Consider the following 42,471-nt stretch of genomic DNA (forward strand, 5'->3'; position numbering starts at 1 on the left):
GTGCTGGTCAACTCGCCGCAGGTCGCCACCTACGATCTGCAGCCGGAGATGAGCGCCGCCGAACTGACCGACAAGCTGCTGAGCGCCATCCGCAGCGGCAAATACGACGCCATCATCTGCAACTACCCGAACGGCGACATGGTGGGGCATACCGGCGTGTATGACGCGGCGGTCAAAGCGGTGGAAACGCTGGACGCCTGCATCGCTCAGGTGGTTGACGCGGTGCGCGACGTCGACGGTCAGCTGCTGATCACCGCCGATCACGGCAACGCCGAGCAGATGCGCGATCCGGCCACCGGCCAGGCGCACACCGCCCACACCAGCCTGCCGGTGCCGCTGATTTACGTCGGCAAACCGGCGCGCGCGGTCGAAGGCGGCAAGCTTTCGGACATCGCGCCAACCCTGTTAACGCTGATGGGAATGGAAATCCCGCAAGAGATGACTGGTAAGCCGCTGTTCATCGTGGAATAATCCTTCTCCATGAGGGAGAAGGCGTTTTTTGCACTATCAAGGGTAACCCGAAGCGCAAACGCAGGCAGCCGGCCGCTGCCTGAACGCACCGCGCCAAGGACGTTCACCGCCATGTGCGCCAGCGTATTTTGCGCTGGCGTCTTGCTGTTGCCGCTCGCCGGCCAGGCGGCGGAAGACAATAAATCCCAGTTGAAAGACATCCAGCAGAGCATTGCCGAGAAAGAAAAAGCGGTGAAGCAGCAGCAGCAACAACGCAGCTCGCTGCAGGATCAGCTGCGTCAACAGGAAAAAACCATCGCCCAAGCCAGCCGCCAGTTGCGCGACACCCAGGGCACGCTCACCCAGTTGGGCAAGGACATTTCCGGCCTGAACGCCTCGATAGCCAAACTGCAAAAGCAGCAATCGACCCAGCAAAACCTCCTCGCCAAACAGCTCGACGCCGCCTTCCGGCAAGGGCAGCACAGCGCCGTGCAGCTGATCCTCAGCGGTGAAGAAAGCCAGCGCAGCGAACGTATTCTGGCCTATTTCGGCTATCTGAATGAAGCGCGCCAGAAAACCATCGAAGAGTTGAAACAGACCCGCGCCGAGCTGGCGAAGCAAAAAACCACGCTGGTGGCTAAACAGGGCCAGCAAAAATCCTTACTGAGCGAACAACAGACACAGCAGCAGAAGCTGGAGCAGGCGCGCGGCGCCCGCAAGAAAACGCTGACCGCGCTGGAAGCTTCGCTGGAAAAAGACCAACAACGCCTGGTGGAACTGCGCCAAAACGAAGCCCGCATGCGCGACAAGATCGCTCGGGCGGAGCGCGAAGCCCGTGCGCGCGCCGAACGCGAAGCGCGTGAAGCGGCCAAAGTGCGCGAACAGGTGCGCATCAAGGAACAGCAGGCGAAGAAAACCGGCACCACCTACAAACCTAGCGAAGCCGATCGCTCGCTGATGGCGCGAACCGGCGGCCTCGGCCGTCCGGCCGGCCAGCTGATGTGGCCGGTGCGCGGCCGCACGCTGCACGGCTTTGGCGAACAGCAGCAGGGCGAGCTACGCTGGAAAGGCATGGTGATCGAAGCCCGCGAAGGCAGCGAAGTGAAAGCCGTCGCCGATGGCCGCGTGCTGCTGGCCGACTGGCTGCAAGGCTATGGCCTGATGGTGGTGGTCGAACACGGTAAAGGCGACATGAGCGTGTACGGCTACAACCAAAGCGCGTTGGTCAACGTCGGGGCGCAGGTGCGCGCCGGCCAACCGATCGCGCTGGTCGGCACCAGCGGCGGCCAGGGAACGCCGTCGCTCTATTTCGAAATCCGTCGTCAGGGACAGGCGGTTAACCCACTGCCGTGGTTGGGAAGATAGATTTGCGTTATGTCAAAACCCGTACAGCTTTGTTAATCGGCTGTCTGCTGCAGGTTTACGCTGCGCAGGCAGGAAAACTCTCCATCGTCATCGATGACGTGGGCTACCGCCCTCACGAAGAAAATGCGGTGCTGCAAATGCCGACGGCGATCTCGGTCGCAGTCTTGCCCAACGCGCCGCATGCCCGCCTGATGGCCACCCGCGCCCACAGCCAGGGCCGCGAAGTCTTGATCCACATGCCGATGGCGCCGCTCAGCAAGCAGCCGCTGGAGCGCGATACCCTGCAGCCTGCCATGAGCAGCGACGAGATCCAGCGCATCATCCGCAACGCAGTGAACAACGTGCCCTACGCGGTCGGCATGAACAACCACATGGGCAGCGCCATGACCTCCAGCCTGCCGGGCATGCAGAAAGTGATGCAGGCGCTCGAAAGCTACCGCCTGTACTTCCTCGACAGCATGACCATCGGCAGCAGCCAGGCGACCCGCGCCGCGGCCGGCACCGGCGTGAAGGTGATCAAACGCAGGGTGTTCCTCGACGATACCGCGAACGAAGCCGACATCCGCCGCCAGTTCAACCGCGCGGTCGAATTGGCGCGGCGCAACGGATCCGCCATCGCCATCGGCCACCCGCGCCCGGCGACGGTGAAGGTGCTGCAGCAGATGCTGCCGTCGCTGCCCGCCGATATCGTGCTGGTCAAACCGAGCGCGCTGCTGAACGAACCGCAGGGCAACGGCGGTGGCAGCTACGTCCCGCCGCCGGTCAAACCGCAAAAACCGCAGCCGAAGAATCCGTTCAGCGGCGGCATCAAGCAGTGCAAGGTCAAACCGCCGAAGGAAAAAACCAACGCCGGCACCGCGCTGGGCGTTATCGCCGACGGCATTGCCACCTCGCCGCCGGTGAACTTCATCAAGCGTCATTGGCAACACTGGACGCAAGCCAAACCGCAAGCATAAAAAAGGGCCGGAATTCCGGCCCTTTTCACATTTGCCGAGATTAATCCCAGCTCAGCACCACTTTGCCCGACTTGCCGGAGCGCATGGCGTCGAAGCCCTGCTGGAACTCGTCGATCGAGAAACGGTGGGTGATGATCGGGGTCAAATCCAGACCGGACTGGATCAGCGCCGCCATCTTGTACCAGGTTTCGAACATTTCACGGCCGTAAATCCCTTTGATAAACAGCCCCTTGAAGATGACCTGATTCCAGTCGATCGACATATCCGAAGGCGGAATGCCCAGCATGGCGATACGCCCGCCGTGGTTCATCGCATTAAGCAGCGTGCGGAACGCCGGCGGCGCGCCGGACATTTCCAAACCGACGTCGAACCCTTCGGTCATGCCCAGTTCGGCCATCACGTCGCTGAGGTTTTCCTTGCTGACGTTCACCGCACGGGTCACACCCATCTTGCGCGCCAGTTCCAGGCGGTATTCGTTAACATCGGTGATCACCACATGGCGAGCGCCGACGTGTTTGCACACCGCCGCCGCCATGATGCCGATCGGGCCGGCGCCGGACACCAGCACGTCTTCCCCGACCAGATCGAACGACAGTGCGGTGTGCACCGCGTTACCGAACGGATCGAAGATCGAAGCCAGCTCGTCGGAGATGTTATCCGGGATCTTGAAGGCGTTGAACGCCGGGATCACCAGGTATTCCGCGAAGCTGCCCGGACGGTTCACGCCCACGCCGACGGTGTTGCGGCACAGGTGCGTGCGGCCGCCGCGGCAGTTGCGGCAGTGCCCGCAGGTGATGTGGCCTTCGCCGGACACGCGATCGCCGATGCTGAAGCCTTTGACTTCCTGACCGATCGCCACCACTTCGCCCACATATTCATGGCCGACCACCATCGGAACCGGAATGGTTTTTTGCGACCACTCGTCCCAGTTGTAGATATGCACATCGGTGCCGCAGATCGCGGTTTTGCGGATTTTGATCATGATGTCGTTGTGGCCCAGCTCCGGCTGAGGCACGTCGGTCATCCAAATCCCTTCTTCCGCTTTCAGTTTTGACAGTGCTTTCATGGTTTTACCTTATGCAATAACGCCAAGATCCTTACCGATACGTGTAAACGCCGCCACTGCGCGTTCGATTTGCTCCGGGGTGTGGTCGGCGGACATCTGGGTACGGATGCGCGCCTGGCCTTTCGGCACCACCGGATAGAAGAAACCGGTCACATAGATGCCTTCCTTGAGCAACGCATTGGCGAATTCCTGCGCCAGCTTCGCCTCACCCAGCATCACCGGGATGATGGCGTGATCGGCGCCGGCCAACGTGAAGCCGGCGGCGGTCATTTTTTCGCGGAACAGACGCGCGTTGGCCCACAGGCGATCGCGCAGGGCATCGCCCTCTTCCAGCAGTTCCAGCACTTTGATCGACGCGGCGACGATCGCCGGCGCCAGCGAGTTGGAGAACAGGTACGGGCGCGAACGCTGGCGCAGCCACTCCACCACTTCTTTCTTGGCGGCGGTGTAGCCGCCGGACGCGCCGCCCAGCGCTTTGCCTAACGTACCGGTGATGATATCGACGCGGCCCATCACTTCGCAGTATTCATGGGTGCCGCGCCCGTTGGCGCCGACAAAGCCCACCGCGTGAGAGTCATCCACCATCACCAGCGCCTGGTATTCGTCCGCCAGATCGCAAACCCCTTTCAGGTTGGCGATCACGCCGTCCATCGAGAAGACGCCGTCGGTGGCGATCAGGATGTGACGCGCGCCGTCGGCTTTGGCCTGCTTCAGCTGCGCGGCCAGCTCGGTCATGTCGTTATTGGCATAGCGATAGCGCTTGGCCTTGCACAGGCGCACGCCGTCGATGATCGACGCGTGGTTCAGCGCATCGGAGATAATGGCGTCTTCCGGGCCGAGCAGGGTTTCGAACAGCCCGCCGTTGGCGTCGAAGCAAGAGGAGTACAGGATCGCGTCTTCCATGCCTAAAAAGGCCGCCAGTTTCTGTTCCAGCTGCTTGTGGCTGTCCTGGGTGCCGCAGATGAAGCGCACCGACGCCATGCCGAAACCGTGGCTGTCCATGCCAGACTTGGCGGCGGCGATCAGCGCCGGGTGGTTGGCCAGGCCCAGGTAGTTATTGGCGCAGAAGTTGATCACATGGCTGCCGTCGGCGACGGCGATATCCGCCTGTTGCGCGGAGGTGATGATGCGTTCTTCCTTGAACAGCCCTTCACTGCGCGTGGCGGCAAGCTGTTGTTCCAACTGCTGATAAAAAGACGCTGACATTCGGTTATCTCCAGGATTGGGCTATTTGCGGCATATTTTACTGATTTGTAACCAAACTGACGAGAATGCGCGGGAGAGAATATTAAAATTGCAGCAGATATCACGGCAAACGGCGGACTTCAATGGCAATGCGGGATATTCGGAGCCCTTCCGCTGTTTGCCGCGGCATGAAATGCTATTATAACCGCCATTGAGCGTGGGGCATTGTGCCCCGCCAGGCAGCTTAGCAGGGGTAACCCAATGATTATCGTCACAGGCGGCGCCGGCATGATCGGCAGCAACATCATTAAGGCACTGAACGACAAGGGATATCGCGATATCCTGGTGGTGGATAACCTGAAAGACGGCACCAAGTTCGTCAACCTGGTCGATCTGGACATCGCCGACTATATCGATAAAGAAGACTTTATCGCCAGCATCGTGGCCGGCGACGATCTGGGCGATATCGAAGCGGTGTTCCACGAAGGCGCCTGCTCCGCGACCACCGAGTGGGACGGCAAGTACATGATGGACAATAACTATCAGTACTCCAAAGACCTGCTGCATTACTGCCTGGATCGCGAAATCCCGTTCTTGTATGCCTCCTCCGCCGCCACTTACGGCGGCCGCGAAGAGTTCATCGAAGAGCGTGAGTATGAAGCGCCGCTCAACGTGTACGGCTACTCCAAATTCCTGTTCGATCAGTACGTGCGCGAGATCCTGCCGGAAGCGGACTCGCAGATCTGCGGCTTCCGCTACTTCAACGTTTATGGCCCGCGCGAAGGCCACAAAGGCAGCATGGCCAGCGTCGCCTTCCACCTGAATACCCAGATCAACCGCGGCGAAAACCCGAAACTGTTCGCCGGCAGCGAAAACTTCAAGCGTGACTTCATCTACGTCGGCGACGTGGCGGCGGTTAACCTGTGGTTCTGGGAAACCGGCAAATCCGGCATCTTCAACTGCGGCACCGGCCGAGCGGAAACCTTCCAGGCGGTAGCCGACGCGGTGGTGGACTTCCACCAGAAAGGCGCTGTGGAATACATCGAGTTCCCGGAGAAGCTGAAAGGCCGCTATCAGGCGTACACCCAGGCCGATCTGACCAAGCTGCGCGCCGCCGGCTACGACGCACCGTTCAAAACGGTCGCCGAAGGCGTGAAAGAGTACATGGCCTGGTTGAACCGCACCGCATAAGCTGAAGGAATTAACGCTGGGTATGAAAATACTGGTTATCGGCCCTTCTTGGGTTGGCGACATGATGATGTCGCAAAGTCTCTATCGCACCCTGAAGGCCGAATACCCGTCGGCGGAGATCGATGTGATGGCACCGGCCTGGTGCCGCCCGTTGCTGGCGCGCATGCCGGAAGTCAATCAGGCGCTGGCGATGCCGCTGGGCCACGGCGCGCTGGGGCTCGGCGAGCGCCGCCGCCTGGGGCGCGCTCTGCGCGCCAACCGTTACGATCGCGCTTACGTTCTGCCCAACTCGTTCAAATCCGCGCTGGTGCCCTTCTTCGCCGATATCCCGCAGCGCACCGGTTGGCGGGGCGAAATGCGTTACGGCCTGCTGAACGATGTCCGCGTGCTCGACAAGGCCGCCTTCCCGCTGATGGTGCAACGCTATGTGGCGCTGGCCTATGACAAAGGGCGCATTCAGCGCGCCGACGATCTGCCGCAGCCGCTGCTGTGGCCGCGGCTGCAGGTGAGCGACGAAGAGATCGCCGACACCACCGCGGCCTTCAACCTGACCGACAGCCGCCCGATCGTCGGCTTCTGCCCGGGCGCAGAATTCGGTCCCGCCAAGCGCTGGCCGCACTATCACTACGCGGCGCTGGCACAACGGCTGATCGAGAGCGGCTATCAAATCGCGCTGTTCGGTTCGGCGAAAGACCATGAGGCCGGCGAACAGATCCGCGCCGCGCTGCAGGAAGATGCCCGCGATTTCTGCCTTAACCTGGCCGGAAAAACCCAGCTGGAGCAAGCAGTTATCCTGATCGCAGCCTGCCGGGCGGTGGTCAGCAACGACTCCGGTTTAATGCACGTTGCCGCAGCGTTGAACAAACCGCTGATAGCCTTGTACGGCCCAAGCAGCCCCGACTTCACGCCGCCGCTTTCCGACAAGGCGCGGGTGATTCGCTTGATCAGCGGCTACCACAAGGTGCGTAAGGGCGATGCCGAGCAGGGATACCACCAAAGTTTGATCGATATTCAGCCGCAGCAAGTGTTGGACGCGCTGACGCCGTTACTTGTCGCCAGCGAGGAATAATCATGCAGGTGTTAATTGTAAAAACCTCCTCGATGGGGGACGTGCTGCATACACTGCCCGCCCTGACCGACGCGCTGCAGGCCATTCCCGATATCCGCTTCGACTGGGTGGTGGAAGAAGGCTTCAGCCAAATCCCCACCTGGCACCCGGCGGTAGATCGCGTGATCCCGGTGGCCATTCGCCGCTGGCGAAAAAATTGGTTCGGCAACGACACTCGGCAACAGCGCTGCGACTTCAAACGCGCGCTGCAAGAACGCCGTTACGACGTGGTGATCGACGCGCAGGGCCTGATCAAAAGCGCCGCGCTAATCACGCGCATCGCCAAAGGCAACAAACATGGCCCGGACTGCAAGAGCGCGCGCGAACCGTTCGCCAGCTGGTTCTACAATGTGCGCCATGAGATAGACAAGCAGCAGCACGCGGTGGAGCGCACGCGCGAACTGTTCGCCAAAAGCCTTGGCTACGACAAGCCAGGCAGCTACGGCGATTACGCCATCGCCGCACGCTTTCTCAGCCGCCCGCCGGCCGATGCCGGGCAGTATTTGGTGTTTTTGCACGCGACAACCCGTGACGATAAGCATTGGCCGGAGCAAAACTGGCGTGAGCTGATCTCACTGACGGCGGACAGCGGGCTGAAGATCAAACTGCCGTGGGGAGCAGAGCATGAACATCAGCGCGCGCTGCGCTTGGCGGAAGGTTTTTCACATGTCGAAGTGCTGCCGAAGCTCAGCCTGCAGCAGGTGGCCGAGGTGCTGGCCGGCGCCAGGGGCGTGGTCTCGGTCGACACCGGGCTCAGCCATTTGACCGCTGCGCTCGACAAACCGAACATCACGCTGTTCGGGCCGACCGATCCCGGTCTGATCGGCGGCTACGGGCAAAATCAATACGCCTGTCGGCCAGAGCAGAGCAACAGCATGGCAGACATTTCCGCTCAGAAGGTGATGACGCTGATTCACGACAGGGTGCCGGTATAATGGGAACATTCTTCAAGCAAATATATCGTTATACGCATGCGCGCCCTTATAGGCATAACGAAAACCTCTGGCCTTACGTCAAGATAAAACGTGCCGCCAGCGGAGAGATCGTCGAGTTGAATTACCGTCGGCAGCGCGTGCCGCTCGTGCAATTGGCCGATCTGAAAGCACGTTTCTCTGGCGATATATTGCTGACTGCCACCGGCCCCTCGGTGAAGAATCTCCACCTGGAAAAATTCCCGGCCATGCCTGCCATGGGCGTTAACGGCGCCTATTATCTGCATGATCAGGTAGATTTTAGATTCTATGTCATTGTTGATATGGGTTTTATCGATAAAAAGGCGGAAATAATCGGCGATATCATCACCGACTCTCGCCTGACGCTTTTCACGACGGTGCACGGCGTGGCTAAAATCATCGACAGATTCAGCCTGGAGAAAGTGAAGTGCCGTTTGGCAGTGATTGAAGATGCCGCCTTTAAAATCTACCAAGCCAGAATAGTCAACAAAGAACTGTGGGCGGCCTATCACGATAACAATAACGTCACGTTTGCCGCCGACAGACAGGATATCGCTTTTAGCCACGACATTCGCCACGGCGTCTTCGATGCTGGCACTGTCGCCTACTGGGCGCTGCAAATTCTAACGTTCTTGGGTTTCGAACAGGTGTATATCATTGGGTTGGATATGAACAACTTTCACCAACCCCGTTTTTATGAAGCAGCGGAAAATAAGCTGCCAACCGAGTTGGAGGACAAGATCACCAGTCTGATCATGCCGTCGCTGAGCCATGCCAGCAAAATGATGAAAGCCAAGAACATCATGGTAAAGAACCTTTCTGTCGCCAGCGCAGTCAGCAATGACATTTTCGACAAGATCAATCCCGATGAAATTTTCAAATAACGCTTTTCAGCCACGGCAACTTTATGTCGTGTTCCTGTTTCTGTTTTCTTTTTTCAGCGCTATTTTTTGTGGCTATACAAAAGTGAATAATCTGTTTCACCTTGCCGCAATTTTTTTCACGATCGCGCTGTATCGCAATGCAGATCTTCGGCTAACCTTTTCGCTGAATCATGAAGTCCGCCGCGGGCTGGGTCTGATTGCAGCGATGTTATGCTACTTCGCTTTCAGCAATCTTTGGTCTAACGATCCGGCTAATATCGAATCAACCCTGACGCACAGCGTTTACCTGCTGCTTTATCTGTCCATGCTGATCAGCGTGCTTAACGGCGCAAAACGCGATTTGCTGTTTACCGTCATCACGCTGGGGCTCACTCTCCTGTGCCTGTATTCGCTCGTTTTTGATCACCAAGAAATTCTAGTCAGCCGGCAGGTCTCGAAAAGCAATCCGGGTCCCGGAAACGTCATTGATTTAGCGGGAATGGCAGGGATCGGCATCTTCCTCAGCCTGATCGTATTTCGCGAGAAGCGGCGCCTGGTTATTCTGGCCGTCATACCCATTCTGCTCGGCACCATGCTGCTGACCCAAAGTCGCGGACCGATGATTTCCCTGCTTATTGCCTTGCTGGTCACGCAATCCTATAGGCACTTAAAACTGAAGCACGCCGCTTATTTTCTCATCGCGCTGGTCGCGGTTAGTGCAGTTATTTTATCTTCAGAAATAGGGCAATTGCTGCTGACCCGTTTCGAAGAAATGTATACCCAAAGCTCCCTTCGCCTGAGCATCTGGCACCATATTTTCGAGCTGGTCGGCCAAAGTCCTTACTTTGGTTATGGATTCAACTATGAGCTGTCTTTCACCAATTATTCCGGTGAGTATATACGCACCACCCACAGTCTCTATTGGGGCGCGTTACTGAAAGGCGGTATCGTGGGTCTGGCACTGTTCATGGCGGTATTGAGCTATAGCGGCTTGCTGGCCCTGCGGCGCCTGCGCGACGGCATGCGTCTGGAAGCCGCGCTGTTTATCTTTATTCTGCTGTTTTACACATCGCAGGGGATGTTCGTGGTAGGTAATCCGTCTGAATCCTGGTACTTATTCTGGTTCCCGTTGGCGGTGATCATGACGACCAGAGTGAAAGCCAATGCCGGTTAACTGCCCGGGGCGGTTCTATAGGCCGCCCCGGATTTTCAGCAATCTTATGCGGCACCGAGACTCAACATGACCTTCTCCATTACCTTCTGACTGGTGATAATGCTTAAAGGTTGCCGGCGCTGTATATCGCTCAGTTGCTGCGTCTCCGTCGGTACGTGCATGACCTGATGCAGCTCAGGGTTCTGATAAGGACCCGTTTGTTTCGGATCGGCGGTCACGAACAGGCTGACAGTTTTGGTTTTCAGCGCAATGGCCAAATGCAATGGCCCTGTATCACCGGTAACCAGCACATCCATATTGTCTATCACCCCCAACAATTGCGGCAACGTCGTTTTGCCAATATAACTGGCCACCCGACTCTGTTCTTCCGCCGTTAAACCCGCCATAAATTCACGCTCTATCACTTGCTCTTTTGGTGCACCGATCAAGGTAATTTGATACTCCGTCGAATGCGCCAGCAACATTTTCGCCAGGCCGATAAAGTGGCTAACCGGCCAACAACGCAAGGGCTCAGAAGCCCCCATTTGAAAACCAATCACCACCTTGCCCAATGGTTTCGGCTGTTGAGGAAAATCCACCGGAATAAACATTTCCCGATTCTGCGCATCGCATCCCAATTGGCTAACCAGATCCAGCTTGCGTTGAATCAGGTGGCCTCGATCGCGAATGCTGATGCCGGTCAACCACTGCTCCATACCGCTCAAATCGTTTTTATAGACATCTTTAAATAAGTACTCGCAGCCGGAACAGATCGCCGTGATAACATCATAGGGCGCTTTCGAATGCAGTATCACCGCCAACTGCGGGCGATTCTTTTTCAATCGACGGATGACACCGAGCATATCCTTGGCTTTGTGATCCCAATAAATGACGTCGGAAAAATAGCTGCTGGTTCCGACTAAACCGCCATTCTTGTAGCTGGATACCAACGTGAGTTTAGCGCGGGGATAACGTTCACGGATCGCACGGATCGCCGGGGTATTGAACATCAAATCGCCCAACGCGGTTGTCGAAAAAATAGCAATGCGCTCAAAATCGCGATTTTTATCAAACGAGCGCTTATCTTTGTAGTTACCGCCAAACTTCGTATAAAACCGGAGACAAGCGTTAGCCAGCTTGACTTTCCATTGTTTCGACATATTGGTTTAATTCGCTTTAAGTTGATAATACTCGGCCAGCGTCATGCCCACCGTGCGCTGCTGCAGCCAGTCAAACAGCTGCTCCAGATCGCGGTACAGCCCTTCGATATCCTGCTCGGTTTTGAACGTCGGGCTGCCGCCCGGCATAAATTCGGAGGAGTGCAGCATGAATTCAACGTAGTCATGCCCCTGCGCCAGCGATGCCTCAGCCACGCTTATCATCTTGGCCACATTGCCGCCACTCGGCCGCAGCCAGTTGACGGACGGCGAACGCCGCTTGCCGCGCAGCCGGTCATAGCCCTGCTTGAAGGCATTCATCAGCGCCGAATGCTTGTACTGGATGCTCATCGGCACTTCCAGCAGCGACGAAGCGCCCGGTTTGGCGATGTTCTGCGGATCGATGAAATAGGCCTGCGACGGGAACCGGCTGTAATCTGTGCCGCCGTCGCCCTGCGGATTGCCCGGCGAAAACTGCCAGTTGACCCGCGGCGTCACCGAACAGTCCACCTGATAGCCGTATTCCAGCAGCAGCGAGGCATAATATTCGTTGAACGCCCAACGGCCGGCGCGATGACTGAGCATTTTGGTCTGGAAGGCGTCTTCCAGCAGCTTGGTCATGTGATCGACCTTGGCGCGGATCTGATCGGCGGGATACTCGATCAAATAAGGCTTGTGGCGCCAGTCGTCGTCGGTGAGCGGCGCTAGCGGCGGGCTGTTCCAGGCATGCAGGTGCATGCCCACTTCACCCGTGCCACGAGCGATCACGTCGCGCGCGAACTCGACATAAGCCGGGTCCACCGCCATTTCATAGTTGGTGAGATAAACCGGTTTGAAGGCGTATTTTTCGCACAATGCCTGAAAGCGCGGCAAGAAACGCGTGTTTTCGGTCGCGATGCGATCGTGGTTTTGCCACAGATTATCGCCTTCGGTATCAATGGTGATGAGAAACGCCGGTTTAGTCATGAATATCGAGCCTGATATCAACAGAATGCACTATGTTACGCAGGCCGTTTCGCCAGGGCAAACGACTTTGCTGCCTGGTTTGGACAACGTTGAAGCGCATTCGTCCCCGGCTCGGCGATTTTTTTACGACCAGGCAAGAAAACCTTGCAACAGTAGCCACATGCGATCGTGTCATTTAGAATCAAAGATTGGTTTCCCAGAAAGCGACCCATGATGAACGACGCGCCAGCCCCAACTTCCGCCCCATCCGTACAGCGTATTTTGATCATAAAACTGCGCCATCACGGCGATATGCTGCTGGTCACGCCGGTCATCAGCAGCCTGCGGCAAAACTACCCGCAGGCGCAGATCGATGTGCTGCTGTATCAGGAAACGCAGGAGATGCTGGCCAGTAATCCGGAACTGTCGACGCTGTTCGCCATCGACCGTCAATGGAAAAAACAGGGCGCCCGCGCGCATCTGGGGCACGAACTGGCGCTGCTGCGTCGCCTGAAGGCGCAACGCTACGATCTGGTGGTCAACCTGGCCGATCAGTGGCGCAGCGCCATCCTCACGCGCCTGACCGGTGCGCGTATCCGTCTGGGCTTCGATTTCCCCAAACGCCGCGGCTTCCTGTGGCGCCATTGCCATACGCAGCTGGTGCCGGTCGACAATCACGCCCACCTGCATACCGTCGAACAGAATCTTTCGCTGCTTGCGCCGCTGAACCTGCCCGCGCTCAATGAACATGTGACCATGAGTTACGATCCGCAGGATTGGCAGGCTTGTGAGCAACGGTTGCAGAAACAGGGCGTCGCCGGCGGTTATATTGTGGTGCAGCCCACCTCGCGCTGGTTCTTCAAATGCTGGAGCGAAGAGAAAATGGCCGCCACCCTCACCGCCTTGCAGGCCGACGGCCACCAGTTGGTGATCACCTCCGGCCCCGACGCCAGAGAACAAGCCATGGTCGAGCGCATTTTGGCACTCTGCCCGCCACAGGGTGTGATCTCGTTGGCCGGCCAGCTGACGCTGCGCCAACTGGCCGCCCTGATTGACCACGCCAAACTGTTTATCGGCGTGGATTCAGTGCCTATGCACATGGCCGCCGCGCTGCAAACGCCGTGCGTGGCGCTGTTCGGCCCTTCCAAGCTGACTTTCTGGCGGCCGTGGCAAGCTACCGGCGCCGTGATCTGGGCCGGCGACTTCGGCGAACTGCCCGATCCGGACGCCATCGATACCGGCACCGACGAACGGTATCTCGACCTTATTCCTACAGACGCGGTGATTGCAGCCGCGCGGAGCACGCTGGCATGAAAGCATTTCGTTTGGCGATCGTTCGCCAAAAATACCGCCCGGACGGCGGAGCCGAACGTTTCGTTTCCCGCGCCCTGGAAGCGCTGGAGCAACAGGATCTCGATCTGAACGTCATCACTCGCGAATGGCAGGGTGACGCCAATCCCAACTGGCATATCCACCTGTGCAATCCATTAAAGCTCGGCCGCATCAGCCGCGAACGGGGCTTCGCCGTGGCGGCCAGAGCGCTGTGGCAGAAAGAGCGCTTCGATCTGGTGCAAAGCCACGAGCGCATTCCCGGCTGCGACATCTATCGCGCCGGCGACGGCGTACACCGCCGCTGGCTGCTGCAACGCGCGCGGCTGCTGCCGGAATGGCGCCGCAAGTGGCTGTTCTCCAATCGCTATCACCGCTATGTGATGTGCGCCGAACGCGCCATGTACGCCGCGCCCGAGCTGAAAGCCGTCATCTGCAACGCCGAGATGATCAAGCAGGAAATCATCGCCGACTTTGGCGTGCCCGCCGACAAGATCACGGTGATCTATAACGCCATCGACAATCAAAAATTCCCGCCCGCCGACGAGGCCCAGCGTCAACGTCTGCGCGAGCAATATCAGATCCCGCAACAGGCGCACTGCCTGATCTTCGTCGGCTCCGGCTTTGAGCGCAAAGGGCTGGCCGCCGCCATCCGCGCCGTGGCGGCGACCGACAGCCACCTCCTGGTGGTCGGTAAAGACAAAGCCGAAAAACGCTATCGGGCGCTGGCGCAGTCGCTGGGCTGCGGCGATCGCATTCACTTTATGGGCGTGCAGAAGCAGACCCTGCCGTTCTATCAGGCCGCGGACGCGCTGCTGCTGCCGACGCTGTACGATCCATTCCCGAATGTGATTCTGGAAGCCATGTCATGCGGCCTGCCGGTTATCACCAGCACCACCTGCGGCGGCGCCGAGTTTATCACCCCAGGCCAGAACGGCTTCGTGACCGACGCGCTCGATGTACCGGCCATCACGGAGGCTATTCGGGCACTGCCGCGCCAGGCGCTGGGCTCATCCATGGGCGAAGCGGCGAGATTGCGCATTATGACGGCTACGCCGGCGCATCTGTCCGAACAGCTCATTTCCCTCTATAACCGGTTACTGGATTAGCTATGCGTATTCTGATGATCATCGATGGTCTGCCGGGCGGCGGCGCGGAAAAAGTGGTGCTGACCCTGTGTCAGGGCATGCAGCAACAGGGGCATGACGTCAGTCTGATCTCGCTGCGCGACGTCTGCAATTACCCTATCCCGTCAGGCATTGATTATCAGGTGGTAGCCGATCGCAGCCGTGCCCCCTGGCGCAAGCTGACCGAGCTGCCGCGCCGCGCCGCCGCGCTGGATCGCGCGATAGCCGAACACGAGCGCCAACGCGGCGCGTTCGATCTGGTGTTCTCCAACCTGCATAAAACCGATCGCATCGTCAGCCGCAGCAAGCGGCTGGCTTCGGACCGTCTGTGGTTCTGCATTCACGGCATTCTCTCCACCTCCTACCTCGGCCACCGCAAGGGTCTGGATCGCTGGCTGAAGCAACGCAAAATCGCCAACGTTTACCAGGGGAGAAATATCGTCGCCGTTTCACAGGCGGTCGGCGACGATCTGCAGCGGAACTTGCCGATCCGCCCGCGCCGCCTGGCGGTCATCAACAATCCGTTTGACCTCGACGCCATCCGGCAACAGGCGGCGGCGCCTTGCGAACTGGCCGGCCAGGACTATCTGGTGCACGTCGGCCGCTTTCACGCCACCAAGCGGCATGACCGCCTGCTGAAAGCCTATGCGCTCTCCGGCATTCAGGCGCCGCTGGCCTTGATCGGCACCGGGGATGACGCCCGCGTCGCCGAGGTCAAGCGTCTGGCGGCAGACTTGGGCATCGCAGAGCGCGTGCTGTTCCTCGGTTTCCAGACCAATCCCTATCCGTTTATCCGCCATGCCTCGCTGTTGGTGCTCAGTTCCGATAGCGAAGGGTTTGGCAATGTGCTGGTAGAATCGCTGTTGTGCGACACGCCGGTGGTCAGCACCCGCTGTCCGGGCGGCCCTGCGGAAATTCTGGAAAAAGCCGGCATGGCTAACGCGTTGGCGGAATTAAACGAAGCGTCGCTGGCAGAAAAAATGGCGGAAATTTACGCCAACCCGCCACAGATAAATCAACAGCAATTGCTGAGCTACGGGCTTGAGCCTATTTGCCATCAATATATTGAGCTGAAAGAAAAATAATAAAAAAATAAATAAGGCAGGGGATGCCTGCCTTATTTTCTTCGTTAGTTGAGCGCCTGCATTTTCTGCCAAACCTCATCGACAGAAACATCTTCACAGTGCCCCGACTCGCTCTGCAAAATATGATGACGGCCGGTCCATGGATGCCAGGACGTTTTATCGGTATCGCCAAAGAACACCACCATGTCCTTATTCAACGCAGCGGCAAGATGCATCTGCCCACCGTCGCTGCACAGCACCCGGTCGCATAAATCAAACCCGCCCAACAGCTCGCGCACCGACGCCGTCGGATAAAGCGCGACGCGTTCGTTTTGGCACAGCGCCAGCAGCTGTTCGGCGCGCTGCTGATCGCCGACGTCGTCCGGCGCCAGCGTGCCCTGCGGCGACCAAAAGATCAGCACGCCGGTGTGGGGATCGGCGGTCAGACGGTTGATGATTTCGGCATAGCGTTCAACCGGCCAGCGTCTTTTCGGGCTGCGGCTGCTGATATGCACGGCGCATACCCGTTCGACCGACGGCAGACGTTCCTGCAGCCGCTGCGCCGCCAATTGCCGCTCTTCAGGCGTCAGGAATACCCGCACCGGCGGGATCGGAATGGATTGATCGGTGATCGCCGATAAATAGCTGTAGGTGTGTTCGACCTGATGGAGGCCGCGGAAATCGTCCTTGCGGAACGGGCGATGAATATCTTTCGTGCCCAGATCGGCGCCGATGATATGGGTGGCGCCGGCCATTTTCGCTAAACGCAGGCTGTATTTGCATGGCACCGGGTTGGCCAGAATAACCGCATCGAACTTTATTTTGCGCAGCTTCAGGAAGATCATCAGACGTTCGAAATAAACGCCCAACGTCGTTTCATTTTTCGCCTTGTGCTTGGCCTTTTTATAGACAAAGACTTTCTCGAGATGAGGGTTGTTTTTAACAACGTCCTGGCTGACTTTATTGATCAGCAGATAAACTTTTGCGTCTGGATAGGCAATTTTCACCCCTTCAATCAGAGGCGTGGTGCAAACAAGATCGCCGATGTTGTCGCGGCGAATAATTAAAATATTCTTCATTCCGAGCCTATCGGCGAAATCGCTCGCCGGTTGTCTGAAACTGACACCCAAGGTTACCAAATTAGCGCCTTTCCCTTCCAGTTATGGTACTATTCCGAATAACCCATATAAATGAAATTGATAGAATGTTGCTGCGTTTATATCAGGTACTACTCTACCTCATCCAACCCCTGATCTGGCTCCGCTTACTGCTGCGCAGCCGCAAAGCTCCAGCCTACCGTAAACGCTGGGCGGAACGCTATGGCTTCTGCGCCGGGAAAGTCGTGCCGGGCGGCATCATGCTGCATTCCGTCTCCGTCGGCGAAACGCTGGCGGCCATCCCGCTGGTGCGGGCGCTGCGCCATCGTTACCCCGCTTTGCCGATAACTGTGACCACAATGACCCCTACAGGTTCAGAACGCGTCCAGTCCGCTTTCGGCAAAGACGTGCATCATGTCTATCTGCCCTACGATCTGCCCGGTTCCATGAACCGCTTCCTCGACCAGGTGAATCCCAAGCTGGTGATCATCATGGAAACCGAGCTGTGGCCTAACCTGATCAACGCGCTGCATCAGCGGCAAATCCCCCTGGTGATCGCCAATGCGCGCCTGTCGGCCCGCTCCGCCGCCGGCTATAAGAAAATTGGCGGATTCATGCGCGATATGCTGCGCCGCATTACGCTGATCGCCGCACAGAACCAGGAAGACGGCGATCGGTTTATCGAACTGGGCCTGAAACGCTCGCAGCTGGCCGTAACCGGCAGCCTGAAATTCGATATCTCCGTCACCCCGGAACTGGCCGCCCGCGCCGTTACGCTGCGCCGCCAATGGGCGCCGCGCCGCCCGGTGTGGATCGCCACCAGCACCCATGACGGTGAAGAAACCATCCTGCTGGAAGCGCACCGCAAGCTGCTGGAAAAACACCCCGACCTGCTGCTGATCCTGGTGCCGCGTCACCCGGAACGCTTCCCGACCGCCAAGGAGCTGGTGCAGAAAGCCGGCTTCAGCTACACCCTGCGCAGCAGCGGCGAAATCCCGTCTGGCAGCACCCAAGTGGTGATCGGCGATACCATGGGCGAACTGATGCTGCTGTACGGCATCGCCGATCTGGCCTTTGTCGGCGGCAGCCTGGTGGAACGCGGCGGGCACAACCCGCTGGAAGCCGCCGCGCACGCCATCCCGGTGCTGATGGGTCCGCATACCTTCAACTTTAAAGACATCTGCGCCAAGCTCTCGCAGGCCGAAGGCCTGATCACCGTGGCCGACGTGGATTCGCTGGTGAAGGAAGTGGAAACCCTGTTGACTGACGAAGATTACCGTCGCTACTACGGCCGCCATGCGGTGGAAGTGCTGTATCAGAATCAGGGAGCGTTGCAGCGCCTGCTGCAGCTGCTTGAACCGCATCTGCCGCCCCGGAGCCACTGAATGAGCAGCCGCAAAAGCCTGTCGGTGGTGATGATCGCCAAAAACGAAGCCGGGCTGTTACCGGACTGTCTGCGCTCGGTCGAGTGGGCCGATGAAATCATCGTGCTGGACTCCGGCAGCGAGGACGACAGCGTCGCCGTCGCCGAAAGCCTGGGCGCCAAAGTCTTCACGCACACCGACTGGCAAGGATTCGGCAAGCAGCGCCAGCTGGCGCAAAGCTACGCCAGCCATGACTACGTTTTGATGATCGACGCCGACGAACGCGTCACGCCCGAACTGCGGCAATCCATCGAACGGGTGTTGAACGCGCCGGACGACGGCGCCGTCTACAGCTGTGCGCGGCGCAACCTGTTCCTTGGCCGCTTCATGCGCCACAGCGGCTGGTATCCCGACCGCGTCAACCGCCTGTACGCCAACCCACGCTATCGCTATAACGACGATCTGGTGCACGAGTCGCTGAACATCGGCGACGCCAAAGTCATCCCCCTCAGCGGCGATATGCTGCACCTGACCTGCCGCGACTTCTTCGCCTTCCAGCGCAAACAGCTGCGCTATGCCGAAGAGTGGGCCACACAGCGTCATCGAGCCGGCAAGCGTTGCGGCTATCTGTCTATCCTGACCCACACGCTCGGCGCCTTCGTCAAAACCTGGCTGCTGCGCGCCGGCTTCCTGGATGGCAAACAGGGGTTGCTGTTGGCGGTGGTCAACGCGCAATATACCTTCAATAAATATGCCGCATTATGGGCATTGGGCCGCAACTACTCAGAGAAGTGAATCATGACCAGCAAAGCCATCTATCCCGGGACGTTCGATCCCATGACCAACGGCCACCTGGATTTAGTGACGCGCGCGTCGCTGATGTTCGATCACGTGATTCTGGCCATCGCCGCCAGCCCAAGCAAAAAGCCGCTGTTTAGCCTGGATGAGCGCGTGGCGTTGGCGACGCAGGTCACCTCGCATCTGGACAATGTGGAAATACTGGGCTTCAGCGAGCTGATGGCGCACTTTGCCGCACACCAGAATGCCAACATCCTGGTGCGCGGCCTGCGTGCGGTGTCTGACTTTGAATACGAACTGCAGTTGGCGAACATGAACCGCCATTTGATGCCGACGCTGGAAAGCGTGTTCCTGATGCCTTCCGAAGAGTGGTCGTTCATCTCCTCCTCACTGGTGAAGGAGGTCGCGCGTCACGGCGGCGATATTGCGCCTTTCCTGCCTGATGTGGTGACGCAAGCGCTGATGGCGAAGCTCGCCGCCGAGTGATGCTCAGCGCTGGCAGCGCCGGCAAAAGAAGGTGCTGCGCTGCCCGTGCTTGGCGGATTCGATCGGCGTGCCGCACGCGCGGCAAGGTTCTCCCGCCCGCCCGTAAACCTGCAACTCCTGCGCGAAATACCCCGGTTTGCCGTCCGACTGCAAAAAGTCGCGCAATGTCGTGCCACCCTGCTCGATAGAGCGCTGCAACACCGCCTTGATGGTCTTCGCCAGCAGTTCCGCTTCGGCTTTGCTCAACGAGCCCGCCGGACGATCGGGCAGGATCCCGGCGCTGAACAGCGATTCGCTGGCGTAAATGTTACCGACGCCGACCACCAGCTTGTTATCCATCAGCCACGGTTTGATCAGCGTGCGCTTATTGCGTGATTTTTCATACAGGTAGTCGCCGTTGAACGCTTCGCTCAGCGGTTCCGGCCCCAGATGCGCCAACACGCTGCTGGTCGCCAGGTCTTCGCACCACAGCCAGGCGCCGAAACGGCGCGGATCGGTATAGCGCAGGATCATGCCGTTGCTGATCACCAGATCGACGTGGTCGTGTTTGCCGGCCTCGTCTTCGTTTTCCTCGCGCAGCATGCGCAGGCTGCCCGACATGCCCAGGTGCACGATAATCCAACCGTTCTCCAGCTCGATCAGCAGGTATTTGGCCCGGCGCTGCACGCTGAGCACCGGCCGATCGCTCAGCGTCAGGATCTGTTCGGAAACCGGCCAGCGCAGGCGCGCGTTGCGCACCACCGCATACTGAATGCTGTGGCCGACAAGATAAGGCTCTATACCGCGTCTGCTCGTCTCAACTTCCGGTAATTCAGGCATCTGGCTTCCCCTCCGACGTTTTCTACCCTTTATAAAACAAAAAACCCGGCCAAGGCCGGGTTTTTCATTAATCCACTAAAATTATTTAATTTTAGCTTCTTTGTATACTACGTGCTGACGGACAACTGGATCGAATTTCTTCAGTTCCAATTTTTCCGGCTTAGTACGCTTGTTCTTCGTGGTGGTATAGAAGTGACCAGTACCAGCAGAAGAAACCAGCTTGATCTTCTCGCGAACACCTTTAGCCATGATTCAGTTCCTTAATACTTCTCACCACGGGCACGCAGATCGGCCAGAACCGTCTCAATACCCTTCTTATCGATAACACGCATACCTTTAGCAGATACACGCAGAGTTACAAAGCGCTTCTCAGCCTCAACCCAAAAACGGTGTGAGTGCAGGTTAGGCAGAAAACGGCGTTTGGTCGCGTTCATTGCGTGGGAACGGTTGTTACCGCTCACCGGGCGCTTGCCAGTAACTTGGCAGACTCGGGACATGTCTATTCTCCAAAAATCAAATCAGCTCGAGCTTCGTATAGGGTATGGCCGCCTCGTCAGGCTTTTAGAGCCCATCTCAGCAAACTTCATACTGAGGAGACTCTCGTCATCAGGTAGAAACCACACATCAGGTCAGAAACCTGCTGAGATAGGCTCTTGCGCCAAACCCAAGATTCTCAAAGGTGGCGTAGTATACGCTCTGAAGCGTAAGTGCTCAAGTCCCGAACAGCTAAAGATCCCACAAGGATCGCGAAAAAATCGCTTAAAGCCATCCGCGCTCGGCAAAAGAGACGCATTCACCCCGACCGATCACCAAATGATCAAGCACTCGGATCTCCAATAACTGACAGGCTTTCACCACCTGTTCCGTTATTAAACGGTCGGCATGACTGGGTTCAGCCTTACCCGAAGGGTGATTATGCGCGAGAATCAGCGCGGCGGCATTAGCCTTCAACGCTTCACGCACAATTTCTCTCGGGTAGACGACGACGCTGCTGATGGTACCAGCAAACATCTCCTGATGGCGAATAACCCGGTGCTGATTGTCTAAAAACAATACCAAAAAGACCTCTCGCTCGCGATGCGCCAGCAGGCTTTGCAGATAATGCTGGGTGACGCGCGGATTGAGCATGGCGTTTTCCTGCGACAAATGGCTGGAAAAGAAGCGCAGCGCCAGCTCGGCAATCGCCTGCAGCTGCGTATAGCTGGCGTCGCCCAGGCCTTTTTGACTGCAAAACGCCTGATGATCGGCCGACATCAGGTGGTAAAGCGAGCCGAACCGGCGCAGCAGCTGCTCCGCCAGCTGCATCACGTGCACGCCGGGCAACCCGGTGCGCAAGAAAATGGCCAACAGCTCCGCGTCGGACAGCGCCGCGGCCCCCTGCATCAACAGCTTTTCACGCGGCGCCAGCGCGCCCGGCCAGCACGCCACAGTCGGGTTGCTCATCGTGTTCCTCCCTGAAAGGGCTACAGCATGCCACGCGCCCCCGGCGCGTTCGACAGGTGTTTGATAACATTGCGAAGTGTTTCGCAAAGCACAATGTAACGCCCTGCAGCCATTGCGGAATCACTCACCTGAACGGCGGATATGCTAAAATGGCGCATCTTTCGGCTTTCAATCGGACAATGATGATGACGGGACTTTCCGGCAAACATATTGTGCTTGGCATCAGCGGCGGCATCGCCGCCTACAAATGCCCAGAGCTGGTGCGCCGCCTGCGCGACAGGGGCGCAGAAGTGCGCGTGGTGATGACCCACGCCGCCAAGGCGTTCATTACGCCGCTGACGCTGCAGGCCGTTTCCGGCCACCCGGTGTCCGACGATCTGTTGGATCCCGCCGCCGAGGCCGCCATGGGCCACATCGAACTCGGCAAATGGGCGGATCTGGTGATTCTGGCGCCGGCGACCGCCGATCTGCTGGCGCGCGTCGCCGCCGGCATGGCCAACGATCTGCTGACCACCGTCTGCCTGGCGACCGACGCCCCCATCGCCGCCGCCCCCGCCATGAACCAGCAGATGTATCGCGCCGCCGCCACGCAGGCCAACCTGCAAACGCTGCAGGCGCGCGGCATGCTGCTCTGGGGGCCGGACAGCGGCAGCCAGGCCTGCGGCGACGTCGGCCCGGGCCGCATGCTGGATCCGCTGGACATCGTCGAGCTGGCGAACGGTCATTTCTCCGCCCCGCAGGATCTGCAACATTTGCAGGTTATGATCACCGCCGGCCCAACGCGCGAAGCGCTGGATCCGGTGCGTTTCATCAGCAATCACAGCTCCGGCAAAATGGGTTTCGCCATCGCCCGCGCCGCCGCCGCCCGCGGCGCGCAGGTGACGCTGATCGCCGGGCCGGTGAGCCTGCCGACGCCGCCATCGGTCACCCGAGTGGACGTCACCAGCGCGCTGGAGATGGAACAGGCGGTGCAACAGCGCGCCGCGCAGCAGCAGATTTTCATCTCCTGCGCCGCCGTGGCCGACTACCGCCCCGAGCAGATCGCCGATGAAAAAATAAAAAAACAGGGTGATGAAATCGTCCTCAAGATGGTAAAAAACCCCGATATCGTCGCCGGCGTGGCGGCGATGACCAAAAATCGACCGTTTGTCGTGGGGTTTGCCGCCGAAACCCAGAATGTGGAAGAATACGCGCGGCAAAAACTGGCGCGTAAGAAGCTGGATTTGATTTGCGCTAACGATGTTTCGCTTGCAGAGCACGGGTTCAACAGCGACACCAATGCCCTGCACCTTTTTTGGCAGGATGGAGAAAAGCGCCTGGCGCTGAGCGACAAGGCACTCCTTGGCCAACGTTTAATAGACGAGATAGTCAGCCGTTATGATGAAAAAAATCGACGTTAAGATCCTCGACCCGCGCATCGGTCAGGATTTCCCGCTACCGACCTACGCTACGCCGGGTTCCGCCGGTCTCGACCTGCGCGCCTGTCTGGATAGCGCGGTAGAGCTGGCGCCGGGTGAAACCACGCTGCTGCCTACCGGCCTCGCGATCCACATCGCCGACGCCGGCCTGGCGGCGGTGATCCTGCCGCGCTCCGGCCTGGGCCATAAGCACGGCGTCGTGCTGGGCAACCTGGTCGGCCTGATCGACTCCGATTATCAGGGCCAGCTGATGGTGTCCGTTTGGAACCGCGGCCAGAAGCACTTCACCATCGAGCCAGGCGAACGCATCGCGCAGATGGTCTTCGTGCCGGTGGTGCAGGCCGAATTCAACCTGGTGGAAGAGTTCGACAGCAGCGAACGCGGCGAAGGCGGCTTCGGCCACTCGGGGCGCCACTAAGCGCCACCCAATGCACGAGGGCCGGCAGGGAAACGTCGCCTGAACCTTGCTTTCCGGGGAGAGGGATGTCTCTGCGGCAAGGTTTTACCGCGACAATTGCAGCGCACACCAGGCAGCGCGGAAAAAGGCCGTTAAGGCCGCTGACCCCAGCATCGTAAAAAAGCTATCACATAAGCCGCACAGAGCCTGCTCTGCAGCGGCCGGTGCCCGGGTTTCCGTCAGTTAAGTTTTAGCAAGGGTCTAATCAGACATGGCAGAAAAAGAAAATACGAAAAGGAATCGGCGCGAGGAAATATTGCAGGCGTTAGCCCAGATGCTGGAATCCAGCGACGGCAGCCAACGCATCACCACCGCCAAGCTCGCCGCAAACGTGGGTGTTTCTGAAGCTGCGCTGTACCGGCATTTCCCCAGCAAGACACGGATGTTCGACAGTCTGATCGAGTTTATCGAAGACAGCCTGATCACCCGCATCAACCTGATCTTGCAGGACGAGAAAGAGACGTTCAATCGTCTGCGCCTGATTTTACTGCTGATTCTGGGCTTCGCGGAACGCAACCCGGGGCTGACGCGCATCATGACCGGCCACGCGCTGATGTTTGAACAGGATCGCCTGCAGGGCCGCATCAACCAGCTGTTCGAACGCATCGAGGCGCAGCTGCGTCAGGTGCTGAAAGAGCGCAAATTGCGCGAAGGCAAAGGCTTTATCGTCGATGAAACGCTGTTGGCCAGCCAGCTGCTGGCCTTCTGCGAAGGCATGTTGTCGCGCTATGTGCGTTCGGAATTCCGCTATCGCCCCACACAGGAATTCGACGCCCGCTGGCCGCTGTTGGCGGCACAGCTGCAATAACGAACACGCCGGGCATGCCCGGCGTTGTTATTTATACCCCGTACTGCTCGCGGTAAGCGCGTACCGCCGCCAGGTGGTCCGCCATCTCCGGTTTCTCTTCCAGATAGGCGATCAGATCCTTCAGCGTGACGATTGAAATCACCTTACAGTGATAGTCGCGCTCCACTTCCTGAATGGCGGAGATATCCGCGCGGCCGCGTTCCTGACGGTCGAGGGAGATCAGCACGCCCGCCAGCGAAGCGCCGCTGGCACCGATGATTTCCATCGACTCGCGGATCGCGGTGCCGGCGGTGATCACATCGTCCACCAGCATCACGCGCCCCTGCAGCGGGCTGCCCACCAGCGAACCGCCTTCGCCGTGAGTCTTGGCCTCCTTGCGGTTAAAGCAGTAAGGCACGTCGCGCTCATGGTGTTCCGCCAGCGCCACCGCCGTGGTGGTGGCGATAGGAATGCCTTTATAGGCCGGGCCAAACAGCAGATCGAAATCGATGCCGGAATCCATCAGGGCTTCAGCGTAGAAGCGCCCCAACAGCGCAAGATCGCGCCCGGTATTAAACAGGCCGGCGTTGAAGAAATACGGGCTGGTGCGGCCGGATTTCAGGGTGAACTCGCCGAATTTCAATACCTGCTTGTTAAGCGCGAACTCGATAAACTGGCGCTGATAGGCTTTCATTACTGCTTCTCCTCGTCTGAATCTGCTTGGGTCTTGTCATTACTGCCGCCCGATCGCCGGGCATAAAAAAGGCGACTTCTCAGTCGCCTTGAAAAATCAGTCCGCCAGCGCCGCTTTCTGCGCCTGGAAGATGGTTTCGATGCCCCCTCGGGCCAGCGCCAACAGCGCCAACAGCTCATCGTGGCTGAACGGCTCGCCTTCGGCGGTGCCCTGCACTTCAATCATGCGGCCGTCTTCCATCATCACTACGTTCATGTCAGTTTCCGCCGCGGAATCTTCCACATACTCCAGATCGCACAGCGCTTCGCCATTGACGATGCCGACGGAAACCGCCGCCACCATGCCCTTCATCGGATTGGCTTTCAGCTTGCCGTTGGCCACCAGCGTGTTCAGCGCGTCGGCCAGCGCCACGCAGGCGCCGGAGATGGAAGCGGTGCGGGTGCCGCCGTCGGCCTGCAGTACGTCGCAGTCGAGGGTGATGGTGAATTCACCGAGCTTTTTCAGATCCACCGCGGCGCGCAGCGAGCGAGCGATCAGGCGCTGGATCTCCAGCGTGCGGCCACCCTGTTTGCCTTTGGCGGCTTCACGGGCGTTGCGGCTGTGGGTGGAGCGCGGCAGCATGCCGTACTCGGCGGTGATCCAACCTTGCCCCTGGCCTTTCAGGAAGCGCGGAACGCCCTCTTCTACCGTGGCGGTGCACAAGACTTTGGTATCGCCAAACTCAACCAGCACTGAACCTTCAGCGTGTTTGGTATAGTGACGGGTCAGTGTCAAGGGGCGAACTTGCTGTGGTGCTCTGCCTGCAGGACGCATGGGCTCTCTCCGGCTTCAAATCAACTATTGGCTGCGCATTATACGGGCTTCGTGACGTAATGCCTATCCTGCCCGCAGCCGCGACGCTATAATCGCCTCATCTTTTCCTATTACGGGTACGCATCAATGATCCGCAGCATGACCGCCTACGCCCGGCGTGAAATCAAGGGTGAATGGGGCAGCGCAGCCTGGGAGCTGCGTTCCGTTAACCAGCGCTACTTAGAAACCTACATCCGCCTGCCGGAACAATTCCGCAGCCTGGAGCCGGTGATCCGTGAACGTATCCGTGGCCGCCTGACCCGCGGCAAAGTCGAATGCAACCTGCGTTTCGAACTGGATCCAAGCGCGCAAAGCTCGCTGATCCTGAACGAAAAACTGGCCAAACAGCTGGTCGAAGCCGCCAACTGGGTGAAAATGCAGAGCGACGAAGGGGAAATCAACCCGATCGACGTGCTGCGCTGGCCGGGCGTGATGTCCGCGCAGGAGCAGGATCTGGACGCCATCAGCGCCGAGCTGATGCAGGCGCTAGACGGCGCGCTGGATGACTTTATCGTCGCACGCGAAAGCGAAGGCGCCGCGCTGAAAACGCTGATCGAACAGCGCCTCGACGGCGTCAGCGCCGAAGTGGTCAAAGTGCGCGCCCAGATGCCGAACATCCTGCAATGGCAGCGCGAGCGCCTGGTCAGCAAGCTGGAAGAGGCGCAGGTGCAGCTGGAAAACACCCGCCTGGAGCAAGAGCTGGTGCTGATGGCGCAGCGCATCGACGTCGCCGAAGAGCTGGACCGCCTGGAAGCGCACGTGAAAGAGACGCACAACATCCTGAAGAAGAAAGAAGCCGTCGGCCGCCGCCTCGACTTTATGATGCAGGAATTCAACCGCGAATCGAACACCCTGGCCTCCAAGTCGATCAATGCCGACGTCACCGCCTCCGCCATCGAGCTGAAGGTGTTGATCGAGCAGATGCGCGAGCAGATCCAGAACATCGAGTGATCCCGCTCCGCACGCCATCAAGCCCGCGCCAAGCGGGCTTTTTTATGGCTGCAGATCAGCGATAGGCGGCCGCCTGCTCTTCCTCCATCAGCCCCATTTTCTGCAGCTGCACCGCAATGCTCCAGGTTGAGCGCTCAAACTCATCACTCAGCGCTTCCAGCGTCGCCCCAGCCGCATGGCTCTCACGCAGCCGCAGTTTTTCTTCTTCCGACCAGGGGAAGCAGGCATTGGCCGGCCGGCCCTCGGCCAGATTCATCTGCCGCTTCTCCTCCGGCGTCAACCTGGCTTTTTTCTGCAGTTCGGATTCGCCGTCGAACTCGCTGGCCAATGCGAACAGCAGCCGGATAGCCTCCGGCGCGCAGGCCGCTGAAGCCGGTTTCAACAGCTCGCCGGTGTCGGGATTAACGCCGTTGGCCAGCGCCCTGAGCAACATACCGGTATTCATCGTTCGCCTCCTTGTTCGATAAAATGCGCGCCGGTCGCGGCGCCTTGCCCAAACATGTTTCTCCGCCTTAGCCGAGAAAACCACGCTTTGCGCCGGGAAAAATCGCCCATTGCGAGCCAGATTCCAGGCGCCTGAACGTGCGGGACGGTGGTTGCATCAGGCTGCGAGCCGGCAGGCATCATGGAAGACAGCCCACTAAGGAACGTCGGGGGCTTATGAAAAACTGCCGAGCAGCGCGTGCGGATGACAATCGGCAAGATATCCCGCATGCCATAAGTATTTTGTTCTAATTATCACGCAAGGTAATGAAAGGACGGCGATGCTGTGGCTAAATGTGTTTTTTTCCTGCCCGTGAACCGTACGGACCGTTTATGCCACAAATTCTGCAATTTATTATGGCCCTGGTGGTGATCGTCGCCCTAGCGCTGCTGGTCAGCAATAATCGCAAGAAAATCCGCCTGCGCTATATCATCCAGCTGTTGGTGATCGAAGGCGCGCTGGCCTATTTCTTCCTGCACTCCGCCAGCGGGCTCAGCGTGATCAAGCACGTCGCCGGCTTCTTCGACACCCTGCTCGCCTACGCCGCCCAAGGGTCGGAGTTCGTGTTCGGCGGCATGAGCAAAGATGGCCTGGCGTTTATCTTCCTCGGCGTTTTGTGCCCTATCATCTTTATTTCCGCCCTGATCGGCATTTTGCAGCATTTCCGCATCCTGCCGCTGATCATCCGTCTGGTGGGCACCCTGCTGTCCAAGGTCAACGGCATGGGCAAGCTGGAATCGTTCAACGCCGTCAGCACGCTGGTGCTGGGGCAGTCGGAGAACTTCATCGCCTACAAGGGCATCATCGGCGACATCTCGCCGCGCCGCATGTACACCATGGCCGCGACCGCCATGTCGACGGTATCGCTCTCCATCGTCGGCGCCTACATGTCGATGATCGACGCGCAGTACGTGGTAGCGGCGTTGATCCTTAATATGTTCAGCACCTTCATCATCCTGTCGATCATCAACCCGTATCAGGTCGAAGACGAGCCGGAGCTGAAGCTGAACAAGCTGCACGAAGATCAGAGCTTCTTCGAAATGTTGGGCGAGTACATTCTGGCCGGCTTCAAAATTGCGATGATCATCGCGGCGATGCTGATCGGCTTTATCGCGCTGATCTCCGCCGTCAATGCGCTGTTCTCGGCAGTGCTCGGCATCAGCTTCCAGCAAATCCTCGGCTACGTGTTCTATCCGCTGGCCTGGCTGATCGGCATCCCGGCGGAGGAGGCCCTGAAGGCGGGCAGCATCATGGCGACCAAACTGGTGGCCAACGAATTCGTGGCGATGATTGAGCTGAAGAAGATCGCGGCGGAGCTGTCGCCGCGCGGGTTGGGCATTCTGTCGGTGTTCCTGGTGTCGTTCGCCAACTTCGCCTCCATCGGCATCGTCGCCGGCGCCATCAAGGGGCTGAACGAGCAGCAAGGCAACGTGGTTTCCCGTTTTGGCCTGAAGCTGGTTTACGGCTCGACGCTGGTGAGCCTGTTGTCGGCGGCCATCGCCGGCCTGGTGCTGTAATCCCCACTCCCGGCCACAGGGCCGGGAGTTCGCTTTAAAACGCCACGCACACCGGCGCATCCACCCGCATTACCGAATCCTGCGCAAACTGCTGCTTATAGCCGCTGCGCAGCGCCTCGATATTCGCCTCGCTCTCTTTGCCCGGCGCATGGATCAACAGCAGCGCCTTGCTGTTCTCGCGCGCCAGTTTGCCGTCGTGGCCCAGCCACTGGCCTTTGGCATCAAACACCGTCAGCCCGTCTTTAAAGCGCGGCGTCACCTGGCTATCGACGAAGGTTTGCCACTCGGCGGCGGTGATCGCCGGCCCCGCAGGGCGGTTCAGGCCGAAGTAGAGCGTTGTTTGCACCAGCGGATCACCGGTGCGGCAAACCGGGGCGGGTGACGTTGCCTGGTGGCCTGGCGCCACGCAGCCGCTCAGCAGCAGGGCGGCCACCACGGCGCCGGCGGCCAGTCTCGGGGAGTTTTTCATCTGCAATCTCGATTTTTCGGTTGAAGAATTCGCTGCAAAAATCATAGTCAGCGATGGAAATTAGCGCGAAATTTCTAATGCTTTCATTAACAGCCAGATGTTAAAAAAGGCTGGTTATCGGCAGTAAAAACGGAGTTTGGATTAGCTATATTAATCCGAAACGCCATCGGTGAAAAAAACTCAGTGGCGCGCGTCCTCGGCGGCGATTACCCTGCCGGCCATCATTCTGACGCAAGTACGCTGTGAACCCCTTATGTTACTGAGCATCCTTTATATCATCGGCATCACCGCCGAAGCCATGACCGGCGCGCTGGCGGCCGGCCGCCGCCAAATGGACATGTTCGGCGTGATCATCATCGCCTCTGTCACCGCAATCGGCGGCGGGTCGGTGCGCGATATGTTGCTCGGGCATTTTCCATTGGGCTGGGTCAAACACCCGGAATACATCGTCATCGTCGCGATAGCGGCGATCGTCACCACCTGGGTGGCTCCCCTGATGCGCCATCTGCGCCGCCTGTTCCTGGTGCTCGACGCCGTCGGACTGATCGTTTTCTCGATCATCGGCGCCCAGGTGGCGCTGGATATGGGGCACAGCGCGATTATCGCCGCCATCGCCGCAGTGATCACCGGCGTCTTCGGCGGGGTGCTGCGCGATATGTTCTGCAACCGCATCCCGCTGGTTTTCCAGAAAGAGATCTACGCCGGCATCTCCTTCAGCGCCGCCTGGCTGTATATCGGCCTGCAGCACCTCAGCCTGCCGCACAATCTGGTGGTGATCCTCACGCTGGTCGCCGGCCTGAGCGCGCGTCTGATCGCCCTGCGCTTCCGCCTCGGCCTGCCGGTGTTCAACTACCAGCATCCGGATCACTGATCTCGGGGCGGCAACGCGCCGCCGCCGAGGCCAAAACTGCAAAAATGTCGCTCTTCAGCGCGCATATTCGCTCATTCGACGCTTTTTCCACGCAAAGCCGCGGGCAAAATGCGAGCTAACGCTGCACCCGGCGCGTTAGCCGTGTATACTGTGCGGAGAAAATACACATCCGCTGTTTTTGGCATATCAACCGTTATCAACGAACATCATCATGGCTCAAGGCACGCTTTATATTGTCTCTGCTCCCAGTGGCGCAGGTAAATCAAGTCTGATTCAGGCTTTGTTAAAGACGCAACCGCTGTACGACACGCAGGTTTCGGTTTCGCACACCACGCGCGACAGCCGCCCGGGTGAAAATCACGGCGAGCACTATTTCTTCGTCTCGAAAGACGAATTCCGCCGGATGATCGAGCAGGATGCGTTTCTTGAGCACGCCGAAGTGTTCGGCAACTATTACGGCACCTCGCGCGCCGCCATCGAACAAGTCTTGTCGACCGGCGTGGATGTGTTTCTGGATATCGACTGGCAGGGCGCGCAGCAAATCCGCGCCAAAATGCCGCAGGCGCGCAGCATCTTCATTCTGCCGCCGTCGAAGGAGGAACTGGGCCGTCGCCTGCGCGGGCGCGGGCAGGACTCCGAAGAGGTGATCGCCAAACGCATGGCTCAGGCCGTGGCGGAAATGACGCATTACGCGGAGTACGATTACCTGATCGTGAACGATGACTTCGATCTGGCGCTGTCCGATCTGAAGACCATCATTCGCGCCGAACGCCTGCGTTTGGGCCGCCAGTTGCTGCGGCATGACGCTTTAATCAGCAAACTATTGGCAGACTGAAGGCAGTTTCAGTATCATGCCCAGTCTTTTCGTCACCTGTGGAGTAGCACAAATATGGCACGCGTAACTGTTCAAGACGCTGTAGAGAAAATTGGTAACCGTTTTGACCTGGTGTTGGTCGCTGCTCGTCGGGCGCGTCAGATCCAGACCGGCGGCAAAGATGCACTGGTTCCGGAAGAGAACGACAAGTACACCGTTATCGCCCTGCGCGAAATCGAAGAAGGCCTGATCACCAGCCAGATCCTCGACGTGCGTGAGCGCCAGGAGCAGCAAGAGCAGGAAGCCGCAGAGATTCAAGCGGTTACCGCGATTGCTGAAGGTCGTCGTTAATTAGACAGCGAGTCCGCCTTGTACCTGTTTGAAAGCCTGAATCTGCTGATTCAACGTTACCTGCCCGAGGAGCAGATTAAGCGCCTCAAACAGGCATACCTCGTCGCGCGCGACGCGCACGAGGGCCAGACACGCTCCAGCGGTGAGCCCTACATTACTCACCCGGTCGCCGTGGCCTGCATCCTGGCGGAAATGCGTCTCGACCACGAGACGCTGATGGCGGCGTTGTTGCACGACGTCATCGAAGACACCCCGGCCACCTATCAAGATATGGAACAGCTGTTCGGCAAGAGCGTCGCCGAACTGGTTGAGGGCGTCTCCAAGCTCGACAAACTGAAGTTCCAGGACAAGAAAGAAGCGCAGGCGGAAAACTTCCGCAAGATGATCATGGCGATGGTGCAGGATATCCGCGTCGTGCTGATCAAGCTGGCCGACCGTACGCACAACATGCGCACCCTCGGTTCGCTGCGCCCCGACAAACGCCGGCGCATCGCGCGTGAAACCCTGGAAATCTACAGCCCCCTCGCCCACCGTCTGGGTATTCATCACCTGAAAACCGAGCTGGAAGAGCTGGGCTTCGAGGCGCTGTACCCAAACCGCTATCGCGTGATCAAGGAAGTGGTGAAAGCCGCGCGCGGCAATCGCAAAGAGATGATTCAAAAAATCCTCTCCGAGATCGAAGGGCGGCTGACCGAGGCCGGCATCGCCTGCCGCGTCAGCGGAAGGGAAAAACACCTCTACTCCATCTACCTCAAGATGCACCTGAAAGAACAGCGTTTCCATTCCATCATGGATATCTACGCGTTCCGGGTGATCGTCAAAGAGGTCGATACCTGCTACCGCGTGCTCGGCCAGGTGCACAGCCTGTATAAACCGCGCCCGGGGCGGGTGAAAGATTACATCGCCATTCCCAAGGCCAACGGCTATCAATCGCTGCATACCTCGCTGATCGGCCCGCACGGCGTGCCGGTCGAAGTGCAGATCCGCACCGAAGACATGGACCAGATGGCTGAGATGGGGGTGGCCGCGCACTGGGCTTACAAGGAAAGAGAACAGGGCGAAACCGGCACCACGGCGCAGATCCGCGCCCAACGCTGGATGCAAAGCCTGCTGGAGCTGCAGCAAAGCGCCGGCAGTTCGTTTGAATTTATCGAGAGCGTCAAATCCGATCTGTTCCCGGATGAGATTTACGTTTTCACCCCGGAAGGCCGCATCGTCGAGCTGCCCGCCGGCGCCACGCCGGTCGACTTCGCCTATGCGGTGCATACCGATATCGGCCATGCCTGCGTCGGCGCGCGCGTCGATCGTCAGCCGTACCCGCTGTCGCAGTCGCTGACCAGCGGCCAGACCGTCGAGATCATCACCGCGCCGGGCGCGCGGCCCAACGCCGCCTGGTTGAACTTCGTGGTCAGCTCGAAAGCGCGCGCCAAAATTCGCCAGATGCTGAAGAACCTCAAGCGCGACGACTCTGTCGGCCTCGGCCGCCGTCTGCTCAACCATGCGCTGGGCGGCAGCCGCAAGCTGGCCGAAATTCCGCAGGAAAACATTCAGCACGAGCTGGACCGCATGAAGCTGGCGACGCTGGACGATCTGCTGGCGGAAATCGGCCTGGGCAACGCCATGAGCGTGGTGGTGGCGAAGAACCTGCAGGGCGATCAGTCCAGCCTGGGCACCACCTCCGGCGTGCGCAACCTGGCCATCAAGGGCGCCGACGGCGTGTTGATCACCTTCGCCAAGTGCTGCCGTCCGATTCCGGGCGACCCGATTATCGCTCACGTCAGTCCGGGCAAAGGGCTGGTGATCCACCATGAATCTTGCCGCAATATTCGCGGCTATCAGAAAGAGCCTGAGAAGTTCATGGCGGTCGAGTGGGATAAAGAGACCGAGCAGGAGTTCATCGCCGAGATCAAGGTGGATATGTTTAACCACCAGGGCGCGCTGGCCAACCTGACGGCGGCGATCAACGCGGCCGAGTCCAATATTCAGAGCCTGAACACCGAAGAGAAAGACGGTCGGGTTTATAGCGCCTTTATCCGCTTGACCACCCGCGATCGCATCCATTTGGCAAACATTATGCGTAAAATCCGTATCATGCCGGATGTGATCAAAGTTAACCGCAACCGAAACTAGCGCTTATGAGTCCTGAACGCTATGCGCGGATTTGTGAAATGCTTGCGACCCGGCAGCCGGATCTGACGGTCTGCCTGGAGCAGGTGCACAAGCCGCATAACGTCTCCGCCATTATCCGCACCGCCGACGCCGTCGGCGTGCATCAGGTCCACGCCGTGTGGCCCACCACCCGCATGCGCACCCTGGTTTCCTCCGCCGCCGGCAGCAACAGCTGGGTCAGCGTTAAAACCCATCCCACTATCGGCGACGCGGTCGGTCACCTGAAAGCGCAGGGCATGCAAATTCTGGCCACCAACCTGTCTGCGCGCGCGGTCGATTTCCGCGAGGTGGACTACACCCGGCCAACCTGCGTGCTGCTCGGCCAGGAAAAAACCGGCATCACCGAAGAAGCGCTGGCGCTGGCCGATCAAGACATCGTCATTCCGATGATCGGCATGGTGCAATCGCTCAACGTCTCCGTGGCTTCGGCGCTGATCCTGTATGAGGCGCAGCGCCAGCGGCAAAACGCCGGCCTGTACCGCCGCGACAACAGCATGTTGGACGAAGAAGAGCAGCAGCGTCTGCTGTTCGAAGGCGGCTATCCGGTGCTGGCCAACGTGGCCAAGCGCAAGGGGCTGCCGCGTCCGCAGATCGACGAACAGGGCCAGGTGGTCGCCAGCGCCGAATGGTGGGCGGCCATGCAGGCGACGGTGCGCAAATGAAAGGCCACCTGCTGGATGCTGTCCCACTCACCACGCTTTCCGGGGTTGGCGCCAGCCAGGCGGGCAAACTGGCCAAGCTTGGCCTCGACACCATTCAGGATCTGCTGCTGCACCTGCCGCTGCGCTACGAAGACCGCACCCGCCTCTACCCGATCAACGATCTGCTGCCGGGCATCTACGCCACGGTAGAAGGGGAAGTGCTGCGCAGCGACATCAGCTTCGGCCGCCGCCGCATGCTGACCTGCCAGATCAGCGACGGCACCGGCATCCTCACCATGCGGTTCTTCAACTTCAACGCCGCAATGAAGAACAGCCTGGCCACCGGCCGCCGCGTGACCGCCTACGGCGAGATCAAACGCGGCAACCACGGCGCGGAGATCATCCATCCGGAATACCGTATTCAGGGCGAAACCAGCGAGGTTGAGCTGCAGGAGTCGCTGACGCCGGTTTACCCCACCACCGAAGGGGTGCGGCAGGCCACGCTGCGCAAGCTGACCGACCAGGCGCTGGCGCTGCTGGATACCTGCGCCATCGCCGAGTTGCTGCCGCCGGAGCTGAGCGGCGGCCTGATGAGCCTGCCGCAGGCGCTGCACACCCTGCACCGCCCGCCGCCGGACATCCAGCTGGCGGATCTGGAGCTGGGTAAACACCCGGCGCAAAAGCGTCTGATCCTCGAAGAGCTGCTGGCGCATAACCTCAGCATGCTGGCGGTGCGCGCCGGCGCGCAGAGCTATCAGGCGCAGCCGCTGCTGCCGGACGATCGGCTGAAAAACCGTTTTCTCGCCCAGTTGCCGTTCTCGCCGACCGGCGCGCAAACGCGCGTGGTGGCCGACATCGAAGCCGATATGCAAAAAGACTTCCCGATGATGCGGCTGGTGCAGGGCGACGTTGGCTCCGGCAAAACGCTGGTGGCGGCGCTGGCGGCGCTTCGCGCCATCGCGCACGGCAAGCAGGTGGCGCTGATGGCGCCGACCGAGCTGCTGGCCGAACAGCATGCCAACAACTTCCGCCAGTGGTTCGAACCGCTGGGGTTGGAAGTCGGCTGGCTGGCCGGCAAGCAGAAAGGCAAGGCGCGCATTGCACAGCAGGAAGCCATCGCCAGCGGCCAGGTGTCGATGGTGGTCGGCACCCACGCCATCTTCCAGGAGCAGGTGCAGTTCAACGGCCTGGCGCTGGTGATCATCGATGAGCAGCACCGCTTCGGGGTGCATCAGCGGCTGGCGCTGTGGGAGAAAGGCGAAGAGCAAGGCTTCCACGCCCATCAGCTGATCATGACCGCCACGCCGATCCCGCGCACGCTGGCAATGACCGCCTACGCCGATCTCGATACCTCGGTCATCGACGAGCTGCCGCCGGGCCGTACGCCGGTGACCACCGTCGCCATTCCCGATACCCGCCGCGCCGACATCATTCAGCGGGTGAAAAGCGCCTGTCTGGAAGAGGGGCGACAGGCTTACTGGGTGTGCACGCTGATCGAAGAGTCCGAGCTGCTGGAAGCGCAGGCGGCGGAAGCCACTTGGGAAGAATTGAAAACCGCGCTGCCGGAGCTGAAGGTAGCGCTGGTGCACGGCCGCATGAAAGCGCAGGAAAAGCAGGCGGTGATGCAGGCGTTTAAACAGGGCGAACTGCAGCTGTTGGTCGCCACCACGGTGATCGAAGTCGGCGTCGACGTGCCGAACGCCAGCCTGATGATCATCGAAAACCCGGAACGGCTGGGCCTGGCGCAGCTGCACCAGCTGCGCGGCCGCGTTGGACGCGGCGCCGTGGCCTCACACTGCGTATTGCTGTACAAAACGCCGCTGAGCAAAACCGCGCAAACGCGCCTGCAAGTGCTGCGCGACAGCAACGACGGTTTCGTCATCGCGCAGCGCGATCTGGAGATCCGCGGCCCGGGCGAGCTGCTGGGCACCCGCCAGACCGGCAGCGCCGAATTCAAGGTGGCGGATCTGCTGCGCGACCAGGCGATGATCCCCGAAGTGCAGCGCGTCGCTCGCCATCTCCATCAGCACTATCCGGAACACGCCCAGGCGCTGATCGAACGCTGGCTGCCGGAGAAGGCGCGCTACTCCAACGCATAAAAAAGGGCGCCTGCGGCGCCCTTTTCGTGATGACTCGCGATATCACCCCACCGCCGGGAACACCGGCAGCAGCAGATACAGCTTGATGACGATGGCGTTGGCGATATCGATAAAGAACGCTCCCACCATCGGCACCACCAGAAACGCCAGATGCGACGGGCCGAAGCGATCGGTGATCGCCTGCATGTTGGCGATCGCCGTCGGCGTGGCGCCCATGCCGAAGCCGCAGTGGCCGGCGGCCAGCACCGCCGCGTCGTAGTTCTTGCCCATCACCCGGTAAGTAACAAAGATCGCGTACAGCGCCATCACCAGCGTCTGCACCGCCAGGATCGCCAGCATCGGCAACGCCAGCGAAGCCAGCTCCCACAGGCGCAGGCTCATCAACGCCATCGCCAGGAACAGCGACAGGCTGACATTACCCAGCACCGATACCGCACGTTCGAACACGGTATAGAAACCGGTGAAGGCCAGGGTGTTGCTGAGGATCACCCCGACGAACAGCACGCAAACGAAGTTAGGCAGCTCAAACACCGTACCGTTCAGCAGGCCGGCAATCAGCTGCCCCAGGCTCAGACAGATGGCGATCATGGCGATGGTTTCGATCATCACCAGCGAGGTGATCAGGCGGCCGCTTTCCGGCTTCTCGAAACCGCTCGGCTGCACGCTGTCTTCCGGGGTGCCTTCCGGCGTAGAGGAGTGTTTGACCAGATAGCGCGCCACCGGGCCGCCGATCAGGCCGCCCAGCACCAGGCCGAAGGTGGCGCAGGCCATGGCGACTTCCGTCGCGTTTTCAAAGCCGTAGCGCTCGATGAACAGCTTGCTCCAGGCCGCCCCGGTGCCGTGGCCGCCCGACAGGGTGATCGACCCGGCGATCAGACCCATCAGTGGATCCAACCCCAGCATTTTCGCCATGCCGATGCCGATGGCGTTCTGCACCAGCAGCAGCCCCAGCACCACGAACAGGAATACCATCAGCGCCTTGCCGCCGGCGCGCAACCGCGCCAGGTTGGCGTTCAGGCCGATGGTGGCGAAGAAGGCCAGCATCAGCGGATCCTTCAGCGACATGTCAAAGCTGATTTCCCAGTTGGCGAACTTTTTCAGGGCTAACAGCAGGAGGGCCACCAGCAAACCGCCGGCGACGGGAGCGGGAATGGTATATTTTCGCAGCAGGGGAATGCTTCTGACGCACTTGCCTCCGAGAAGCAAAACCAGCGTCGCCGCGACTAACGTGCCATAAGTATCAAGATGAAACATCCAGGTACTCCATGTAAGGGAAAAGATCCAAATAAAAATAATAAGTTATAGAAAACCACTTAGTTTTTAAACTTGATGAGTGCAGGATTAGAAGTAAAAAACGCTGAGATGACAAGAAAAAATGAATGAAAATGCGACATAAACGGGAAAGTCGGCAACATAATATTTGCGCGCAACCGTTTGCTTTTGCGGGGCGGGGCATTAAAATGCCTGCTTTGCCGTATCTGGAAACGCCACACCATGAGCATGTCATCCTCCGAGCTTGATGCCGCGCGCCAAGCCGCCTCAGAACCCCGCGCCAGTGAACTGATTTATCGCCTGGAAGATCGCCCGCCGCTGCCGCAAACGCTGTTTGCCGCCGGTCAGCATCTGCTGGCGATGTTCGTCGCGGTGATCACACCGGCTCTGCTGATCTGCCAGGCGCTGGGCCTGCCGGCACAGGATACCCAGCACATCATCAGCATGTCGCTGTTCGCCTCCGGTCTGGCTTCCATTCTGCAAATCAAAACCTGGGGACCGGTGGGTTCCGGGCTGTTGTCGATTCAGGGCACCAGCTTCAATTTCGTTTCGCCGCTGATCATGGGCGGTCTGGCGCTGAAAAACGGCGGCGCCGACGTGCCGACCATGATGGCCGCGCTGTTCGGCACCCTGATGGTCGCTTCTTGCACCGAAATTTTACTGTCGCGCGTGCTGCATCTGGCGCGCCGCATCATCACCCCGCTGGTTTCCGGCATCGTGGTGATGATCATTGGCCTGTCGCTGATTCAGGTCGGTCTGACCTCGATCGGCGGCGGTTATGCCGCGATGAACGATCACAGCTTCGGCTCACCGAAAAACCTGCTGCTGGCCGGCGCGGTGCTGGCGGTCATCATCCTGCTGAACCGCCAGCGCAACCCTTACCTGCGCGTCGCTTCGCTGGTGATCGCCATGGCGGTCGGCTATCTATTGGCCTGGGCGATGGACATGCTGCCCGCCGACGCACCGGCAGCTCCAACGGCGGCGATCACCATCCCCACGCCGCTCTATTACGGTCTGGGCTTCGACTGGAACCTGCTGCTGCCGCTGATGCTGATCTTTATGGTCACCTCGCTGGAAACCATCGGCGACATCACCGCCACTTCCGACGTCTCCGAACAGCCTGTCAGCGGGCCGCTGTACATGAAGCGCCTGAAGGGCGGCGTACTGGCCAACGGCCTGAACTCGATGCTGTCGGCGGTGTTCAACACCTTCCCCAACTCCTGCTTCGGCCAGAACAACGGCGTGATCCAGCTGACCGGCGTCGCCAGCCGCTATGTCGGCTTCGTGGTGGCGCTGATGCTGATCGCGCTGGGGCTGTTCCCGGCGGTGGCCGGCTTCGTGCAGCACATCCCCGAGCCGGTACTGGGCGGCGCGACCATCGTGATGTTCGGCACCATCGCCGCCTCCGGCGTGCGCATCGTGTCGCGCGAGCGCCTGAACCGCCGCGCCATCATGATCATGGCGCTGTCGCTGGCCGTCGGCATGGGCGTCTCCCAGCAGCCGCTGATCCTGCAGTTCGCGCCGGACTGGCTGAAAACCCTGCTCTCTTCCGGCATCGCCGCCGGCGGCATTACCGCCATCGTGCTGAACCTGGTGTTCCCGCAGGAACACGAGAAAAAGTAACCCGCCCATTGGCGTTCAAACGGCCGCTTGCGGCCGTTTTTTATTGTCTATCAGACCATTGCCCTTGAGATGCCCAGCCAATTGCGGCATAAACAGGGTATCTTTTTTGACCGATGCGGATGTAGACGATGAAATTTATCGGAAAGCTGTTGCTGACGTTGCTGCTGCTGATCGTGCTGGCGATGGTGCTGCTGTACCTGGTCGGGCAAACCCGCTGGGCGGCAGGCCGCCTGAGCGCCTGGATCAGCGACAACAGCGAATACCGCCTGTCGATAGGAAAAATCACCCATTCGTGGCGCCAACCGGACCAGATCGGTCTGGAAGACGTGCAGCTGGCGCGCAGCGGCCAGCCGCAGGCGCTGGCCGCCAAACGCGTCGATCTCGGCCTCAGCCTGCGCCAAATCACCGAACCGCGCTATTTCCACAGCGTCACGCTGCGTGACGGCACGCTGAACGTGCAGCCGCAGACTGCGGCGCTGCCTGTACAGGCCGACGTGCTGCAACTGAGCAATATGGCGCTGCAATCCAACGATAACGCGTGGCAGCTCAACGCGCAGCAGGTCAATGCCGGCATCACGCCGTGGCGCCCGCTGGCCGGCCATCTGCTGGGGGACAACAATCAGTTCCAGTTCAGCGCCGGTTCGATGACGCTGAACGGCATCCCCGCTTCGAAGGTGTTGGTGCAGGGGGAGCAAAAGCAGGGTCAGCTGCTGTTGAACAATTTCGGCGCCGATCTGGCGCAGGGCGACCTGACCGGCGTAGCCAGCCGCGCCGCCGACGGCAGTTGGCAGGTGGATCGCCTGCGGCTGAGCGGCGTGCGCCTGCAGACACCGATGACGTTGGCGGAATTCATGCGGCGCTTTACCGCCCTGCCGCCGGTCACCCTCAAGCGTTTCGATCTGATCGACGCGCGCCTGGAAGGCAAGGCGTGGGCGTTTAACGATCTCGATCTGTCGCTGCAAAACGTCAGCATCGAAAAAGGCGACTGGCGCAGCGAAGACGGCTCGCTCAACGTCAATGCCAGTGATGTGATCAACGGCGGTTTCCACCTGATCGACCCGATCGCCACCCTGCGCCTCTCCTCCGCCGGCATCGCCATTCAGCAGTTCACCACCCGTTGGGAAGGCGGGCTGCTGCGCACCTCCGGCAATTGGCTGCGCGCCGGCAAACGCCTGCAGCTGGATGAAGTGGCCATGGCGGCGCTGGAGTACACCCTGCCTATCGACTGGCGCGAGCTGTGGCTGAAACCGCTGCCGGACTGGCTGGCCGAGGTGTACGTCACCAAGCTGACCACCAACCGCAATCTGATCATCGACATCAACCCGGCGTTCCCGTTCCAGATCACCGCGCTGGACGGTTATGGCAGCAACCTGCTGCTGGCGCGCGACCACCAGTGGGGCATATGGTCCGGTTCGCTGAACCTGAACGGCAGCGAGGCGACCTTCAACAAGATCGACGTGCGGCGCCCTTCGCTGGCGCTGAACGCCGACGCCGGCCAGATCGCCGTCACCGAACTCAGCGCCTTCATGCCTAATGGGTTGCTTGAGGCCAAAGCGACCGTCGATCAGTTGCCGGGCAAGCCGTTCCAGCTGATGCTGCACGGCCGCTCGGTACCGCTCAATACCTTGCAGCAATGGGGATGGCAGCCGGTGCCGCTGACGGGCGACGGCAACCTTGAGCTGCAGTTGAAAGGGCTGCTGAACAGCGACGGGCCGTTCAAAGCTTCATTGAAGGGGACTCTGCAAGCCACCGCCGGCGACGGCCAGACGGTGAACCAACAGCTGCCGTAATGCACTGCGCGGCCCGCCCTCAGGCAGGGCCGCCGCCTTACTCCTCCAGCGCTTCAGAGCCGCCCTGATCCAGCGGCACATCCGGCTCGGCCGGCAGCACCATGTAAGTGCCTTCGAACACCGCGCCCTTATCCTCATCGCCGAACAGATGCACTTCGGCGTGCACGCGCGCGCGGCGGCCGCGCGCCAGACGCGCCAAATCACCGCTCAGCGAACCGAGATCCGCCACCGCCCGCGGCCTGCCGGTGATCGGTTTGCTGTAGCGAATGTGCGCGTCCGCCAGAATGATGGTGCCGCCGAGATGGCGCTCACGCAACAGCAGCCAAATCAGCCCCCAAGCGGTCAGCGTCGCCAGTGAGAACAGGCTGCCGGCAAACAGCGTATGGTGCGGATTCTGGTTGCCGATCTCCGGCATGGTGGTGACGAAGCGCTGGCCGGTGTATTGGCTGATGCGCACGCCCATCTTTTCGCTCAGCGGGATATGTTCATACCAGGCCTGCTGCAATTGGCCGCACCAGTCGGGGCGATGCAGGATATCGTCCAGCGTCGCCACCGGTTTAATCATCAAGAAGTGACGGATCGGGGTGGTCTGCGGCGCGGTGATCTCGCCCTGATTGACGAACCCCAGCTTGGCGAAGAAATCCACCGCGTCTTCACGGGCGCTGCACACTACCCGCTTCACGCCTTCCTGCCGCGCGACGGACTCCAGCGTTATCGCTACCAGCGTCCCGAGCCCTTTATCCTGCAACGTCGGGTCTACCGCCAGAAAACGGATCGCCGCCTCGTTGTCGGCATTGATGTACAGCCGCCCGATGGCGACGATTTTACCGGCCTCGTCCACCACCATTTGGTGATGGGCCATGGCGTCATAGGCATCCTTTTCCGAACCCACCGGCTGGTGCAGCGGCTTGCGCAGCATTTCCCAGCGAAACTGGTAATATTCCTTCAGTTCTTGCTCTGTTACGGGTACTCGTAGGTGATACATAGACGCCTGTTCTCCGAATGCTTAGACCTGTAGCCAGAATGTCACCGGACCATCGTTGACCAGCGCCACCTGCATGTCGGCGGCGAACTCGCCGGTCTGGGTCTCTACGCCGCGTTCGCGGCATTGGCCAACAAAATATTGATACAACCGATCGGCGACCAAAGGCGCGGCGCCGCGCGAGAAGCTGGGCCGCATGCCCTTCTGGGTGTCCGCCGCCAGGGTGAACTGCGAAACGACCAGCACGCTGCCCCCGGCCTGCTGGACGTTGAGGTTCATCTTGTCGTTCTCGTCGCCGAAAATGCGGTATC

At 59.7% G+C, this 42,471-nt stretch carries 43 protein-coding genes (1 of these 43 cut by a window edge); 27 read left to right on the forward strand and 16 right to left on the reverse strand.

The annotated features are described in order from the left end of the window. The 3 genes in view from gpmM to ACJ8PL_RS24735 are tightly spaced (at most 9 nt apart) and all read left to right on the forward strand, a layout consistent with a single transcriptional unit that may run on beyond the window. A protein-coding gene (gene gpmM, locus ACJ8PL_RS24725) for a 2,3-bisphosphoglycerate-independent phosphoglycerate mutase (RefSeq protein WP_282677339.1) crosses the window boundary here: on the forward strand, nt 1-471 show its 3' end. Its footprint begins 1,074 nt before the window's first position; 471 of the gene's 1,545 nt are visible here — the last part of the coding sequence; its start codon lies off the left edge, out of view; its stop codon occupies nt 469-471. A 9-nt stretch (nt 472-480) separates the two neighbouring features. Then, nucleotides 481-1,815 carry a murein hydrolase activator EnvC gene (gene envC / locus ACJ8PL_RS24730; protein ID WP_028128084.1) on the forward strand — a complete coding sequence of 445 codons (1,335 nt, stop codon included), beginning with the start codon at nt 481-483 and terminating at the stop codon, nt 1,813-1,815. A 2-nt stretch (nt 1,816-1,817) separates the two neighbouring features. Then, the gene (locus ACJ8PL_RS24735; RefSeq protein WP_049299570.1) at nt 1,818-2,771 is read left to right on the forward strand and encodes a divergent polysaccharide deacetylase family protein; all 954 of its coding nucleotides are present in this window, start codon (nt 1,818-1,820) and stop codon (nt 2,769-2,771) included. A gap of 40 nt (nt 2,772-2,811) precedes the next feature. Here the strand turns inward: ACJ8PL_RS24735 and tdh are convergent, their stop codons facing one another. Both tdh and kbl read right to left on the reverse strand, forming a co-directional pair. Continuing rightward, nucleotides 2,812-3,837 (reverse strand): L-threonine 3-dehydrogenase, encoded by a 1,026-nt coding sequence (gene tdh / locus ACJ8PL_RS24740; RefSeq protein WP_016929697.1) that lies wholly within the window; start codon nt 3,835-3,837, stop codon nt 2,812-2,814. 9 nt (nt 3,838-3,846) lie between these two features. Next, nucleotides 3,847-5,043 carry a glycine C-acetyltransferase gene (kbl, locus tag ACJ8PL_RS24745; protein WP_004931154.1) on the reverse strand — a complete coding sequence of 399 codons (1,197 nt, stop codon included), beginning with the start codon at nt 5,041-5,043 and terminating at the stop codon, nt 3,847-3,849. 240 nt (nt 5,044-5,283) lie between these two features. Here kbl and rfaD point away from each other — a divergent pair, with 240 nt between their 5' ends. From rfaD to ACJ8PL_RS24770, 5 genes are read left to right on the forward strand one after another with little or no spacing between them, the layout of a single operon-like run. Beyond that, the gene (gene rfaD, locus ACJ8PL_RS24750; RefSeq protein WP_016929696.1) at nt 5,284-6,213 is read left to right on the forward strand and encodes an ADP-glyceromanno-heptose 6-epimerase; all 930 of its coding nucleotides are present in this window, start codon (nt 5,284-5,286) and stop codon (nt 6,211-6,213) included. Between the two features lie 22 nt (nt 6,214-6,235). Continuing rightward, entirely contained in the window at nt 6,236-7,282 is a 1,047-nt protein-coding gene (rfaF, locus tag ACJ8PL_RS24755; protein WP_016929695.1) for an ADP-heptose--LPS heptosyltransferase RfaF, read from the forward strand. A gap of 2 nt (nt 7,283-7,284) precedes the next feature. Then, nucleotides 7,285-8,256 (forward strand): lipopolysaccharide heptosyltransferase RfaC, encoded by a 972-nt coding sequence (gene rfaC / locus ACJ8PL_RS24760; RefSeq protein ID WP_016929694.1) that lies wholly within the window; start codon nt 7,285-7,287, stop codon nt 8,254-8,256. Continuing rightward, complete coding sequence (locus ACJ8PL_RS24765) at nt 8,256-9,158, forward strand: sugar glycosyltransferase (RefSeq protein ID WP_028128083.1); 903 nt, start codon at nt 8,256-8,258, stop codon at nt 9,156-9,158. The genes rfaC and ACJ8PL_RS24765 overlap by 1 nt, the downstream gene beginning before the upstream one ends. Continuing rightward, entirely contained in the window at nt 9,142-10,311 is a 1,170-nt protein-coding gene (locus tag ACJ8PL_RS24770; protein ID WP_028128082.1) for an O-antigen ligase family protein, read from the forward strand. Before ACJ8PL_RS24765 ends, ACJ8PL_RS24770 begins: the two co-directional genes overlap by 17 nt. A 44-nt stretch (nt 10,312-10,355) precedes the next feature. On the opposite strand, the gene ACJ8PL_RS24775 is transcribed toward ACJ8PL_RS24770, so the two are convergent. Beyond that, complete coding sequence (locus ACJ8PL_RS24775; RefSeq protein WP_079450582.1) at nt 10,356-11,450, reverse strand: glycosyltransferase family 9 protein; 1,095 nt, start codon at nt 11,448-11,450, stop codon at nt 10,356-10,358. Between the two features lie 6 nt (nt 11,451-11,456). Next, on the reverse strand, nt 11,457-12,413 hold the full coding sequence (locus tag ACJ8PL_RS24780; protein ID WP_016929690.1) for a polysaccharide deacetylase family protein: 957 nt from the start codon (nt 12,411-12,413) through the stop codon (nt 11,457-11,459). 210 nt (nt 12,414-12,623) lie between these two features. Here ACJ8PL_RS24780 and rfaQ point away from each other — a divergent pair, with 210 nt between their 5' ends. The 3 genes from rfaQ to ACJ8PL_RS24795 are packed head-to-tail and all read left to right on the forward strand — an operon-like array spanning nt 12,624 to nt 15,933. Further along, on the forward strand, nt 12,624-13,706 hold the full coding sequence (rfaQ, locus tag ACJ8PL_RS24785; protein ID WP_049299568.1) for a putative lipopolysaccharide heptosyltransferase III: 1,083 nt from the start codon (nt 12,624-12,626) through the stop codon (nt 13,704-13,706). Next, a complete protein-coding gene (locus ACJ8PL_RS24790) occupies nt 13,703-14,830 on the forward strand; it encodes a glycosyltransferase family 4 protein (RefSeq protein WP_016929688.1) in 1,128 nt (375 codons plus the stop codon). The genes rfaQ and ACJ8PL_RS24790 overlap by 4 nt, the downstream gene beginning before the upstream one ends. Nucleotides 14,831-14,832: 2 nt before the next feature. Further along, nucleotides 14,833-15,933 (forward strand): glycosyltransferase, encoded by a 1,101-nt coding sequence (locus ACJ8PL_RS24795; RefSeq protein ID WP_079450581.1) that lies wholly within the window; start codon nt 14,833-14,835, stop codon nt 15,931-15,933. Between the two features lie 44 nt (nt 15,934-15,977). Here the strand turns inward: ACJ8PL_RS24795 and ACJ8PL_RS24800 are convergent, their stop codons facing one another. Continuing rightward, nucleotides 15,978-16,991: a glycosyltransferase family 9 protein gene (locus ACJ8PL_RS24800; protein WP_016929686.1), complete on the reverse strand. Its 1,014-nt coding sequence runs from the start codon at nt 16,989-16,991 to the stop codon at nt 15,978-15,980. A gap of 125 nt (nt 16,992-17,116) precedes the next feature. Between ACJ8PL_RS24800 and waaA the strand changes: the two genes are divergently transcribed. The 3 genes from waaA to coaD are packed head-to-tail and all read left to right on the forward strand — an operon-like array spanning nt 17,117 to nt 19,657. Next, the gene (waaA, locus tag ACJ8PL_RS24805) at nt 17,117-18,394 is read left to right on the forward strand and encodes a lipid IV(A) 3-deoxy-D-manno-octulosonic acid transferase (RefSeq protein WP_016929685.1); all 1,278 of its coding nucleotides are present in this window, start codon (nt 17,117-17,119) and stop codon (nt 18,392-18,394) included. Continuing rightward, on the forward strand, nt 18,395-19,168 hold the full coding sequence (locus tag ACJ8PL_RS24810) for a glycosyltransferase family 2 protein (protein WP_016929684.1): 774 nt from the start codon (nt 18,395-18,397) through the stop codon (nt 19,166-19,168). Nucleotides 19,169-19,171: 3 nt separating this feature from the next. Further along, entirely contained in the window at nt 19,172-19,657 is a 486-nt protein-coding gene (gene coaD, locus ACJ8PL_RS24815) for a pantetheine-phosphate adenylyltransferase (RefSeq protein WP_442531445.1), read from the forward strand. A gap of 3 nt (nt 19,658-19,660) precedes the next feature. Here coaD and mutM read toward each other — a convergent pair whose 3' ends face one another. From mutM to radC, 4 genes are all read right to left on the reverse strand, one after another. After that, nucleotides 19,661-20,476, reverse strand: coding sequence for a bifunctional DNA-formamidopyrimidine glycosylase/DNA-(apurinic or apyrimidinic site) lyase (mutM, locus tag ACJ8PL_RS24820; RefSeq protein WP_028128080.1), 816 nt, complete (start codon nt 20,474-20,476; stop codon nt 19,661-19,663). Between the two features lie 81 nt (nt 20,477-20,557). After that, nucleotides 20,558-20,725: a 50S ribosomal protein L33 gene (rpmG, locus tag ACJ8PL_RS24825; RefSeq protein ID WP_002442576.1), complete on the reverse strand. Its 168-nt coding sequence runs from the start codon at nt 20,723-20,725 to the stop codon at nt 20,558-20,560. A gap of 11 nt (nt 20,726-20,736) precedes the next feature. Beyond that, nucleotides 20,737-20,973, reverse strand: coding sequence for a 50S ribosomal protein L28 (gene rpmB, locus ACJ8PL_RS24830; protein WP_004931195.1), 237 nt, complete (start codon nt 20,971-20,973; stop codon nt 20,737-20,739). A 262-nt stretch (nt 20,974-21,235) separates the two neighbouring features. Further along, on the reverse strand, nt 21,236-21,919 hold the full coding sequence (gene radC, locus ACJ8PL_RS24835) for a RadC family protein (protein ID WP_016929682.1): 684 nt from the start codon (nt 21,917-21,919) through the stop codon (nt 21,236-21,238). A 182-nt stretch (nt 21,920-22,101) separates the two neighbouring features. Between radC and coaBC the strand changes: the two genes are divergently transcribed. From coaBC to slmA, 3 genes are all read left to right on the forward strand, one after another. After that, nucleotides 22,102-23,319: a bifunctional phosphopantothenoylcysteine decarboxylase/phosphopantothenate--cysteine ligase CoaBC gene (gene coaBC / locus ACJ8PL_RS24840; RefSeq protein WP_261106812.1), complete on the forward strand. Its 1,218-nt coding sequence runs from the start codon at nt 22,102-22,104 to the stop codon at nt 23,317-23,319. Continuing rightward, complete coding sequence (dut, locus tag ACJ8PL_RS24845; RefSeq protein ID WP_016929680.1) at nt 23,297-23,755, forward strand: dUTP diphosphatase; 459 nt, start codon at nt 23,297-23,299, stop codon at nt 23,753-23,755. Before coaBC ends, dut begins: the two co-directional genes overlap by 23 nt. A 250-nt stretch (nt 23,756-24,005) precedes the next feature. Then, nucleotides 24,006-24,602: a nucleoid occlusion factor SlmA gene (slmA, locus tag ACJ8PL_RS24850; RefSeq protein WP_025304700.1), complete on the forward strand. Its 597-nt coding sequence runs from the start codon at nt 24,006-24,008 to the stop codon at nt 24,600-24,602. A gap of 31 nt (nt 24,603-24,633) precedes the next feature. Here the strand turns inward: slmA and pyrE are convergent, their stop codons facing one another. Both pyrE and rph read right to left on the reverse strand, forming a co-directional pair. Beyond that, nucleotides 24,634-25,275, reverse strand: a complete 642-nt coding sequence (pyrE, locus tag ACJ8PL_RS24855; RefSeq protein ID WP_004931204.1) for an orotate phosphoribosyltransferase — start codon at nt 25,273-25,275, stop codon at nt 24,634-24,636. 96 nt (nt 25,276-25,371) lie between these two features. Continuing rightward, nucleotides 25,372-26,088 (reverse strand): ribonuclease PH, encoded by a 717-nt coding sequence (gene rph, locus ACJ8PL_RS24860; RefSeq protein WP_025160305.1) that lies wholly within the window; start codon nt 26,086-26,088, stop codon nt 25,372-25,374. A 126-nt stretch (nt 26,089-26,214) separates the two neighbouring features. Here rph and ACJ8PL_RS24865 point away from each other — a divergent pair, with 126 nt between their 5' ends. Continuing rightward, nucleotides 26,215-27,078, forward strand: a complete 864-nt coding sequence (locus ACJ8PL_RS24865; protein ID WP_015379441.1) for a YicC/YloC family endoribonuclease — start codon at nt 26,215-26,217, stop codon at nt 27,076-27,078. A gap of 55 nt (nt 27,079-27,133) precedes the next feature. Here ACJ8PL_RS24865 and ACJ8PL_RS24870 read toward each other — a convergent pair whose 3' ends face one another. Next, nucleotides 27,134-27,523, reverse strand: a complete 390-nt coding sequence (locus ACJ8PL_RS24870; RefSeq protein WP_016929655.1) for a hypothetical protein — start codon at nt 27,521-27,523, stop codon at nt 27,134-27,136. A gap of 371 nt (nt 27,524-27,894) precedes the next feature. Here ACJ8PL_RS24870 and ACJ8PL_RS24875 point away from each other — a divergent pair, with 371 nt between their 5' ends. After that, on the forward strand, nt 27,895-29,079 hold the full coding sequence (locus tag ACJ8PL_RS24875; RefSeq protein ID WP_028128070.1) for a NupC/NupG family nucleoside CNT transporter: 1,185 nt from the start codon (nt 27,895-27,897) through the stop codon (nt 29,077-29,079). A gap of 34 nt (nt 29,080-29,113) precedes the next feature. Here ACJ8PL_RS24875 and ACJ8PL_RS24880 read toward each other — a convergent pair whose 3' ends face one another. Next, entirely contained in the window at nt 29,114-29,548 is a 435-nt protein-coding gene (locus ACJ8PL_RS24880; protein ID WP_049299565.1) for a DUF3574 domain-containing protein, read from the reverse strand. Between the two features lie 253 nt (nt 29,549-29,801). Here ACJ8PL_RS24880 and ACJ8PL_RS24885 point away from each other — a divergent pair, with 253 nt between their 5' ends. From ACJ8PL_RS24885 to recG, 6 genes are all read left to right on the forward strand, one after another. Then, nucleotides 29,802-30,419, forward strand: coding sequence for a trimeric intracellular cation channel family protein (locus ACJ8PL_RS24885; protein ID WP_025304704.1), 618 nt, complete (start codon nt 29,802-29,804; stop codon nt 30,417-30,419). Nucleotides 30,420-30,630: 211 nt separating this feature from the next. After that, a complete protein-coding gene (gene gmk, locus ACJ8PL_RS24890) occupies nt 30,631-31,254 on the forward strand; it encodes a guanylate kinase (protein WP_033636481.1) in 624 nt (207 codons plus the stop codon). A gap of 54 nt (nt 31,255-31,308) precedes the next feature. Further along, the gene (gene rpoZ / locus ACJ8PL_RS24895; protein WP_004931221.1) at nt 31,309-31,584 is read left to right on the forward strand and encodes a DNA-directed RNA polymerase subunit omega; all 276 of its coding nucleotides are present in this window, start codon (nt 31,309-31,311) and stop codon (nt 31,582-31,584) included. Nucleotides 31,585-31,602: 18 nt separating this feature from the next. Further along, nucleotides 31,603-33,714, forward strand: coding sequence for a bifunctional GTP diphosphokinase/guanosine-3',5'-bis pyrophosphate 3'-pyrophosphohydrolase (gene spoT / locus ACJ8PL_RS24900; RefSeq protein WP_015379445.1), 2,112 nt, complete (start codon nt 31,603-31,605; stop codon nt 33,712-33,714). A 5-nt stretch (nt 33,715-33,719) separates the two neighbouring features. Further along, the gene (gene trmH, locus ACJ8PL_RS24905; RefSeq protein ID WP_033639122.1) at nt 33,720-34,415 is read left to right on the forward strand and encodes a tRNA (guanosine(18)-2'-O)-methyltransferase TrmH; all 696 of its coding nucleotides are present in this window, start codon (nt 33,720-33,722) and stop codon (nt 34,413-34,415) included. Then, on the forward strand, nt 34,412-36,493 hold the full coding sequence (gene recG, locus ACJ8PL_RS24910; RefSeq protein WP_442531446.1) for an ATP-dependent DNA helicase RecG: 2,082 nt from the start codon (nt 34,412-34,414) through the stop codon (nt 36,491-36,493). The genes trmH and recG overlap by 4 nt, the downstream gene beginning before the upstream one ends. 42 nt (nt 36,494-36,535) lie before the next feature. On the opposite strand, the gene gltS is transcribed toward recG, so the two are convergent. Further along, nucleotides 36,536-37,747, reverse strand: coding sequence for a sodium/glutamate symporter (gltS, locus tag ACJ8PL_RS24915; RefSeq protein ID WP_025304708.1), 1,212 nt, complete (start codon nt 37,745-37,747; stop codon nt 36,536-36,538). A 240-nt stretch (nt 37,748-37,987) separates the two neighbouring features. On the opposite strand from gltS, the gene ACJ8PL_RS24920 reads away from it, so the two are divergent. Next, nucleotides 37,988-39,388, forward strand: a complete 1,401-nt coding sequence (locus ACJ8PL_RS24920; protein WP_019452186.1) for a nucleobase:cation symporter-2 family protein — start codon at nt 37,988-37,990, stop codon at nt 39,386-39,388. A gap of 128 nt (nt 39,389-39,516) precedes the next feature. Beyond that, nucleotides 39,517-41,178: an AsmA family protein gene (locus tag ACJ8PL_RS24925; RefSeq protein ID WP_442531447.1), complete on the forward strand. Its 1,662-nt coding sequence runs from the start codon at nt 39,517-39,519 to the stop codon at nt 41,176-41,178. Between the two features lie 37 nt (nt 41,179-41,215). Here ACJ8PL_RS24925 and fabY read toward each other — a convergent pair whose 3' ends face one another. Both fabY and dtd read right to left on the reverse strand, forming a co-directional pair. After that, nucleotides 41,216-42,163: a fatty acid biosynthesis protein FabY gene (gene fabY, locus ACJ8PL_RS24930; protein WP_025304711.1), complete on the reverse strand. Its 948-nt coding sequence runs from the start codon at nt 42,161-42,163 to the stop codon at nt 41,216-41,218. A gap of 21 nt (nt 42,164-42,184) precedes the next feature. Then, on the reverse strand, nt 42,185-42,471 hold a 287-nt coding region (gene dtd / locus ACJ8PL_RS24935; RefSeq protein WP_442531448.1), incomplete at its 5' end, for a D-aminoacyl-tRNA deacylase.

This window comes from Serratia sp. CY83965, from assembly GCF_052166375.1.
GTDB lineage: Bacteria > Pseudomonadota > Gammaproteobacteria > Enterobacterales > Enterobacteriaceae > Serratia > Serratia marcescens.

Bases quoted from the DNA above. Each gene is read 5' to 3' on its own strand.
- gmk (WP_033636481.1), top strand. From the start codon at position 30,631: ATGGCTCAAGGCACGCTTTATATTGTCTCTGCTCCCAGTGGCGCAGGT.
- tdh (WP_016929697.1), bottom strand. From the start codon at position 3,837: ATGAAAGCACTGTCAAAACTGAAAGCGGAAGAAGGGATTTGGATGACC.
- ACJ8PL_RS24770 (WP_028128082.1), top strand. From the start codon at position 9,142: ATGAAATTTTCAAATAACGCTTTTCAGCCACGGCAACTTTATGTCGTG.
- ACJ8PL_RS24795 (WP_079450581.1), top strand. From the start codon at position 14,833: ATGCGTATTCTGATGATCATCGATGGTCTGCCGGGCGGCGGCGCGGAA.
- ACJ8PL_RS24780 (WP_016929690.1), bottom strand. From the start codon at position 12,413: ATGACTAAACCGGCGTTTCTCATCACCATTGATACCGAAGGCGATAAT.
- ACJ8PL_RS24885 (WP_025304704.1), top strand. From the start codon at position 29,802: ATGTTACTGAGCATCCTTTATATCATCGGCATCACCGCCGAAGCCATG.
- rfaQ (WP_049299568.1), top strand. From the start codon at position 12,624: ATGATGAACGACGCGCCAGCCCCAACTTCCGCCCCATCCGTACAGCGT.
- waaA (WP_016929685.1), top strand. From the start codon at position 17,117: ATGTTGCTGCGTTTATATCAGGTACTACTCTACCTCATCCAACCCCTG.
- rfaC (WP_016929694.1), top strand. From the start codon at position 7,285: ATGCAGGTGTTAATTGTAAAAACCTCCTCGATGGGGGACGTGCTGCAT.
- ACJ8PL_RS24870 (WP_016929655.1), bottom strand. From the start codon at position 27,523: ATGAATACCGGTATGTTGCTCAGGGCGCTGGCCAACGGCGTTAATCCC.
- ACJ8PL_RS24810 (WP_016929684.1), top strand. From the start codon at position 18,395: ATGAGCAGCCGCAAAAGCCTGTCGGTGGTGATGATCGCCAAAAACGAA.
- rfaD (WP_016929696.1), top strand. From the start codon at position 5,284: ATGATTATCGTCACAGGCGGCGCCGGCATGATCGGCAGCAACATCATT.
- fabY (WP_025304711.1), bottom strand. From the start codon at position 42,163: ATGTATCACCTACGAGTACCCGTAACAGAGCAAGAACTGAAGGAATAT.
- rpoZ (WP_004931221.1), top strand. From the start codon at position 31,309: ATGGCACGCGTAACTGTTCAAGACGCTGTAGAGAAAATTGGTAACCGT.
- rpmB (WP_004931195.1), bottom strand. From the start codon at position 20,973: ATGTCCCGAGTCTGCCAAGTTACTGGCAAGCGCCCGGTGAGCGGTAAC.
- ACJ8PL_RS24925 (WP_442531447.1), top strand. From the start codon at position 39,517: ATGAAATTTATCGGAAAGCTGTTGCTGACGTTGCTGCTGCTGATCGTG.
- rph (WP_025160305.1), bottom strand. From the start codon at position 26,088: ATGCGTCCTGCAGGCAGAGCACCACAGCAAGTTCGCCCCTTGACACTG.
- ACJ8PL_RS24790 (WP_016929688.1), top strand. From the start codon at position 13,703: ATGAAAGCATTTCGTTTGGCGATCGTTCGCCAAAAATACCGCCCGGAC.
- gltS (WP_025304708.1), bottom strand. From the start codon at position 37,747: ATGTTTCATCTTGATACTTATGGCACGTTAGTCGCGGCGACGCTGGTT.
- coaBC (WP_261106812.1), top strand. From the start codon at position 22,102: ATGATGACGGGACTTTCCGGCAAACATATTGTGCTTGGCATCAGCGGC.
- radC (WP_016929682.1), bottom strand. From the start codon at position 21,919: ATGAGCAACCCGACTGTGGCGTGCTGGCCGGGCGCGCTGGCGCCGCGT.
- rpmG (WP_002442576.1), bottom strand. From the start codon at position 20,725: ATGGCTAAAGGTGTTCGCGAGAAGATCAAGCTGGTTTCTTCTGCTGGT.
- trmH (WP_033639122.1), top strand. From the start codon at position 33,720: ATGAGTCCTGAACGCTATGCGCGGATTTGTGAAATGCTTGCGACCCGG.
- coaD (WP_442531445.1), top strand. From the start codon at position 19,172: ATGACCAGCAAAGCCATCTATCCCGGGACGTTCGATCCCATGACCAAC.
- ACJ8PL_RS24920 (WP_019452186.1), top strand. From the start codon at position 37,988: ATGAGCATGTCATCCTCCGAGCTTGATGCCGCGCGCCAAGCCGCCTCA.
- kbl (WP_004931154.1), bottom strand. From the start codon at position 5,043: ATGTCAGCGTCTTTTTATCAGCAGTTGGAACAACAGCTTGCCGCCACG.
- pyrE (WP_004931204.1), bottom strand. From the start codon at position 25,275: ATGAAAGCCTATCAGCGCCAGTTTATCGAGTTCGCGCTTAACAAGCAG.
- dut (WP_016929680.1), top strand. From the start codon at position 23,297: ATGATGAAAAAAATCGACGTTAAGATCCTCGACCCGCGCATCGGTCAG.
- ACJ8PL_RS24765 (WP_028128083.1), top strand. From the start codon at position 8,256: ATGGGAACATTCTTCAAGCAAATATATCGTTATACGCATGCGCGCCCT.
- recG (WP_442531446.1), top strand. From the start codon at position 34,412: ATGAAAGGCCACCTGCTGGATGCTGTCCCACTCACCACGCTTTCCGGG.
- rfaF (WP_016929695.1), top strand. From the start codon at position 6,236: ATGAAAATACTGGTTATCGGCCCTTCTTGGGTTGGCGACATGATGATG.
- ACJ8PL_RS24775 (WP_079450582.1), bottom strand. From the start codon at position 11,450: ATGTCGAAACAATGGAAAGTCAAGCTGGCTAACGCTTGTCTCCGGTTT.
- ACJ8PL_RS24865 (WP_015379441.1), top strand. From the start codon at position 26,215: ATGATCCGCAGCATGACCGCCTACGCCCGGCGTGAAATCAAGGGTGAA.
- slmA (WP_025304700.1), top strand. From the start codon at position 24,006: ATGGCAGAAAAAGAAAATACGAAAAGGAATCGGCGCGAGGAAATATTG.
- mutM (WP_028128080.1), bottom strand. From the start codon at position 20,476: ATGCCTGAATTACCGGAAGTTGAGACGAGCAGACGCGGTATAGAGCCT.
- ACJ8PL_RS24880 (WP_049299565.1), bottom strand. From the start codon at position 29,548: ATGAAAAACTCCCCGAGACTGGCCGCCGGCGCCGTGGTGGCCGCCCTG.
- ACJ8PL_RS24800 (WP_016929686.1), bottom strand. From the start codon at position 16,991: ATGAAGAATATTTTAATTATTCGCCGCGACAACATCGGCGATCTTGTT.
- envC (WP_028128084.1), top strand. From the start codon at position 481: ATGAGGGAGAAGGCGTTTTTTGCACTATCAAGGGTAACCCGAAGCGCA.
- ACJ8PL_RS24875 (WP_028128070.1), top strand. From the start codon at position 27,895: ATGCCACAAATTCTGCAATTTATTATGGCCCTGGTGGTGATCGTCGCC.